General features: G+C 44.8%; 53 protein-coding genes and 5 tRNA genes. 16 read left to right on the top strand and 42 right to left on the bottom strand.

The genetic code is table 11. The features are described from left to right. Positions 1-19 precede the first annotated feature (19 nt). The 3 genes from tilS to H8K55_RS15385 are packed head-to-tail and all read right to left on the bottom strand — an operon-like array spanning position 20 to position 3,121. Positions 20-1,447 carry a tRNA lysidine(34) synthetase TilS gene (gene tilS / locus H8K55_RS15395; protein ID WP_186942944.1) on the bottom strand — a complete coding sequence of 476 codons (1,428 nt, stop codon included), beginning with the start codon at positions 1,445-1,447 and terminating at the stop codon, positions 20-22. Further along, positions 1,444-2,418 (bottom strand): acetyl-CoA carboxylase carboxyltransferase subunit alpha, encoded by a 975-nt coding sequence (locus tag H8K55_RS15390; RefSeq protein WP_186889361.1) that lies wholly within the window; start codon positions 2,416-2,418, stop codon positions 1,444-1,446. The genes tilS and H8K55_RS15390 overlap by 4 nt, the downstream gene beginning before the upstream one ends. Before the next feature lie 55 nt (positions 2,419-2,473). Further along, positions 2,474-3,121 (bottom strand): DNA-3-methyladenine glycosylase family protein, encoded by a 648-nt coding sequence (locus H8K55_RS15385; protein WP_186942943.1) that lies wholly within the window; start codon positions 3,119-3,121, stop codon positions 2,474-2,476. A gap of 547 nt (positions 3,122-3,668) precedes the next feature. On the opposite strand from H8K55_RS15385, the gene H8K55_RS15380 reads away from it, so the two are divergent. From H8K55_RS15380 to H8K55_RS15360, 5 genes are all read left to right on the top strand, one after another. Further along, the gene (locus H8K55_RS15380) at positions 3,669-4,670 is read left to right on the top strand and encodes a nuclear transport factor 2 family protein (protein WP_186942942.1); all 1,002 of its coding nucleotides are present in this window, start codon (positions 3,669-3,671) and stop codon (positions 4,668-4,670) included. Between the two features lie 95 nt (positions 4,671-4,765). Next, on the top strand, positions 4,766-6,436 hold the full coding sequence (locus H8K55_RS15375; RefSeq protein ID WP_186942941.1) for a L,D-transpeptidase family protein: 1,671 nt from the start codon (positions 4,766-4,768) through the stop codon (positions 6,434-6,436). Between the two features lie 51 nt (positions 6,437-6,487). Next, positions 6,488-7,153, top strand: coding sequence for a peptidylprolyl isomerase (locus H8K55_RS15370; protein WP_186942940.1), 666 nt, complete (start codon positions 6,488-6,490; stop codon positions 7,151-7,153). Between the two features lie 92 nt (positions 7,154-7,245). Next, positions 7,246-7,734, top strand: coding sequence for a peptidylprolyl isomerase (locus tag H8K55_RS15365; RefSeq protein WP_186942939.1), 489 nt, complete (start codon positions 7,246-7,248; stop codon positions 7,732-7,734). Positions 7,735-7,773: 39 nt separating this feature from the next. Next, positions 7,774-8,553, top strand: a complete 780-nt coding sequence (locus H8K55_RS15360) for a UDP-2,3-diacylglucosamine diphosphatase (protein ID WP_186942938.1) — start codon at positions 7,774-7,776, stop codon at positions 8,551-8,553. Between the two features lie 44 nt (positions 8,554-8,597). Here the strand turns inward: H8K55_RS15360 and cysE are convergent, their stop codons facing one another. The 3 genes from cysE to rnr form a co-directional block, all read right to left on the bottom strand. Continuing rightward, on the bottom strand, positions 8,598-9,344 hold the full coding sequence (cysE, locus tag H8K55_RS15355) for a serine O-acetyltransferase (RefSeq protein WP_186942937.1): 747 nt from the start codon (positions 9,342-9,344) through the stop codon (positions 8,598-8,600). Between the two features lie 172 nt (positions 9,345-9,516). Beyond that, positions 9,517-10,257: a 23S rRNA (guanosine(2251)-2'-O)-methyltransferase RlmB gene (gene rlmB, locus H8K55_RS15350; protein ID WP_186889338.1), complete on the bottom strand. Its 741-nt coding sequence runs from the start codon at positions 10,255-10,257 to the stop codon at positions 9,517-9,519. 90 nt (positions 10,258-10,347) lie between these two features. Further along, a complete protein-coding gene (gene rnr, locus H8K55_RS15345; protein WP_186942936.1) occupies positions 10,348-12,834 on the bottom strand; it encodes a ribonuclease R in 2,487 nt (828 codons plus the stop codon). Between the two features lie 219 nt (positions 12,835-13,053). Between rnr and H8K55_RS15340 the strand changes: the two genes are divergently transcribed. Next, positions 13,054-13,138: transfer RNA gene (locus H8K55_RS15340), tRNA-Leu, on the top strand. Between the two features lie 205 nt (positions 13,139-13,343). On the opposite strand, the gene H8K55_RS15335 is transcribed toward H8K55_RS15340, so the two are convergent. From H8K55_RS15335 to ndk, 16 genes are all read right to left on the bottom strand, one after another. Next, positions 13,344-13,871, bottom strand: coding sequence for a phosphoribosyltransferase (locus H8K55_RS15335; RefSeq protein WP_222612494.1), 528 nt, complete (start codon positions 13,869-13,871; stop codon positions 13,344-13,346). Between the two features lie 47 nt (positions 13,872-13,918). Beyond that, positions 13,919-15,232: an adenylosuccinate synthase gene (locus H8K55_RS15330; RefSeq protein ID WP_186942935.1), complete on the bottom strand. Its 1,314-nt coding sequence runs from the start codon at positions 15,230-15,232 to the stop codon at positions 13,919-13,921. Positions 15,233-15,238: 6 nt separating this feature from the next. Beyond that, positions 15,239-16,390 (bottom strand): ATP phosphoribosyltransferase regulatory subunit, encoded by a 1,152-nt coding sequence (locus H8K55_RS15325; RefSeq protein WP_186942934.1) that lies wholly within the window; start codon positions 16,388-16,390, stop codon positions 15,239-15,241. A gap of 125 nt (positions 16,391-16,515) precedes the next feature. Continuing rightward, on the bottom strand, positions 16,516-17,412 hold the full coding sequence (gene hflC / locus H8K55_RS15320) for a protease modulator HflC (protein ID WP_186942933.1): 897 nt from the start codon (positions 17,410-17,412) through the stop codon (positions 16,516-16,518). After that, positions 17,412-18,659, bottom strand: coding sequence for an FtsH protease activity modulator HflK (hflK, locus tag H8K55_RS15315; protein ID WP_186942932.1), 1,248 nt, complete (start codon positions 18,657-18,659; stop codon positions 17,412-17,414). Before hflK ends, hflC begins: the two co-directional genes overlap by 1 nt. Positions 18,660-18,724: 65 nt before the next feature. Then, entirely contained in the window at positions 18,725-19,846 is a 1,122-nt protein-coding gene (gene hflX, locus H8K55_RS15310; RefSeq protein WP_186942931.1) for a GTPase HflX, read from the bottom strand. 44 nt (positions 19,847-19,890) lie between these two features. Continuing rightward, on the bottom strand, positions 19,891-20,127 hold the full coding sequence (gene hfq, locus H8K55_RS15305; RefSeq protein WP_186942930.1) for an RNA chaperone Hfq: 237 nt from the start codon (positions 20,125-20,127) through the stop codon (positions 19,891-19,893). 148 nt (positions 20,128-20,275) lie between these two features. Then, positions 20,276-21,619 carry a ribosome biogenesis GTPase Der gene (der, locus tag H8K55_RS15300; protein WP_186942929.1) on the bottom strand — a complete coding sequence of 448 codons (1,344 nt, stop codon included), beginning with the start codon at positions 21,617-21,619 and terminating at the stop codon, positions 20,276-20,278. Positions 21,620-21,623: 4 nt separating this feature from the next. Next, positions 21,624-22,790: an outer membrane protein assembly factor BamB gene (gene bamB / locus H8K55_RS15295; protein WP_186942928.1), complete on the bottom strand. Its 1,167-nt coding sequence runs from the start codon at positions 22,788-22,790 to the stop codon at positions 21,624-21,626. Position 22,791: 1 nt separating this feature from the next. Beyond that, positions 22,792-23,460, bottom strand: coding sequence for a YfgM family protein (locus H8K55_RS15290; protein WP_186942927.1), 669 nt, complete (start codon positions 23,458-23,460; stop codon positions 22,792-22,794). A 12-nt stretch (positions 23,461-23,472) separates the two neighbouring features. Next, positions 23,473-24,834 (bottom strand): histidine--tRNA ligase, encoded by a 1,362-nt coding sequence (gene hisS / locus H8K55_RS15285; RefSeq protein ID WP_186942926.1) that lies wholly within the window; start codon positions 24,832-24,834, stop codon positions 23,473-23,475. Between the two features lie 124 nt (positions 24,835-24,958). Further along, on the bottom strand, positions 24,959-26,221 hold the full coding sequence (gene ispG / locus H8K55_RS15280) for a flavodoxin-dependent (E)-4-hydroxy-3-methylbut-2-enyl-diphosphate synthase (protein ID WP_186942925.1): 1,263 nt from the start codon (positions 26,219-26,221) through the stop codon (positions 24,959-24,961). 2 nt (positions 26,222-26,223) lie between these two features. Then, positions 26,224-27,291, bottom strand: a complete 1,068-nt coding sequence (locus H8K55_RS15275; protein WP_186942924.1) for a helix-turn-helix domain-containing protein — start codon at positions 27,289-27,291, stop codon at positions 26,224-26,226. Positions 27,292-27,307: 16 nt separating this feature from the next. After that, positions 27,308-28,057 carry a type IV pilus biogenesis/stability protein PilW gene (pilW, locus tag H8K55_RS15270; RefSeq protein WP_186942923.1) on the bottom strand — a complete coding sequence of 250 codons (750 nt, stop codon included), beginning with the start codon at positions 28,055-28,057 and terminating at the stop codon, positions 27,308-27,310. Positions 28,058-28,104: 47 nt separating this feature from the next. Then, entirely contained in the window at positions 28,105-29,259 is a 1,155-nt protein-coding gene (gene rlmN, locus H8K55_RS15265) for a dual-specificity RNA methyltransferase RlmN (RefSeq protein WP_186889324.1), read from the bottom strand. 93 nt (positions 29,260-29,352) lie between these two features. Further along, positions 29,353-29,778: a nucleoside-diphosphate kinase gene (ndk, locus tag H8K55_RS15260; RefSeq protein ID WP_186889323.1), complete on the bottom strand. Its 426-nt coding sequence runs from the start codon at positions 29,776-29,778 to the stop codon at positions 29,353-29,355. A gap of 312 nt (positions 29,779-30,090) precedes the next feature. On the opposite strand from ndk, the gene dbpA reads away from it, so the two are divergent. The 7 genes from dbpA to H8K55_RS15225 all read left to right on the top strand — a co-directional run bounded on the left by dbpA (position 30,091) and on the right by H8K55_RS15225 (position 37,476). Then, a complete protein-coding gene (dbpA, locus tag H8K55_RS15255; RefSeq protein WP_186942922.1) occupies positions 30,091-31,506 on the top strand; it encodes an ATP-dependent RNA helicase DbpA in 1,416 nt (471 codons plus the stop codon). A gap of 82 nt (positions 31,507-31,588) precedes the next feature. Further along, entirely contained in the window at positions 31,589-32,224 is a 636-nt protein-coding gene (locus H8K55_RS15250) for a response regulator (RefSeq protein ID WP_186942921.1), read from the top strand. Positions 32,225-32,477: 253 nt separating this feature from the next. Continuing rightward, positions 32,478-32,852, top strand: coding sequence for a response regulator (locus H8K55_RS15245; protein ID WP_186942920.1), 375 nt, complete (start codon positions 32,478-32,480; stop codon positions 32,850-32,852). A 174-nt stretch (positions 32,853-33,026) separates the two neighbouring features. Then, on the top strand, positions 33,027-33,839 hold the full coding sequence (locus H8K55_RS15240; protein WP_186942993.1) for a Crp/Fnr family transcriptional regulator: 813 nt from the start codon (positions 33,027-33,029) through the stop codon (positions 33,837-33,839). Between the two features lie 48 nt (positions 33,840-33,887). Then, positions 33,888-34,727 (top strand): universal stress protein, encoded by an 840-nt coding sequence (locus H8K55_RS15235; RefSeq protein ID WP_186942919.1) that lies wholly within the window; start codon positions 33,888-33,890, stop codon positions 34,725-34,727. 247 nt (positions 34,728-34,974) lie between these two features. Then, positions 34,975-36,927: an MASE3 domain-containing protein gene (locus tag H8K55_RS15230; protein WP_186942918.1), complete on the top strand. Its 1,953-nt coding sequence runs from the start codon at positions 34,975-34,977 to the stop codon at positions 36,925-36,927. Between the two features lie 198 nt (positions 36,928-37,125). Continuing rightward, positions 37,126-37,476: a flagellar basal body rod C-terminal domain-containing protein gene (locus H8K55_RS15225; RefSeq protein WP_222612493.1), complete on the top strand. Its 351-nt coding sequence runs from the start codon at positions 37,126-37,128 to the stop codon at positions 37,474-37,476. Positions 37,477-37,489: 13 nt separating this feature from the next. Here H8K55_RS15225 and H8K55_RS15220 read toward each other — a convergent pair whose 3' ends face one another. The 13 genes from H8K55_RS15220 to H8K55_RS15160 form a co-directional block, all read right to left on the bottom strand. Beyond that, complete coding sequence (locus H8K55_RS15220; RefSeq protein ID WP_186942917.1) at positions 37,490-38,344, bottom strand: sulfite exporter TauE/SafE family protein; 855 nt, start codon at positions 38,342-38,344, stop codon at positions 37,490-37,492. A gap of 2 nt (positions 38,345-38,346) precedes the next feature. Continuing rightward, positions 38,347-39,750: an oxygen-independent coproporphyrinogen III oxidase gene (gene hemN, locus H8K55_RS15215; protein WP_186942916.1), complete on the bottom strand. Its 1,404-nt coding sequence runs from the start codon at positions 39,748-39,750 to the stop codon at positions 38,347-38,349. 26 nt (positions 39,751-39,776) lie between these two features. Further along, complete coding sequence (locus tag H8K55_RS15210) at positions 39,777-40,034, bottom strand: hypothetical protein (RefSeq protein ID WP_230408648.1); 258 nt, start codon at positions 40,032-40,034, stop codon at positions 39,777-39,779. Between the two features lie 122 nt (positions 40,035-40,156). After that, the gene (locus H8K55_RS15205; protein WP_186942915.1) at positions 40,157-40,714 is read right to left on the bottom strand and encodes a FixH family protein; all 558 of its coding nucleotides are present in this window, start codon (positions 40,712-40,714) and stop codon (positions 40,157-40,159) included. Positions 40,715-40,843: 129 nt separating this feature from the next. Next, on the bottom strand, positions 40,844-42,256 hold the full coding sequence (gene ccoG, locus H8K55_RS15200) for a cytochrome c oxidase accessory protein CcoG (protein ID WP_186942914.1): 1,413 nt from the start codon (positions 42,254-42,256) through the stop codon (positions 40,844-40,846). A 147-nt stretch (positions 42,257-42,403) separates the two neighbouring features. Beyond that, positions 42,404-43,414 carry a cytochrome-c oxidase, cbb3-type subunit III gene (gene ccoP / locus H8K55_RS15195; RefSeq protein WP_186942913.1) on the bottom strand — a complete coding sequence of 337 codons (1,011 nt, stop codon included), beginning with the start codon at positions 43,412-43,414 and terminating at the stop codon, positions 42,404-42,406. Positions 43,415-43,416: 2 nt separating this feature from the next. Then, a complete protein-coding gene (locus tag H8K55_RS15190; RefSeq protein ID WP_186942912.1) occupies positions 43,417-43,563 on the bottom strand; it encodes a cbb3-type cytochrome oxidase subunit 3 in 147 nt (48 codons plus the stop codon). A 30-nt stretch (positions 43,564-43,593) separates the two neighbouring features. Then, on the bottom strand, positions 43,594-44,211 hold the full coding sequence (gene ccoO / locus H8K55_RS15185) for a cytochrome-c oxidase, cbb3-type subunit II (protein WP_186942911.1): 618 nt from the start codon (positions 44,209-44,211) through the stop codon (positions 43,594-43,596). A 22-nt stretch (positions 44,212-44,233) separates the two neighbouring features. Then, positions 44,234-45,682: a cytochrome-c oxidase, cbb3-type subunit I gene (gene ccoN / locus H8K55_RS15180; RefSeq protein WP_186942910.1), complete on the bottom strand. Its 1,449-nt coding sequence runs from the start codon at positions 45,680-45,682 to the stop codon at positions 44,234-44,236. 301 nt (positions 45,683-45,983) lie between these two features. Continuing rightward, the gene (locus H8K55_RS15175) at positions 45,984-47,903 is read right to left on the bottom strand and encodes a SurA N-terminal domain-containing protein (RefSeq protein ID WP_186942909.1); all 1,920 of its coding nucleotides are present in this window, start codon (positions 47,901-47,903) and stop codon (positions 45,984-45,986) included. 77 nt (positions 47,904-47,980) lie between these two features. Continuing rightward, positions 47,981-48,057 (bottom strand) — tRNA-Asp (locus H8K55_RS15170). Between the two features lie 23 nt (positions 48,058-48,080). Then, a tRNA-Val gene (locus tag H8K55_RS15165) sits at positions 48,081-48,156 on the bottom strand. Between the two features lie 48 nt (positions 48,157-48,204). Then, positions 48,205-48,477 carry an HU family DNA-binding protein gene (locus tag H8K55_RS15160; RefSeq protein ID WP_186942908.1) on the bottom strand — a complete coding sequence of 91 codons (273 nt, stop codon included), beginning with the start codon at positions 48,475-48,477 and terminating at the stop codon, positions 48,205-48,207. A gap of 455 nt (positions 48,478-48,932) precedes the next feature. Between H8K55_RS15160 and nadB the strand changes: the two genes are divergently transcribed. Then, the gene (gene nadB, locus H8K55_RS15155; RefSeq protein WP_186942990.1) at positions 48,933-50,552 is read left to right on the top strand and encodes an L-aspartate oxidase; all 1,620 of its coding nucleotides are present in this window, start codon (positions 48,933-48,935) and stop codon (positions 50,550-50,552) included. A 154-nt stretch (positions 50,553-50,706) separates the two neighbouring features. Here nadB and radA read toward each other — a convergent pair whose 3' ends face one another. Further along, a complete protein-coding gene (gene radA, locus H8K55_RS15150) occupies positions 50,707-52,089 on the bottom strand; it encodes a DNA repair protein RadA (protein ID WP_186942907.1) in 1,383 nt (460 codons plus the stop codon). A gap of 255 nt (positions 52,090-52,344) precedes the next feature. On the opposite strand from radA, the gene lplT reads away from it, so the two are divergent. After that, a complete protein-coding gene (gene lplT, locus H8K55_RS15145) occupies positions 52,345-53,607 on the top strand; it encodes a lysophospholipid transporter LplT (protein WP_186942906.1) in 1,263 nt (420 codons plus the stop codon). Between the two features lie 70 nt (positions 53,608-53,677). Here the strand turns inward: lplT and H8K55_RS15140 are convergent, their stop codons facing one another. From H8K55_RS15140 to tsaB, 4 genes are read right to left on the bottom strand one after another with little or no spacing between them, the layout of a single operon-like run. After that, positions 53,678-54,652, bottom strand: a complete 975-nt coding sequence (locus H8K55_RS15140) for a DUF1853 family protein (protein ID WP_186942905.1) — start codon at positions 54,650-54,652, stop codon at positions 53,678-53,680. Between the two features lie 44 nt (positions 54,653-54,696). Continuing rightward, the gene (locus H8K55_RS15135; RefSeq protein ID WP_186942904.1) at positions 54,697-55,461 is read right to left on the bottom strand and encodes a uracil-DNA glycosylase family protein; all 765 of its coding nucleotides are present in this window, start codon (positions 55,459-55,461) and stop codon (positions 54,697-54,699) included. 31 nt (positions 55,462-55,492) lie between these two features. Continuing rightward, positions 55,493-55,984 (bottom strand): ribosomal protein S18-alanine N-acetyltransferase, encoded by a 492-nt coding sequence (rimI, locus tag H8K55_RS15130; RefSeq protein WP_329605049.1) that lies wholly within the window; start codon positions 55,982-55,984, stop codon positions 55,493-55,495. Positions 55,985-55,987: 3 nt separating this feature from the next. Then, the gene (tsaB, locus tag H8K55_RS15125) at positions 55,988-56,674 is read right to left on the bottom strand and encodes a tRNA (adenosine(37)-N6)-threonylcarbamoyltransferase complex dimerization subunit type 1 TsaB (RefSeq protein WP_186942903.1); all 687 of its coding nucleotides are present in this window, start codon (positions 56,672-56,674) and stop codon (positions 55,988-55,990) included. Between the two features lie 112 nt (positions 56,675-56,786). Here tsaB and H8K55_RS15120 point away from each other — a divergent pair, with 112 nt between their 5' ends. Further along, on the top strand, positions 56,787-57,206 hold the full coding sequence (locus tag H8K55_RS15120) for a thioredoxin family protein (protein WP_186942902.1): 420 nt from the start codon (positions 56,787-56,789) through the stop codon (positions 57,204-57,206). A gap of 130 nt (positions 57,207-57,336) precedes the next feature. Here H8K55_RS15120 and H8K55_RS15115 read toward each other — a convergent pair. Both H8K55_RS15115 and H8K55_RS15110 read right to left on the bottom strand, forming a co-directional pair. Beyond that, positions 57,337-57,413, bottom strand: a tRNA-Arg gene (locus H8K55_RS15115). Between the two features lie 174 nt (positions 57,414-57,587). Then, positions 57,588-57,664: transfer RNA gene (locus H8K55_RS15110), tRNA-Arg, on the bottom strand. Positions 57,665-57,671 lie beyond the last annotated feature (7 nt).

Here is a 57,671-nt window from a genome sequence, read left to right as displayed (position 1 = left end):
TCCAATTTTAATTCTTTACTTAAGCTTTACGTTCACTGCCATCTGGCAGCCAAATCAATTGAATTTTGTCTTCAGGCGATTTTGATTCATCAACTTCGTCTGATAAAAATGCTGCGTCTACTCCCAACAATCCCACAAAAAACAATCTATTTTCAACATAGATAACAGGCAATTTTTCACGTTGCCAAAACGGAATCTTTGCGCTTTGAAAATGACTCTTCAAATCTCTAGAGGGTCTGTTTTTCGCTAACCTCAAGCGCTCCCCTCCCTCACGCCTGCGAATGACCATCGTTATATCCGACAAGCCCCTAGCATTAACACCGAAGTCACTTGGTTGAAAGAGTAATGTACCCTTCAATTCGGGAAAATATTTGCGTTCTTCACCATGCCATCGGTATTCAATGTCTTCGTGATATGAACTCTCGAAACGATGATCTACTAAATAGATTCTAGACGCGTACCGACAGATAGAAAATTCGCCATGACGGATCGCAACTTTAGCATCATCGCGGGCATTAAATAATTGCGCTTGAATTTCCGCAATCTTCGAAGTTGAAGGCAACTGCACGTAATTACTACTTAGCCAAAATCGAAATGCATTTGAAACTCGATCGGCGTTCAATTGCGACAATTGTGCAAGGTCCAATACATTATTTTGACTGCAGCTTGCCAAATCTGTCTTCGCCAAGTCATCGAGAAGACGTTGGGCAGAACGAGTATGCATAGAAGTACGCAGCAGGCGCTCAGAAAAATGCGGAAAAATTCGCTCGATATTCGGCATCAACAAATGACGAGTTGCATTTCTTGTGAAAAGCACGTTGTCATTGGATTCGTCCTCAATATTTTGCAATTGATTCTGCGTCGCGTAATTTTGTATGCAACTCTTCGTTTCCGTTAACAGTGGGCGCGCTATGAGCACCTTTTGCGAATTAAGCAGTGTTGGCGCAAAATTGAATTCGTCCATACCGCCCAAGCCACGCAATCCTGTTCCACGAAACAATTGCATCAGCATCGTTTCCGCCTGATCCTCGAGATGATGTGCAACTAGCAGTAAGCCTACGTGATCAGCTTCACACATCTGCCCCAGAGCCCGATATCGCTCGGCTCTAGCAACAGATTCAATGCCTTGCCCTTGATTGTGAATCGAGACTTGTTGCGCTTTAAATGGGATGCTAAGCCTCTCACAGACATTCTGACAGTGAGTCTCCCATGCCAAAGCATTGGCGCTTATTCCATGATTTACATGGTAGGCAAAAATAGGAATTTGCTCTTGCTGAGCATAGAGAGAAGCTAAAGCCAGGAGTACTGTGGAATCAAGACCTCCACTATAAGCAACTGCGATCCCAGTTTGCTGACAGTGGAGATTTTGTGATTGGATAATGCTAGTGAGTTTAGCAAAGAAACTTTTTTCTAATTCCTTGGCACTTTGCGAGTGCGGCACGCTCATTCAGAAACTCGAGTTTCCTTAAATTTGCCATAGCTCATTAATTTTTCATGGCGATTCGCGAGCAACTCTTTGGTTTTCATACCTTGGAATTGACGTAAAGTGTCTGCCAAAGCACGTTTAACCAAAGCACACATTTGCTTAGGGTCACGGTGCGCGCCACCGAGCGGTTCATTAATAATTTTATCGATTAAGCCCATCGCTTTTAAACGATTTGCAGTTAAGCCCAATGCTTCGGCAGCATCAGATGCACGTTCAGACGTCTTCCACAAAATCGACGCACAGCCTTCAGGGGAAATCACAGAATACGTCGCATATTGCAGCATCAATACAGCATCACCCACCGCCAATGCCAATGCGCCACCTGAGCCGCCTTCACCAATAATGGTCGCGATCAGCGGAACTTTCAATTCAGCCATCACATATAAATTGTGTCCAATCGCTTCAGATTGACCGCGCTCTTCAGCATCAATTCCAGGCCAAGCGCCAGTCGTGTCGACAAAAGTAAATACTGGAATATCGAATTTTTCCGCCAATTTCATCAGGCGCATCGCCTTACGATAACCTTCAGGCTTAGGCATACCAAAATTACGCATTGCGCGCTCTTTGGTGTCGCGACCTTTTTGATGTCCAATCACCATACATGCCTGGCCATTAAAACGTGCCAAGCCGCCGACAATTGCCAAATCATCTGCGAAAGCTCTGTCGCCATGTAACTCATGGAAATCAGTAAAAATTTGCGAGATGTAATCCAGCGTGTATGGACGTTGTGGATGACGCGAAATCTGCGATACCTGCCAAGGAGTTAATTTGGCATAGATATCTTTGGTCAACATTTGGCTTTTTTGCGAAAGACGATCGATTTCTTCTGAAATATCGACTGCCGAATCATCTTGCACAAAACGTAATTCTTCGATTTTTGTTTCGAGTTCAGCAATAGATTGCTCAAATCCCAGGAATGTCGTTTTAGTCATCGTGCCTCCTTAAAAATTCCACACGAGTTAAAGAAATAAGCTTGATTGTATCAAATTAAGCTAGCTTTTCATCCAAACTACGCCACATATACCAAGTGGCCACTGTACGCCAAGGCTCCCAGTTTGCCGCTACTTCACGAATATCAATACGTGAAACTGGCTCCCCAGAAAAATAATTCTTGCTAATACCACTAATCAGGCCTGCATCATCTAGCGGTAAAATATTTGGGCGAAGTAAATTAAAAATCAAGAACATCTCAGCCGTCCAACGACTGATTCCGCGGATCTGAATTAATTCAGCAATCACGGCTTCATCACTCATCTCAACCCACTTGTCGACATGCACACTGCCGTCTTTAAAGTGTCCGGCTAAATCAAGGATATAGTCGGTTTTACGTTTCGACAAGCCACATGAGAGCAAACGATCTTTCCCCACACTGAGAACTTCGTTCGGCGTTGATTTAGGACAAACGCCCAAATACTTTTCCCATAATAAGTTTGCTGACGCTCCAGATATTTGCTGAGCGATGATTGATCTGGTTAATGTCGTAAAAGGATCATCTCTACCGAGTAAGTATAGATCGCCGAATTGGGGAATTAATTTTCGTAAGATGCGATCACGTTTCATCAATTCGATTTTCGCATTTTCCCAGTACGCTGGAACCTGCAATGCATCATTACGGACTACACTATTTTTATTCATTTAATGATCTTCCGTAATACAAAAAACAAGACATGCAAAGCTTAGTTCAGGAATCAGCTGAGAGCCCCTACGCCGCTCCAACATCAAAGCGGAACCGCTAATTTTACATGATAATGGTGCAAAACCAAGTAAATTTGAACTAGCAAAAAAATCCCTAGCCAAAAATCATTTCTTTTAAGTATATGAATTCAATGGTTTTTAAACACAATCCCAAATCAAAAAACATTCTAGGGTTCACTCTAAATCAAATCACTTCCCGCGCCACCAGATCTCAATATCTTGTTTCTATTCGATGAAGCTTTGAATGAATTCGTCTCAATCAAGAACACATTGCCACCTTTTTGCAGCAATATGACAATCTCTGCAACGCGACTGCAAGTTTATTTGTTAAGATTGCGCCTGATCAGTTTATTCATGAAACATCCCGATTGAAGCTTTCTTCGATAGAAATTTATCATAAAGATTGCGATGTTTTCCGCATCTAAACTGCGCCTGCACCACCCGACCCAGACCTTCTAATTAATTGAAAAAGACTTTAAGTTAAATTATGCGACACTCAATAACAAACGCATGTGCTGCAATTATTTTAAGCATTGGACTACTTCCACTTGCGCATGCAGACGATGCAAGTGATGCCAGCAAACTTTACAAGGCCGGTCAATTAAATGAGGCAATCAAAAAAATTGATGCCGTTCTAAGCCAACGTCCTAAAGATGCACAGATGCGCTTTTTAAAGGGCATCATTTTGACCGAACAAAACAAGCCTGCCGAGGCCATTACTATTTTTAGCAAACTTACCGATGATTACCCCGAACTGCCGGAACCTTACAATAATCTGGCAGTACTGTACGCGTCAAATGGTCAATATCTAAAAGCAAGCGCAGCCTTAGAAATGGCAATACGCACGAACCCGACTTATGGTACAGCGCATGAGAATTTGGGCGACGTATACGCAAAATTAGCAAGTCAATCTTATGACAAAGCTTTACAACTTGACTCAGGAAATTCAACCGCCAAACTAAAACTCAATCTGGTCAAGAACTTGATTGGAAATACAACCGGTGGCACCAATCCAAAAACGGTTTCAAACAATCCTGCACCAATTGCAAGTATCCCGAATACCCAAACAGTGGCAGCGACACCTCCCGCTAAAGTCAGCGAGCCCAAAGCAACGCCAGCAGCTCCATCAAAGCCGACTGTTGTAAGCAATGACAAAGAAAATGTCTTGGATACAGTTGAATCCTGGGCAAAAGCGTGGAGTGCGCAAAACGTCTCTAAATACTTGAACTATTACGCGAAAGATTTTCAAACGCCCAAAGGTGAGTCAAGAAATGCCTGGGCAGAAGATCGACGCTCCAGAATTGAAGGAAAAGGCAAAATTGGTGTCCGCATTGATGATCCACATGTGAGCATTGACGGTAATGTTGCGACTGTAAAATTCAAACAATATTACACCTCTGATCGTTTATCCTCAGCCAGCCGTAAGACTTTGGTGCTGTCCAAACAAGACGGTAAATGGCTTATTAAGCAGGAGCGTTCGGGTAGCTGATGTATTTACTATTGCGCAGTAAAGTTCCAGCGCTACAGCTCGCTGGAACATTCATATGTTTAGTAGCTGGAGCCGTTTCACTTATTGTCGGTTCAATGGATCTCGCGTACGCGAACAACAATCCACCGAATAGAATTCAAGCACCAATTGAGAAATCTGGCCCAAATCCTGATCTGCTTTTAATCGAGGCATACAAGCATCTGGCGAACAATGAACTAGGAAAGGCGCAAGCGAAAGTCGACGAGCTTTTGATCGCCTACCCTAACTTTCATTTAGCACACTTAATCCGAGGCGATCTGATCGCGATGAGGACGCGTCCTGTCACACGATTTGGCGCTGCAAACAATGCTCCTCAAGATAAATTAAAAGACTTAAACGATGAGGCAGTAGCGCGACTGCGTGCGATTACCGAAAAACCAAACAAGGATTTGGTACCTAGTGTCTTGCTACAGTTAAGCGATGAGCAACGCTATTCGCTGGTAATGGACGCGAAACGTGCAAGGTTGTATCTATACGAAAACATAGGCGGCGTTCCAACATTATTGAGCGACTATTATGTCAGCCAAGGCAAACTTGGCATGGATAAATTCAAAGAAGGCGATCAACGCACCCCTCTCGGTGTTTATTACATCACCAATCGCTTACCAGGTGCCAAGCTTCCAGATTTCTACGGGCCTGGGGCGCTTCCCTTAAATTATCCCAATGAATGGGATAAGTTAAAGGGTCGCGGCGGATCGGGTATTTGGCTGCACGGCGTTCCGTCAACCAACTACAGCCGCGCACCGCTCGCGTCTGATGGATGTGTTGTGCTCTCCAATCCTGATTTCTTAAAAATATCCGCCATCGTTGATATCGCAAAAACACCAGTGATTATCAGTGATCGCGTTGAATTTATTACGCGTGCCAATTGGAACGCAGAACGACAAAGTGCGCGCCGACTGATAGATAATTGGCAGCAAAGCCTAACGTCCACAAACGCTAACGTCGCATTGTCATTGTATGCAAAGACTTTCAAGAGTGCAGCGAATGAACCGGCTACGATCTGGTTTCCAAAAACGTCCCAAGTTTTGGGCAAGCCAGGCAACAGTCTAAAATTACGTGATGTTTCCCAATTCAAATATCCCGGCAAAGAAGATATTATCGTCAGCAATTTTATTTTGGATGTTCAATCGAATCGGGGACTCAGTTCCAGCAAGCGACGCCAATATTGGGGCAAAAAAGCAGGACAATGGCGCATCGTATTCGAGGAAAGTAGTCAAATTGCAGGACCGAGATTAGAATCAGATCCAGCACAGGAAGTTGCTAAAGCCACGACGAAAGAAACACCTAAAGCGGAATCTATAGCAAAAAATGCGACGAAAGCAGAAAGTAAAATAGCGCTAACAACAACGTCGCCTAAAGCACATGTCGCCAAATCCAACGCTGCAGCGCAAACTGAAATTGCGCAAACAATTAAACGTTGGATCAATGTCTGGAGCGCAAAGAACACCAAAGCCTATTTGGCGCATTATGCAAAAGATTTTCAAACGCCAAATGGCGAATCGCGCAAATCTTGGATGGAAGAACGACGAACAAGAATTGAAGGCAAAGGCAAAATTGCCATCAATATTGACTCGCCTAGTATCAATGTCGATGGCAATACCGCGACAGTCAAATTCAGGCAAAATTATCAATCTGGCGCTTTGATGGCTAGCAGCAGAAAGACGCTCACAATGGTCAAGCAAGATGGTAAATGGTTGATCAAACAAGAACGCACAGGCAGTTAACCACAAGTAAATTTACATAAAAATTTCAAATATCCACCATAGGAGTCAATAATGATCATGCATTTTCGCCGTCATTTTTTGCAGTTGAGTGCAGCTGGTTTCTTAACTGTGGTCGCAACGTTGACACAAGCGCAGGAATTACCTAAGGTAAATATCAAAACATCGATGGGCGATATCGTGCTGGAGCTGTATCCAGAGAAGGCACCGAAAACAGTCGAAAATTTTTTGCGCTACGTTAAAAAAGGTCACTACAACAAAACCGTATTTCATCGCGTGATTGATAATTTTATGATTCAAGGTGGTGGTATGGACGCCGCAATGCGAGAAAAGCCTACGGATAATCCAGTGCCTTCCGAGGCAAAAATCGCCTTCGAACATGATCTAAAAAATGATATCGGCACCATCGCCATGGCGCGTACAAGTGATCCCAACTCTGCTCGGGCACAGTTCTACATCAATGTAAACAATAATGACTTTCTCAATTATCAAGCTATCCCTGAGGGTGACCCTGTTCAGGTCATGAAAAATGGTGAGCCAATTACCTTGCCACGCGCACGTGCCTTGATTTTTACAGCCGGATATACACCATTCGGAAAAGTCATCGAAGGCTGGGATGTCGTTGAAAAAATCAAATCTACACCGACTACAGAAGTCAGTATTCATCAAAATGTTCCCGTCAAAACGATCACAATTATCTCTATCAAACAAATTAAATAATTTCACAACTTTGACGTTTAATGACGCGTTTTCCACAAATTCCAAATCAGCTTCAATTACAATACGATATCTATTTTTAAAAAGAGGTCACCATGGCAGTGCTATTTACCACCAATTTAGGTGCAATCAAAATTGAACTCAATGCGGAAAAAGCGCCAAAGACCGTCGCTAATTTTTTATCTTATGTTGAGTCTGGTCATTATGTCGGTACGATTTTTCACCGAGTTATCGCTGGATTCATGATACAAGGCGGTGGTTTCGAGGTAGGAATGAAACAAAAGCCAACCAACGGCAACGTCGAAAATGAAGCTAACAATGGTTTGAAAAATATTCGCTATGCATTAGCCATGGCTCGTACAAGCGACCCGCACTCAGCGTCAGCACAATTTTTTATAAATACAACTAAGAACGATTTCTTAGATTATCCAGGCCAAGATGGATGGGGATATTGTGTTTTTGGTGAAGTGGTCGAAGGTAAGGAAGTTGTTGATAAAATTTCTGCTTCAAAAACCACTCGCTCAGGCATGTTCGCGGATGTTCCTGTTGAAAATATCATTATTGAAAAAGCTGAAATCGTTTAATCAAAATCAGACGAATTTATCAAATCAAGTGAACTATTGATGTCAGTCTCCAAGCCTGATCTAACTTCTTCAAATAAAGCGCAAGAAAAAGCTCTTGCGCTTTTTGTTTCTGACGTTCACTTGTCGGATGCCTTACCGCAAACAACTGACTACTTTTTGCGTTTTTTAAGCGAACAAGCGCGCAATACTGAACGCCTATATTTGTTAGGAGATTTATTTGAATATTGGGCTGGCGATGACGATTGCGACGAAGCCTATAATCAAAAAATAATTCGTGCTTTGCGTGCACTCAATGACTCTGGCGTAAAAATATTTTGGATCGCCGGTAATCGTGATTTTTTGGTGGGTAAGGGTTTTGCGAATGAAGCCCAAGTTGAGTTATTAAGAGATCCTACCGAGCTTCACCTCGCCAAACGCCATTTAGTCATTTCGCACGGAGACGCGCTTTGCACCGACGATACCAATTACATGGCATTCCGCGCGATGGTACGTCAAAGCGAATGGCAAACGACATTCTTAGCTAAGCCTTTGGCAGAGCGTAAAGCCATCATCCTTAGCATGCGTAAAGCTAGCAGCACTGAGCAACAAAACAAAAGTATGGCGATCATGGATGTTAATCGTCAGGCAGTCAGTACACTACTTCAGCAATATCCAGGTGCAATTTTGATTCATGGCCACACGCACAGAAACGCTATTCACCACGAAGAACCTGGTCTACGCTATGTACTACCCGACTGGGATTGCGACCATAGCGAAGATAAACGTGGAGGATGGTTACGCCTAGATTTGCAAGGCAATTTAGAGTTCATCTACATCTAAATTTGGCGCTTTGAGTGATTTACATTCACCCAGTCATCAAGCTCTCAATCTACCAACTGAGAAATCTCTGTAGCATCTATGCGTTTTTCATTGAGGGATTTTTCACAGACTATGCCAGCAACTTGAATTGCTGCACGTAATTTTTCTATTTGTTCTTGCTGAGAACAAACATGCTCAGTCAATTGGCGGAATGCTTTTGAAATCGGATCGTCACCGTTCGCACTTAATCCATAGGCACTAAAAGCCAAGACCTCTTTCGTCGATTCTTTGTCCTGCGCCGATTGAACTATATGAGCGGGATTCCCGACGGCAGTCGCGCCTGCAGGAACCGGCTTAATTACAACGGAATTTGAACCTATCTTTGCGCCAGCACCTACCGTAAAGCCGCCCAGTACTTTGGCACCTGCACCTACGATCACCCCCTGCTCTAAAGTCGGATGACGTTTAGAACCTTTCGTCAGAGACGTACCACCTAAAGTGACACCTTGATAGATAGTGCAGTCATCACCAATCACTGCGGTCTCGCCAATCACCACACCAAAACCATGATCAATAAAAACTCTTTTACCAATTGTTGCACCTGGGTGGATTTCTATACCGGTGAATATACGCGCTAAATGCGCAATAAAGCGCCCCAGCCACTTCATTCCATGCGTCCAGCACCACTGAGCCCAGGTGTGCATGACTATCGCTTGCAGCCCCGGATAGCAGGTCATAACCTCCCAAGTATTACGAGCGGCGGGGTCTCGTTGAATGATACTGGCAATATCTTCGCGTAGTTGCTTAAACATGGTACTGAGATGAGTAGATTGAAGGTGTGCAGAGCTGCACTTAAGGCAAATGAAAAACAAAACACTAGTGTAATGTTTTTTGCGAAATGGCGCTGAGCGCTGCTAAATCTCTAAATCTAATGCCGCAATAGTTCCACAGCAAAGGTGCACAGCGCCATTTCGAGACAATAGATTACTGAGCGGCGATACGTTGACGGCGGGCTTCGTACAAACATACACCAGAAGCAACCGAGACATTCAAACTCTCAACAGAGCCCATCATTGGAATTTGCACTAACATATCGCAGTTTTCACGCGTTAAGCGGCGCATGCCTTCACCCTCATTGCCCATCACTATCGCAATACCGCCTTTAAAATCAACATCATAAATCGTTTTCTCAACGTCATCAGAAGTACCGATAATCCAGATATCACGCTCTTTTAAATCACGGATTGTGCGCGCCAAGTTCGTCACAGTAATGTAAGGAACAGTCTCTGCTGCACCACTTGCGACCTTTTCCGCAGTTGCATTCAATCCAACTGCACGATCTTTCGGCGCGATCACTGCATGCGCACCAACACCATCTGCAACACGCAAACAAGCTCCCAAATTATGCGGATCAGTAATGCCATCCAAGATCAATAGCAATGGCGGGCCTTCGATTGCATCGAGCAACTCATCCAAATTGCGCGCGAGTGACAATTCGCCTGCCTTCGCTACGACGCCTTGATGGCGACGGGTGCCAACGATATTCGACAAGCGTTGATCGTCAGCCTGAATGATACGAATACCGGCTGATTTGGCTGCATGAATCAATTCCTGCATACGACGATCTGAACGATCATTGTCTACGTAGATTTCTTCTACTGATGAGGCTTCATGGCGAATACGAGAGGTCACGGCATGGAAACCGAAAATCATTTTACTTTTCATTGCACACTTCTTCTTAGGAATTTAAATTTCTTATGAATCACTTACGAATCGCTTCCCAATTTGATTGAGCCACGACCTGACTAATTTGCGTTAACGCTTCTTACGCGTGGGTTGCGCAATCTTCGCTTTACGTTCGGCACGAGTTGCCGCTACAGATACTTTTTTTCGTTTAGTCTTATTCGCTGGCGTTTCTACATAAATCGCCGGTTCTTTTCGCGTTTTCGCTTTGGTCCTAGCTATCGGCTTTTCGTTGTCAGTGGCACGGCCAACTTTCAAATTAGCACCCCGCTTTCCTTGCCGAACGCCAGCGACTTCTTCAAGTTCGCGAGTTTTTGGAAAGCGATTTGGCACAGCACTAGTTGCTAATGACAAATCAATCTTTCTGGCATCAATATCGACGCGACTCACCACCACTTTGACCTTATCTGTCAATTGATAGCGTTTGCCGCTGCGTTCACCACGCAATTCATGACGTGCTTCATCAAATTGGAAATAATCCGCACCAAGTTCAGTAATATGGACTAAACCTTCGACAAACATTTCATCCAATTGCACGAACAAACCAAATTGCGTGACACCAGAAATCGTACCCGTAAATTCTTCGCCCAATTTGCTCTTCATGTAATAACATTTGAGCCAAGCTTCAACATCGCGTGAAGCCTCATCAGCACGCCGTTCATTCGCAGAACAATGAGTTCCGAGCATATCCCAAATTGTTTGCTCCTTTTGTTGACGCTCTTTGCCGGCAGCTCTGTCAGCAGCCATTTGTTTACGTGCTGCATTCGAAATGGTCGTATTTAAAATGCTGGTATCAATGCCCTTAGGTTCATACTTTTTACCTTGCAAGATCGCTTTAATTGCACGGTGAGTGAGTAAATCGGGATAACGACGGATCGGGCTAGTAAAATGTGCATACGCATCGTAAGACAAGCCAAAGTGGCCAATATTATCGGGGCTATACACCGCCTGTTGCATAGAGCGCAGCAACATCGTTTGCAATAATTGTGAATCTGGGCGACTCTTAATTTTTTCCATCAATTGCGCATAATCTGATGCGGATGGACTGTCGCCCCCCATCAAATTCAATCCCACTTGACGTAAGAAATTACGAACCTGAGTCAACTTTTCCTTCGTTGGGCCAGCATGAATACGATACACACCAAGATGTTCAAATTCTTGCAAAAGGCTGGCAGCGCAGACGTTGGCAGCCAACATACATTCTTCGATCAAGCGATGTGCATCATTACGCGTGCGTGGCAGAATTTTTTCTATCTTGCCTGCCGCGTTCGCGACGATGTAAGTTTCAGTTGTTTCAAAATCGATTGCACCACGACGATGACGTGCTTTCAGTAAGACCTGGAAAACTTCATACAGATGCAATAAATGTGGCACCAACGGCAAACGCTTGTGTGCTTCCGGGCCTTTGGTATTACCCAGAATCGCAGCTACTTCCGTATAGGTAAAACGCGCCGCAGAATGGATCACTGCTGGATAAAATTGATATGCGGTGACTTCGCCATCAAGTGAAATTACCATATCGCAAACAAGAGTCAAGCGATCTACATTGGGATTAAGCGAGCATAAGCCATTCGACAATTTTTCCGGCAACATAGGAATAACACGACGCGGAAAATACACTGACGTACTGCGTAATAACGCATCTTCATCAATCGCGTCATTGGGCTTAACATAATGGCTAACGTCAGCAATCGCCACCAATAAACGATAACCTTTTTCGCGGCCAATTTTGCAGGGCTCGCAATACACAGCATCATCAAAGTCGCGTGCGTCTTCTCCATCAATCGTGACCAAAGCGATATCACGCAAATCAACACGCTCATCCAAATCTTTTGCGCCAACATCAAATGGCAATTTACTAGCAGCCTTCTGCGCCGCGTCGGAAAATTCATGCGGCACACCAAACTTGCGCACTGCAATTTCAATCTCAATACCAGGATCGTCGATCTCGCCCAGAATTTCCACAACCTTACCAATAGCTTGCGAATATTTAGTTGGTTGCTCAAGCAACTCAACACTCACCACCTGCCCCGCCTTGGCCTTGCCCGGCGAGCCTGCTAATAAGATATCTTGATTGATCCGGTTATCTTCTGGTGCGATCAGCCAAACACCGTTTTCTTGAATCAATCGTCCAATGATGTGCGTGTTCGCGCGTTCCAGAATTTCAGACACACTACCTTCGAGGCGCCCCTTACGATCAATGCCAACTACGCGTGCAGTAACTCGATCGCCATTGAGGATCCGCGCCATTTCACGTTCAGGAAGAAATAAATCTGGGCTGCCATCATCAGGAGTAAGGAAACCGTAACCGTCACGATGACTACTTACGCGTCCGACAATCACGTTATCTTGTGCCAAGGCTGTAAAGTTACCCAATTTATCCTGCGCAATCTGACCTTCGCGCTCCATTGCCTTCAGTCGTTTAGCCATACCGTCGATCTCCTCAGGTTTCACGCCTAATTTTTTTGCAATCGATGTTGCCTTCAAACTTGTTTTTGAAGTACGCAAGACGCCGAGAATATCTTCACGGCTGGGAATGGAATAAAGATGTTTGTTCAAAACGATGGAATCTCTTTTAGATAAGGTAATACAAAATGCTTGCTGGTTTTGGTTTGAAAGACGTAAACAGTTTATCGGGTTCGCTAGAAAATACCTAGTCTTTGCCAAGGCAGATCGTCGGTATCGATAAAATTTCTTTGTGATATTAGCTTGGCCAAATATTTGCGGCGCCTATGCATTGACTTTATGAGGCTTTACTTTATAATCTTGTTCTTCGTTGCCCACGTGGCGGAATTGGTAGACGCGCATGGTTCAGGTCCATGTGCCTTCGGGTGTGGGGGTTCGAGTCCCTCCGTGGGCACCAGCAATATTTAGAAAAGCCGTTGATTCGTCAACGGCTTTTTTATTCTACGTAGAAATTTATATTGCAAAGTCATAGAGGAAAATTTCACTATGACGCCGCCATTCCATCCCATTCACTCAATCAAGCCGACTAAAAGAAAACCAGAAATAAAACGAACTGTCTTCTTTTACTTAATTGAGGTCGGCGCTGTGAACTCTTACCACAACTAAATTTCACTACTCCTTTTACTGTCAATCTCTTCCAGACTCAAAGTATCATAAATCTCAAATGGCTGATGAATCCACGGAGCACCTTCCAGATACTCCAAATAAAAATCCGGCACAACGACCGATACAGATTTCACCCATATCACCGCACTCTTAATTTCGCTAATCTCTGGATAGCGATTACGTAACCATGGCTGAACTTCTCGAAATGTAATACCAGAGTCAACCAAATCATCTACCAGCAAAATTCTGCCTCGTAAATTTTTCTCGATACTGGCAACACTTCCACCGATCTGAATTTGTCCCTGATCTTGCCCTGCAGCGCCGCGATAAGAGCTCACAGAAAGTATACTCAAAGGCAATTTAAATAGGCGCGAAAAGACATCTCCTATTCGAAGTCCTCCACGCGCCAGGCACAAAATATGATCGAACTGCAAGCCCGATTCGTGGACTTTTAATGCTAAGAGTTCTATAGCGCGATGATACTCATCCCACGAAACCCACAAATCTTTTTGCTCAGTATTCAAGATCGATAACTTTTCAATATCAGTGACAAATTCGATTGCAGCATCAATTACAGAAATGGATGACGCAATACGATAGTTTCTTCACGGTCTGGACCGGTAGAAACCATATCAATAGGTACACCAACTAATTCTTCGATACGCTTGATATAGTTACGTGCGTTGACTGGCAATGCATCCATGGATTGCGCACCCACGGTGGAATCAGACCAGCCTGGCATTTCTTCGTACACAGCAACGCAACGAGCGGCATCTTCAGCACCAACTGGGAAAATATCAACCGCTTTGCCATCAATCGTGTAGCCGGTGCACAACTTGAGGGACTCCAAGCCATCCAACACATCCAGCTTAGTCAAACACATGCCAGACACGCCATTAATTTGCACAGAGCGCTTCAACAAAGCCGCGTCAAACCAACCACAACGACGCGCGCGACCAGTAACGGTACCAAATTCATGACCAACACTCGCCAGATGCTTACCAACGCCTTGATCGGTCGGCAATTCAGATGGGAATGGACCCGAACCTACACGTGTCGTGTAAGCTTTCGTGATACCCAAGATGTAATGCAACATACCAGGACCAACACCTGAGCCAGCCGAAGCATTACCAGCAACACAGTTACTTGAAGTGACGAACGGATAAGTACCATGATCGATATCGAGCAAACTACCTTGCGCACCTTCGAACAATAGGCTTGCGCCGTTCTTGTAAGCGGCGTGTAGAGCGCTAGAAACGTCAGTCACCATAGGACGGATGCGTGCGACATCGCGCATTGCATCGTCATAAGTTTTTTGGAAATCAACAGGTTCGGCTTTTAAATAATTCACCAACACATAGTTGTGATATTCCAGATTTTCTTTGAGCTTTTCAGCGAAACGCTCTGGATTCAACAAATCAGCAACGCGAATTGCACGACGTGCGACTTTATCTTCGTAAGCTGGACCGATACCCTTGCCAGTCGTACCAATTTTTGCAGCACCACGAGCAGCTTCGCGCGCTGCGTCCAGCGCAGTGTGGTAAGGCAAGATGACTGGGCAAGCTTCAGAGATTTTCAAACGTGAGCAAACTTCAACACCATTCGCTTCCAACTTATCAATCTCACGCAACAGGTCTGGAACTGACAAGACCACGCCATTACCGATATAGCAAGCCGTACCTGCACGCATAATCCCAGAAGGAATCAATTGCAAAGCCGTCTTTTGACCACCAATCACCAAAGTATGGCCGGCATTATGACCACCTTGAAAACGCACTACACCTTGCGCGTGATCCGTCAACCAATCGACGATTTTACCTTTACCTTCATCGCCCCACTGGGTACCAATGACAACTACGTTTTTTGCTGGTTTATTTTGTGACATCGCTCATCAACCTACAGTTTTTAAAATCCATTGACTACCATCGAATTCGACCATGCGTGTGCATTCAAATTCGTCCTGTTCATTCTCGTGGCCTGGCAGATTTTGTATCACCACTTCACCCGCCTGGCGTAATTCATTTATTTTATGACGCAGTGCTGGATCCGAGCTCCATGGAGCCAAAATCGCATTTTTCCGTTCTGCTGAAGGCATCAAGCGCGCCAATTCACGCAAATCTAACGAGAATCCAGTTGCCGGGCGCGCACGTCCAAATGCCTCACCCACGTGATCGTAGCGACCACCGCGTGCGACCGCATTTGGCAAGCCTGGAACAAAGGCATTGAACATTACACCACTGTGATAGTGATAGCCACGCAAATCCGCTAAATCGACAGTCACTTTGGCATTACCCGCCAAATCGACCAAATAGGCCAATTCATCCAATGCTATCGCAATCCCATCGAGTTTGGGCAGAATTTCACGCGCTTTTTGAATAATTGCCTTGTCGCCATATAAATTTGGCAAATCCAATAAAGCTTGACGAACTTCAGGCTGAAAGTCTTTCGTCAACTCTTTTAATGCTGGCAAATCTTTTGCTTCCAACAAGGCAAATAATTGCGATTCATGTCGTTTAGCTGCAGCATCACTATTCAACAATGCGCGCAGAACACCGACGTGACATAGATCCAGACGGACTTCAGAGATATTCGCTAATGCTAAAGATGCCAGCATCAACGCCTGAATCTCAGCGTCTGCCTCGAGACCAGCATGTCCATAAATTTCACCACCGATTTGCAAAGGCTCACGCGTCGCGTGCAAACCTGATGGTCGGGTATGCAAAACACTACCCGCGTAGCACAAACGAGTCACCGATTTGCGATTGAGCAAATGGGCATCAATCCGCGCTACCTGCGTCGTCATATCTGCACGCACACCCATGGTGCGTCCAGAAATTTGGTCGACTAATTTAAAGGTGCGCAAATCCATATCTTGCCCGGCACCAGTCAACAAAGACTCAATGTACTCAAGCATAGGCGGCATGACTAATTCATAGCCATAGCAACGGAAATTATCTAATAAAACGCGACGTAGCTCTTCTATCTTACGTGCTTCCGAAGGCAAGACGTCAGCAATGTTTTCTGGGAGTAGCCAATTTGGCATAAGAAACAATCTTCAGTAATAACAATACTGCAAACATTAATAGATCAGGCAAAAACTAGAAAGACTGCAATTCGAAATGAAATGCAGTCTAACTAACGACACCCACTTTTAAATACGAATACGAATTATTTTTTCGGCGCAACTCCGGCGGTTCCGGTTCCCGGCGCTTTAAAATATTTGAAGAATTCTGAGTTTTGATCAACCACCATCACATCACTCTTGTTCTTAAAGCTGGCACGATAGGCTTCAAGACTGCGGTAGAACTTGTAGAACTCCGCATTCTGACTAAAAGCTTGCGAATAGATTTTCGCTGCTTCCGCATCACCCGCACCACTGACGGTTTGTGCTTCTTTATACGCTTCCGCCAAAATCACTATGCGTTGACGATCTGCATCTGCACGAATCTTTTCAGAATCAGCAAAGCCCGTGGAACGTAATTCATTTGCTACGCGACTACGCTCAGCTTTCATACGTTCATAAACGGAATTATTGATCTGCTCAACATAGTCAACCCGTTGCAAACGCACGTCGACAATTTCAACACCGATTTGCTTCGCTTCGTCTGTCACTTTTTTGCGGATCGCTTGCATGACTTTGTCGCGTTCACCAGAAATCACATCGCGTACTGAACGCTTGGTAATTTCTTCATTCAATGCAGCTTTTACGATTTGTGATAAACGATCACGAGCACGACTTTCTTCACCGTTGAAACTGACAAAATACAATTTTGGTTCTGTGATATGCCATTTCACATAGGTATCCACCAAAATATTTTTCTTTTCTGCAGTGATAAAACGATCCGCTTCGGGAGACTCTATCGTCAAAATACGTTTATCCAAAAACATCACATTTTGGAATGGTGGCGGCAATTTGAAATGCAATCCAGGCTCACTGATTACTGATTTCACTTCACCCAGTGCAAACACGATTGCATGTGATCTTTGATCAACCACAAAAATGGTTGAGTAGGCGGCAATTCCAACAATAATTAACGCCAGTACAGAAGAAATAAATTTATTCATTATCGTGACTCCCTATCACGAGAATCGCGGGCGCGACCATCTTTAGTTCCCCGAACTTCCACTGTGGACATCGTCTCGGTCGGCATTGTACTCACCGCAGCAGGCACGCTGGATTTCGCTGCATCACCTTGAGAATTCAGCTTATCTAGGGGCAAGTAAATCATGTTATTTGCACTCTTTGTGTCCATCATCAACTTCGTCGTGCTGGAAAAAATCTGTTGCATAGTTTCGAGATACATACGATCACGCGTAACGCCCGGCGCTTTTTGATATTCAACCAAAACTTGTTTGAAGCGCGCTACGTTACCTTCCGCATTCGCAACCACTTTAGAGCGATAACCTTCAGCATCCTGCAACAAACGTGATGCTTCACCGCGCGCCTTAGGAATTACGTCATTGGCGTATGCCTGACCTTCATTCTTTTGACGCTCTTTATCCTGGCCAGCTTTCACAGCATCATCGAACGCCGCCTGAACTTGCTCAGGTGGCTGCACGGCCTGCATCGTCACATTTGTTATCTGAGCGCCAGAATCGTAACGATCAAGTACTTGCTGCATCAATACATTGACGTCCAATGCGACTTTTTCGCGCCCCTCGTACAGGACAAAATCCATTTTGCTACGACCGACAATTTCACGAATCGCAGTCTCTGCAACCTGACGTATCATCTCTTCTTGATCGCGATTGCTATACAACCATTTTGCCGCATCCTTCAGCTTGTACTGAACCGCGAATTGAATATCGATAATATTTTCATCATCCGTCAACATCAATGCTTCTTTAGGCTGCTTGTTCTTGACGTTATTGCGATAGCCGACCTCAACTGTACGCACCTGTTGCACATTCACAATTTCATGTGCCTGAATCGGCGTTGGCCAGCGCCAGTTAAAACCGGAATTCGCTTGATAGCTATATTTTCCAAATGTCGTAATTACGCCAGTCTGGCCTTCTTGCACAATGAAAAATCCACTGATCATCCAAAAAAATCCGAGCACCGCAACAATCACACCAAAACCAATTTTGGCAAACATCGAGTCGTTAGGTGTATTTCCACCACTATCGCCACCACCATTCCTACCAAATATGCGAGCGATTGATTGATTGAAGTCACGCCACAACTGATCTAAATCAGGAGGACCATCTTCTGGCTTTTTACCGCCTGGCTTATCGTCTTTTGAACCACGTCCCCATTGAGGATCATTCAAAGACAGTAAGGGCTTGAGGCGATTGAGGAAGGATATTCGCATGCGTTACTTACCCGATAAATTATTAAATTTACTCAAATAAAACAAAAGAAAAATAAACCGAAGTCTCATTCTTCAGACAAAAGTTCAGCGCCTATTTCAGCACTCAATTCAGAACTGACCTGCGTTTTTTGCATTAATTCTACGATCGCATCACGCAACAAATCGATACCCTGGCCATTTTTTGCACTAACGAAAACTCTGTTAATTTTACCATATTCATCGCGCTCTATCGCAGGTAAGAGGTCCGCTTGATCAATCTTATTCCATACCAACAATTGCGGAATATGATCAGCGCCGATTTCCTTTAAGACATGGTTCACCTGCTCAATCTGATCATTCCTGACTGCACTACCACCATCGACCACATGCAATAATAAATCTGCATGAATCGTTTCTTCCAGTGTGGCGCGAAAAGAAGCCACCAATTGATGCGGTAAATCACGGATAAAACCGACCGTATCAGAAACGACGATATTTCCGGCACCTTCGAGATAGAGGCGACGCGAAGTTGTATCGAGCGTAGCAAAAAGCTGATTTGCAGCGTAAGTTCCGGCTTTAGTCAAAGTATTAAACAGGGTTGACTTACCCGCATTTGTGTAACCGACTAAAGATACTGTGAATGTATTGCTTCGTCCTCGCGAACGGCGCTGGGTCTCGCGTTGCTTGTGCAACTTTTCCATCTTTGCCTTGAGCATTTTGACACGCTCGCCAAGCAAACGACGATCAGTTTCCAACTGCGTTTCACCGGGACCACGCAAGCCAATACCACCCTTTTGTCGCTCTAGATGCGTCCAACCGCGTACTAATCGTGTGGCCAAATGCTGTAGTTGAGCCAGCTCAACCTGAACTTTACCTTCGTGACTTTTAGCACGTTGAGCAAAAATATCGAGAATTAAACTAGTTCTGTCAACGACACGAATTTTGAGGTGCCGCTCCAAATTTCGCTGTTGTGCCGGGGATAATGCGTGATTAAAAATGACAAGATCTAAATTAAGATCAATGACAGCATGTGAGATTTCATCCGCTTTACCGGAGCCGATAAATAAGGCTGCATCAGGGCTAGATCGCTTACATGCAATGCTTGTGATGGTCTCAGCTCCCGCTGATAACGCGAGCTGAGAAAGTTCGTCTAAACTTGCGGCAAAATCACCTTTACCGAAGTCCACGCCAACTAGTGCGGCGCGCATAGGAACCTGTATGAAAAACGATTACTCAAGAAATTCAACAATAATTACTCTGCTTCTGCATCTGAGTTGATACTTACTGCACGAGCAGGCACCACGGTCGAGATCGCATGTTTATAAACCATTTGTGTCACTGTATTACGCAACAAAACGACATATTGATCAAATGATTCAACATGTCCTTGTAATTTAATACCATTGACCAAGTAAATTGAAACAGGAATGTGTTCTTTTCTTAACGCATTCAAAAATGGGTCTTGTAACAGTTGCCCTTTATTGCTCATAACAGCTCCATTGTGTTGTTGTGATTAGGAGTTGGGGACACCTTTCAAGATTACAAGTGTCCAAAAGATAATTAAGATACCACGAGAAACAAATTTTTAAAATACTACTAAGCCTTTAAGCGAAGCTTAGTTTGCAATATTTAAGCTTTTACTTCGAATCTTTGGTAAATGGGTTTTTACCAGAGCGCATTTCTATACGTAATGGTGTTCCCGTCAAATTAAAGGTTTCTCTAAAATGCTTTTCTAAATAACGCTTATAGACATCACCAATCGCATCCAAGGCATTGCCATGAATCACAATAATTGGTGGATTTTGTCCACCTTGATGTGCATAACGCATCTTAGGACGAATCGAGCCTTTACGTTTGGGCTGCTGATGCTCAACCGCTTCGATCAATGCGCGAGTCAATTTTGGTGTCGATAAATTCGCCATCGCCGCTTCATAGGCAGAATCGATAGATTTCATCAGCGGCGCAATTCCAGTCGACTTCAAAGCAGAAATAAAATGGAATTTCGCAAATGTCAGGAAATTTAATTTGCGCTCAATATCCATCTTAATTTCATCGCGTCTATCGCTTTGCAAACCATCCCATTTATTCACGCCAACGACCAGTGCACGACCGGATTCCAAAATAAAACCAGCAATGTGGGCATCTTGCTCAGAAATATCTTGCTGCGCATCTAACAGCAACAGCACAACATTGGCTTCTGAAACGGATTGCAGTGTCTTCACAACCGAAAATTTCTCAATCGCCTCAAAAACTTTGCCACGACGGCGAATGCCGGCCGTGTCAATTAAAGTGTACTGTTGGCCATCTCGCTCGAAAGGTATTTCGATGGAATCACGGGTAGTCCCAGGCATATCGAATGCAATGACGCGCTCTTCACCAAGCAAGGTATTTACCAAAGTCGATTTACCGACATTAGGACGACCAACGATGGCGATCTTAATGCCTTTTGCAGCATCGAGATTTTCTTCAGGCTCATCCGGGCGCGAAGCGTAAGCAATATTCAAAGCTTCTTCAACCAAGTCGGTAACACCGTCGCCATGCGCCGATGAAATCACATATGGATCACCTAAGCCCAATTCATAAAAATCGGCCGCTACACTGGTGTAACGCATGCCTTCTGCTTTATTCACCACCAACATGACGGAACGACCCGACTTTCTCAAAAAGTCAGTAATTGTCTTATCATGTGGTGTCAGACCTTGACGCCCATCCACCAGGAAAATAACCACATCGGCTTCAGCAACCGCTTGCTTGGTTTGTTTCGCCATCTCATGCATGATGCCTTCTTTGGCAACGGGCTCAAAACCGCCAGTATCAATCACTAAAAATGGACGTTCGCCGACCCGCCCTTCACCATAGTGACGATCACGGGTTAATCCTGGCAAATCGGCCACCAAAGCATCGCGTGTGCGAGTCAAGCGATTAAATAAAGTAGACTTGCCGACATTTGGTCGACCGATTAAAGCTATAACTGGTTTCATTAATTTATTCCGTCGCAAATGCGACAACAGCACCTGATTTAGTTTGTACTATCAGGCTATTACCGACTACAGCCGGGGCAGACATAATCTTACTTCCATCCGTCGGCATACGCGCCAGGAAAGAACCATCTTCTCTTGAAAGGAAATGCAAAAAGCCGAAACGATCACCGATGACAACCGAACGTCCAAATGAGGTTGGCGTGGACAGTCCACGGTTGGTCAGTTTATCGTTTTTCCAGGCAGTAGCACCGCCATTGATGTCGTAAGCAAATACGCCACCAATATTGTCCGCAGCAAAAGCAAAACGCTCATCTGCAGCAACGCCTACTTCACTAGAAATATTTTTTGCCCATTTTAATGCACCATTACTCACATCAAAACAAGCCACGCGCCCTTGATAACTAGCAGCACAAGTTGTGTTACCGACCAAAGCCGGCGCACCAGACATATCGACAATCCGCTCAAGCTCAGTTGCGCCCTTTGCTTCAGCAACTGTCGCCTCCCAACGCAAGCCACCATTTTGCAGCGCTAAGTCAATCAATTTACCGCCTGGGGTTGAGATAATTGCTTGCTGATCTTTGATAGTAATACCTGTCACCATGCGCAAAGTAAGCACTGGTAAAGGCCGCTCAACCATCCACTTCAGAGCGCCTGTTTCGATATCAAAAGCGGAGATACGGTTATCTATACTATGAACGACAACGACGCCTTCAGCTACAGCAGGTGCCGACAGGATCTCACTACTCGCCTGAGCCTTCCAACGGAATTTCCCCTGATCATCAAATACAAATAAAACACCTTTTTCGCCTGCAACAGCAACCGCCTTTGCATTGGCGCCTACGCCCGCCGTCAAAGGCAATTCCGCTTTAGATTTCCAGGCAACTTGTCCTGTAAGGCTATTAATTTTAACGACGGTACCATCCGCACTGGCCGCATAAACATCAGAGCCAACAATGGCAGGACTGAAAAAATAATCTCCAGCGGTTCCCAAATTAATTGTCCATGCATTTTTTACTGACATGCTGGCTGTAAAGTTTTGAAGCACGGCAGGTGCGTTCTTAGTATCTTCTTTAGCGAAGGGATTCATCCAAGACAAACTAGAACAGGCGCTCAACAAGCCTACGCTTATGAAGGACACCAATAGACCGCGTGAAAACATAGTTAATTTCATATTATTTTTTTTCAGAAGTAACAGCTACTTTCGCTTCAATCGCGCCACCCAGTGCATCCAGCTTGATTTGCACCAACTGTCTTCCGGCGTGCTTCTCACCCATTTTATCGAGTGCGGACTTATACGTTTCACGTGCTTCTTTAATCTTGTTTTGCGCAACGAATACGTCAGCTTTACGATCTAAAACATCGGCTTCGAACTCAGCAGAAAAATCACCGTTCAGCACTTTTAATGCCTCGTCATAATTTTTTTCATCCAACAATATCGAAGCCAGACGTAATTTAGCGATTGCTTGAAATTCTTTGCTTTGACCGTGGTCCACGACCCAATTCAATTGCACTTTTGCAGATTTCAAATCATTTGCATCGAACGCACTTTTTGCCGCAGCTAAGGCAGCCATCGTTGCGTAAGATGTGCGGCTATATTTTTCCACTAAATTACTAGCTGCGCCCTGCACTTTTGCGTTGTCTTTCAAACTCGCCGCGCGCTGCAATTCGTCATAAATCGCGGATGCTTGCGCCGCTTGACCGTACTGATAATTAGTCCATGCAGTCCACCCTGCAAAAGAGGATAAACCTGCGATCAACAACCAGGTAACCAAATTACCATATTGCTTCCACCAAGCTTTGAGGGTGTCTATTTGTTCTTGCTCTTCGAGATCGTATGCCATTTTTAATTAATTTTAATGATGAATGTGAATATGATTAGGATTATCGCATTGGGATTCGTCGTGTTCCGCCCCGACAATTTGATCAACTAAATAGTCAACTGCAGTGTCAAATGGAACACTAACTTGATTATTCTCAAAATCGTCTGAGCGCATCGATTTTACCGTAACTGTATTGGCAACAGCTTCATCCTCACCAATGATGACAGAAAACGCCGCTCCACTAGCGTCTGCCTTTTTCATTTGCGATTTGAAACTTCCGACTCCCGTAGCAGATGCGCAATGTAACACAACATCTAGGCCTGCATCACGCAAACGCTCACCTAAAACAAAAGATTGCATCTGTGCTTGCTCACCTTGATGCACAAGATAAACGTCGCAACTACTACTCAAATCAGCGTCCCCGTTCGCCTTCATTAATTCCAATAGACGCTCAACACCCATTGCGAATCCACATGCTGGCGTGGGTTTACCGCCAAACAGCGTAAATAAAGTATCGTAACGACCACCACCGCAAACCGTACCCTGCGAGCCGAGTTCGTCAGTAACCCATTCAAACACGGTGCGATTGTAATAATCCATGCCGCGTACCAGACGTGGATTGATAGTGAATGGAATACTGTTGTGACGAAGAATTTTCTGCAATCCTTCAAAATGCGTTAAGGATTCCTCACCCAAATAATCTAAAAGTTTAGGTGCGCTGTTAACGATTTCCTGTAAAGCCGGATTCTTCGTATCAAGAATCCGCAAAGGATTTGAATACAAACGACGCTGCGCTTCCGCGTCCAATAAATCTTTATGCTGCTCAAAATAGCTAATCAAATCTGCTCGGTGACGATTACGCTCTTCCGCATCACCAATAGAATTGAGTTCCAAACGGATATTTTGTAAGCCGAGATCATCCCACAGGCGCTGACACATTACGATCAATTCAGCGTCAATATCTGGCCCTGCGAATCCCAAAGCTTCCGCGCCAACTTGATGAAATTGGCGATAACGACCACGCTGTGGTTTTTCATGACGGAACATCGGGCCGTTGTACCAAACTCGCTTAGGACCATCATAAGTTAAATTATGCTCAAGCACTGCCCGTACGATACCCGCAGTGTTTTCTGGGCGTAACGTCAGCTTATCGCCATTCATAGAATCTTCGAAAGAATACATTTCTTTCTCAACGATATCAGTGACAGCCCCTAAGCCACGCGCAAACAGTGGCGTAGCTTCAACGATAGGTGTACGCATTTGTTGAAAGCCGTAGCTTTTCAATACTGACTGCACAGTATTTTCAAACAATTCCCAGAGCGCAGCTTGCTCGGGGAGAATGTCATTCATCCCCTTAATACCACTGATTTTTTCTACTTTTTTATTTTCGGACATTCCTGCAATTCCAATTCATTTTCAATTCTTGTTTGACTCAGTTTGACTTAGTTTGACTTAGTTTGACCAACTCAGTTTGACCAATTTACCTATTCCAATTTACGCGATCTATTTCCACACAAAGTTAAGGTACTGGAGCGTAATGGCTTTGCACATAATCCAGAACAATTTTCTGAAAGTCTTGCGCGATATTATCACCGCGTAAAGTCATCGCTTTTACTCCATCAATAAACACTGGCGCCGCTGGTGATTCGCCAGTACCTGGCAAACTGATTCCTATATGCGCATGCTTCGATTCGCCGGGCCCATTAACAATACAACCCATGACTGCAACATTCATACCTTCCACGCCTGGATATTGTTCTTTCCAAACTGGCATTTGCTCACGCAAGAAAGATTGAATATCATCGGCTAATTCCTGAAACACCGTCGACGTAGTACGTCCACATCCGGGGCAAGCAATCACCATCGGCATAAATTTACGCAAGCCCATGGTTTGCAGAATTTCTTGCGCGACAAATACTTCTTTACAGCGATCACCGCCCGGCTCTGGCGTCAGCGAAATACGGATAGTATCGCCTATACCTTCTTGCAACAAAACAGACAAAGCAGCAGTTGATGCTACGATTCCTTTGCTACCCATCCCAGCTTCGGTCAAACCCAAATGCAGAGGATAGTCGCAATGCTGGGAAATCTCACGATAAACAGCGATCAAATCTTGCACACCAGACACCTTGCAAGACAAAATAATTTGATCACCAGGCATACCTAATTCTTCAGCTCTCTGTGCACTCTCAATAGCAGAAGTAATCAAAGCTTGATACATCACCGTCTGGGCACTTAAAGGTGTTGCACGTTGCGAATTTTCATCCATGATACGTGCCAACAAATTTTGATCCAAACTGCCCCAGTTCACGCCGATTCGCACTGGCTTACTGTATCTGCAAGCCATTTCTATCATTTGTGCAAACTGCGTGTCACGCTTAGCGCCCTGCCCTACATTACCGGGATTAATTCTATATTTTGACAAAGCTTGCGCGCACTCTGGAAAATCCTTTAGCAAGGTATGGCCGTTGTAATGAAAATCTCCCACCAACGGCACATCAATTCCCATACGATCAAGCTGCTCACGTATCGCCGGAACTGCCTGTGCAGCTTCGGGATTATTGACAGTGATACGAACTAATTCCGATCCTGCACGAGCTAAATCTTTGATTTGAATCGCAGTCCCAATGACATCTGCGGTATCGGTATTGGTCATGGATTGAATCACTACCGGCGCATCTCCACCAACGACGACGATACGATCTTTATAACTAATCTTGACAGAGCGCGCAATTCGACGTGTTCTGGCACCGCAAGCAATTTCTTTTAAGTCAACCAACATAATTACTTCACCACAAAATTGGCGACATTATTGCCACGATCTGAAGATACGGACAAAGGCTCACCTCGCAATATCGCATCGACACCAGCCGCATTGCCCAGTTTGACATTCAAGGCCTGCTTAACACTAAAAGATTCTTCTGTTCCTGCCTTTGCCAAATGCGAGCTCAATATCGTGCCACTCTCAGTTTTAACTTGTATCCAGGAATCTTGACGAAATTTTAGGACAAACAACTCTGTGACTGCTGGCACGCTCACTGGCGTAGTCTTCACAGGGTTTGCTGCGGCGTTTGCAGCGGTATTTGCAACTACATTCCCATTTGTACTAGGCGCAGCGATTACAGCCCCACTGTTAGTAGCTTTAACATCTGGGGTTTGCACCGGTGTCGCGCCTGCTTTTTCCAACGGAGCCTGAGCAACTTCTATTGTCGGTACAGTTTTTTCATTCGACGCAGCGATGGCAGTAGGGCTTGCATCCGTACCTTGCAATGCCGATGACTGCTCAGCGTTTTGAGTCGCTGGCAAATCATTAGGTGTCGAAACACTGGCACTTTCGACCGCTAGCGCACTAGCCACTGAAGAGGCCGAGGCATTTTTCTTATCAAAAATCGTCCCAAAACTCTTACCAAACTCTGTCACCTGCAACAATAAGAACAAACCCACAATGATCAGCAATGTGATAGCACCAATAATATATCTGCGGTTATTGTCATGCTGCCCTTGCAGAGACAATCTCGAATCAATAAACGGAGTCGACAATGCTGGACGCAAAGACGTCTCCAGTTGCACTGGCTCTGTGTCTCTTGGCAATGCGGCGACTAAACCATCTCCATTAACTTTCAATAATTTTGCGTATGCACGAACAAATCCACGCACGATCACCATCTTCGGCAAAGCGTCAAAATTATCCGCCTCCAAGGCAACTATTTGCACCTGAGACAGCTTTAATTGTTCGGCCACAAATTGCACTGTCCAATTCTTGGCCTGACGACTTGCGGCAAGTTGTTCCCCGGTTGTCAGTGCTTTTATTGCGTTATCAGATACCGTTTTTTCTTCTTGTGAATCAGACATAGCCATTTGCATTCCATCACTCATTAAAAGCACCCTTTTGAAACAAAGCAAATTCTCTAGAATTTGGATGTCGACGCCGCAACTGTGTTCCAAGACCATTCACCGACGCTTGATCTCCCAATTTATTATCGATTTTTATCGCGATCCACAGCACATCGGCGGCAAAAATCTCTTCTTTCAGAACACGTTGAATATATGGTCTTGCCCTGCTATATTCCGCTCGATCGTAATAGACTTTAGCCAAATTAGCATTCACAGAAGGATTGTTCGAATCCTCTTGAAACGCCATCAAAAAATACTTCTCTGCGCTGACAATATCCTTCATACGCAAACTACACACACCCGCACTCATCATGGCTTTTAAAGGTGTTGGATAACTTCTATCCATCAATATCTTGTCATACAAGGGTAAAGCTTGTTTTTCACGCCCGTTCTGGCACAAGAACCACGCATAGTTATTACGAATTTCAGAATTAGTCGGATCCAGCCTTAATGCGAAGAGAAAATTTTCTTCTGCACGCTGAGGATCACTCATTTCCATTTGAATCAAAGCACGAAGACTATAAGCATTCGCCATCTTCGGAGACAAACTAATTACGTTACGAATTTCTTCTAGAGCTAACTTATATTGCCCCTCTTTGAAATAATCAACCGCAAGCTGCATACGAATTGACACACGACGCTGAATTTCAGGGCTTTCAGAAACTGTTTTTTCATCGTCAAGCGAATCAGAAGATTTTAAGCTTGAACAAGCCGACAACAACATCGCACAAAAAGAAACTATTAGTACAAAAGTCGACTTGTGAAATCGCATTATTTTATCTCCGTAATTTTGCCAAAATTGGGACCAAATTTTTTCTGATATTCAGACATTTGTTGCATGCGTTCTTGCACCCGCGTTCTATCTTGCACCTCCCCCGCCAACTGACCGCAAGCTGCATCAATATCGTCGCCACGCGTTTTACGCACAGTTGTAACAATACCAGCGTCCATCAAGATTTGTGCAAACAATTTAATGCGCACATTTGGTGAGCGTTTCAAACCAGATTCAGGGAAAGGATTAAACGGAATCAAATTAAATTTGCACGGAACCGTTTTCACCAAAGCGACCAGTTCACGTGCATGTTGATCGGTATCATTCACACCGTCCAACATACAATATTCGAAAGTAATAAAGTCGCGCGGCGCGAACTCCAAATAACGACGACAAGCGTCCATTAGTTCATGTAGCGGATATTTCTTATTCAATGGCACCAAACCATCGCGCAATTGATCGTTCGATGCGTGCAAAGATACAGCCATCGCTACCGGGCATTCCTTCGATAACTTGTCGATCATTGGCACGACACCGCTCGTCGACAAGGTCACACGACGACGTGACAAGCCGTAGGCATTGTCATCCAACATCAATTTCAACGCAGTCACTGTGGGTTCGAAATTCAATAGTGGCTCGCCCATGCCCATCATCACTACATTGGTAATCTGGCGTTCGCCTTTAGGACCCGGCTCTATGCCTTTAGTTCGGCGCAACTCAAACTCAGCCATCCACAACTGGCCGATGATTTCACCTACGCTTAAATTACGATTAAATCCTTGTTTGCCAGTAGAACAAAAACGGCAATTAACGGCGCAGCCAGCTTGCGTAGAAATACACAAGGTGCCACGATTTTCTTCTGGGATAAATACGGTCTCAACCGCATTTCCATTACCGACATCGACTAGCCACTTACGAGTCCCATCGGTCGACGTGTGATCACTAATCACGGCTGGAGCGGAAATATGCGCACGGCCAGCCAACTTCTCTCGCAATGATTTTGCCAGATCCGTCATTTCATCAAAATTGCTAGCGCCGAATTGGTGTATCCAGCGCTGCAATTGTTTTGCGCGAAACGGCTTCTCACCCAACTCGCCGCAATATGCTACGAGTTGTGCAGGATCAAAATCCAATAAGTTGGTGAGTGCCGTCATTTAAATCTTCTTTCGCGCCTGAAGCATTCGCTCCAGTTAAAACTAATCAAACTAATAATGCCAATAATTACAATACGTCTACTTCAATACAGATTAACGTGAATATACGTTCAATGCTGGGAAGAAGTAAGCGATTTCGTTGGCAGCTGTTTCAGCAGCATCAGAACCATGAACTGCGTTTGCATCGATAGATTCAGCGAAATCAGCGCGGATTGTGCCTTTTTCTGCCTTCTTAGGATCTGTTGCGCCCATCAAATCACGATTTGTCAAAATCGCGTTTTCGCCTTCCAATACTTGTACAAAAACTGGACCAGAGATCATGAAATCAACCAAGTCTTTGAAGAATGGGCGTGCAGCGTGCACAGCGTAGAAACCTTCTGCTTCAGCGCGGGACAATTGTGTCAAGCGAGCTGCAACAACTTTCAAGCCAGCGCCTTCAAAGCGGCTGACGATTTGACCGATAACGTTTTTTGCAACTGCGTCAGGTTTGATGATTGATAATGTACGTTCGATAGCCATCTAAAAACTCCAATAAAAAGAAAGGGTTAAGACAAAATTTCAAGAATTCATCTAACCTTAGATTTTAGCATGAAACCCATTACTCTAGGGAACATGTCTATTAACACAATCTTAAAGCAATGCTTAATTTGCATTAATTTGCACTAATTTGCACTAAATAATCAAAAGCTGAAGATTCATTTGGGGTTTGGGCAAAAATCAGAAACAGAGTGTGTCTTCTATCTCCGGGCAGATTATCAGCGCAACGATGGTGCTTCCCTGCTGCAACTGTTAGACTTCGGCCTTCATTGAGTACAAAGTCAGCACAAAAATATGAGCACTAACTCCACACCGAATTCCAAGCGTTTTTCTAATCTGCCATTAAACCCAGCCTTAATCAGTAATTTAGAGGGTCTTGGTTACCTGGAAATGACAGAAATTCAAGCCGCCAGCATTCCGGTCATGCTCGAACAACGCGACTTGATTGCACAAGCCAAAACCGGTAGCGGTAAAACAGCGGCGTTTGGCATCGGCATTTTGAGCAAACTCAACCCTAGCTATTTTGCGACGCAGGGTCTGGTCGTTTGCCCCACCAGAGAATTGGCAGATCAGGTTTCTAATGAACTACGCCGACTTGCACGCGCCACTCCCAATGTGAAAATACTAACCCTTTGTGGTGGCTCGCCTATGCGCCCACAAATAGCTTCACTTGAGCACGGCGCGCACATCGTCGTCGGCACGCCCGGACGCTTACTCGACCATATAGGACGCAATAGTATTAACCTTGCCACTGTGCAAACATTGGTATTGGATGAAGCGGATCGCATGGTTGATATGGGATTTTTTGAAGATATCGTCGGCATCGTCGCAGCTTGCTCACCGCGCCGACAAACCTTATTGTTTTCTGCAACCTATCCGGCCGACATGCGTAATGCGACATCCAGTTTTCTGCGAGACCCGGTCGAAGTCAAAGTAGAGAGTCAACACGCCAGCCAGCAAATTGAGCAACTGTTCTTTGAAGTCACGTCTGAAAACAGAAATGCTGCCGTCAGCCAATTACTGTTTCACTACCAACCGGTGTCGAGTATCGCGTTTTGCAATACCAAAATTCATTGCGACGAATTGGCGCATGAATTACAACAGCAAGGAATCACCGCTCTGGCACTGCATGGCGATATGGAACAACGCGATCGCGATGAGATTTTGGTCTTATTTGCGAATCAAAGTTGCTCAGTCTTGGTGGCAACCGATGTAGCCGCACGCGGAATTGATATTCAATCTCTCGGTGCGGTCATCAACGTCGATGTCTCTAAAGATACAGAAGTACATATTCACCGCATAGGCAGAACAGGACGCGCAGGCGAGCGCGGATTAGCGCTCACGCTCGCCGCTCCAAATGAAAAAAAATGGGTGCGATTAATTGAAGAATATCAAAATCAAAGTGTAACTTGGCATTCGCTTGATCAATTGATAGAAGCAAATCAGGCAAACAATGAACAGACTGCCTTAATCGCACCAAAAATCAGCATCTGCATTTCGGGCGGCAAGAAAGATAAATTACGTCCTGGTGATATTCTCGGCGCATTAACAGGTGACGTTGGCATCAGCAAAGATCAAGTCGGCAAAATTAATGTATTTGAATTTATGTCTTATGTCGCTGTAGATCGCGATGTGGTCGACGTTGTTATGCGCAAACTGGCAAACTGCAATATCAAAGGTAAACAGTTTAAGATTCGCGAAATTACATAATTTCTTGGACCAATCTCACAAGAAACTCATTCCCAGTAATCAAGCAAAGCAGGCCATACATTTCTAGAAGAGATAGCAATTTATGATAAGACTTTTGATCGCCGACGACCATACCATCATGCGCGAAGGACTAAAGCGCATCCTTGATGGGATTGAGGACATACAAGTGATAGGTGAAGCGATCGATGGACACGATACCATCACCAAAGTTCGCTCGGAGGAATTTGATGTGTTATTGCTCGACCTCTCCATGCCTGGTCGCAGCGGCGTCGATCTTATTCACCAGATCAAAGAAGAGTTTCCTAAATTACCAATTTTGATTCTAACCATGCATGAAGAAGAACAATATGCGGTACGTGCAATCCGCGCTGGGGCGAACGGTTATCTGACGAAGGAAAGCGCCGGAATGCAGTTAGTGACGGCACTCAGAAAAGTCGCATCTGGACGTCCGTATATCAGCATGGAAGTGGCTGAACAATTAGCAATGTCCGCCATGCCTTCGGCCAATAACAATCAAACTCACAGTGCTTTATCTGATCGAGAATTTGAAGTCTTTTGTCATTTAGCCAAAGGCAAATCGATCACTGAAATTGGTGACATACTACATTTGAGCGTCAAGACCGTCAGTACGCACAAAACGCGTATCATGCAAAAAATGGAACTCCAATCAATTTCGGAATTAGTCCAGTACGCCATGACGCATCACTTGCTGAACTAAAGCTAGTTGATATAGCGGGAAGTATTATTCAATGCTTCCCTCAGTTCTAGACTTCACCCATCCCTTCCTTGCTCATTGGCAGCTCACTGAATCAACGAGACCAGCTCCCGCACATAGAAGCCGCTAGGAATATTCCTACAAAGCAAGAGCAAACTCCCACACTTCAAATCAGCAAACACTGATTTAAATCAAACGCGCGACTCTCCATAATGGACACATGCAAACAAAGCTTGTCCTCACAATTAATCGCGCCATGAATTTGTTTATCGTAGAAGACTCTCTCTTAATTCAAAACCGCCTGGTGCGGTTTATTGAAGAATTACCAGACATCAGCATCGTTGGTATCAGTCCAGATATCGCAAGCGCCTACGACAAAATAGTGGCAGCGCATGCAGACGCCATGATTCTCGATATTCAGCTCAGTGATGGCAACGGCTTGGTTCTCCTCAAAAAAATAAAACACTCACACCCAGAGATCCGAGTCGTCGTCCTGACCAATCACTCCAGTGAAGCGAATCGCATGCAAGCTTTACGCGCAGGCGCCGATAGCTTTCTGGACAAATCGACAGACTTTGAACAAATACCCAGCATCTTGCATCGATGGCAAGGCTCCGGTCACTTGCATTAAAGGGCAGCTTCCCATTCAGAGCACATAAAGCTATGCCCATCGAATTAAGCAGTATTGAACAGAATTAGCAGTATTGAACAGAATTAAATGTTTCGAAATTTAAATTAAAGAGAGTACATCATGTCAAACATATCTACGCTTTCCCAATCAACTCGTTTTGCCGATATCTCTACCATGTCGGACAGCGCATGGCGTCAACAGGGAAGCCTGTGGTCTAACCTACGTCAAGTTTGTGATTTACTCGCCATTCCCGCACCAGCTACCGCCGATCAAGAAGATACTGTATTTCAACATGTCCGCTTCAAAGCTGGTCAACGCATACATCGCATCGGACAAGCGTTTGATACACTGTATATCGTGAACTCAGGCTTCTTGAAGACCGTGCATATTGACGAATATGGCAATGAGCAAGTATTGAGTTTCCCTATGAAAGGTGACTTACTCGGCATCGATGGCATTCATAAGCAACACTATGCATCAGAGGCAATCGCCCTGAGTGATTGCGACATGATTCTGGTACCGTACAAAACATTTACCGCATTAGGTCGGGTACATGTAGAACTTGAACAAGCGATGTTTAACGTCATGAGCCGCGAAATCGTGCGCGAACAAATGATGATCAGCATGCTCAGCGCTCTTAGCGCAGAAGCCAAAGTAGCACGCTTCTTGACCAATCTGGGTGAACGCTTCAATCAAATGGGTTACTCTGGCCGCAGCTTTAATTTACGTATGACTCGTCAGGAAATCGGTAGCTATTTAGGATTGACCTTGGAAACTGTTAGCCGTACTTTGTCAGCGCTCAATGAGTTAGGCTTGATATCGGTCGAGCAACGTGAAATTAATTTGATTGACCCCGTCGCACTAAAAACACTGCGCCGCTTGCCTCCAGCCAAAGCTAGGATTAAAGTAAGCGAAAAAGTGACTGCTTTGGTCAATAAAAACTTGCTCCCGCAGTGGAATGGAGAATTGGCGGCAGCGCTCAACTGATTATTCTTCATAATCTTCGTACTCTTCAAACTTAAGGTGAGGTAGCGTATGACTTATAAAACCATACTGGTGCACGTCGATGAATCCAAAAATTCTCTGAAACGTACACAACTAGCGCATCAGATTGCCAGCCAATTCGATGCGCACCTGACTGGAATCGCACTCACCGGCATTTCACGCTATATTTTCGAAAGCACTGATCTCGGCGTTGGCGATCCCAATATCATGCTGCATTTATCGGCTTTACGCGAAAGAGCAGAAAAGGCGATCGAGCACTTCAAACAAACCAGCGCGGGATTAGGAATTGCAACCACCGAATGTTTGATTGCGAACGATGAGGCGAATGGCGGTTTAGGATTACGTGCCCGTTATTCTGATTTAATCATTATCGGTCAAACAAATCGTGACGAACCCTCGCCTTCTGTGATGTCTGATTTTCCGGAATTCATGGTGGTCAATTCAGGGCGTCCGGTACTGGTTGTTCCGCACTCATCAGAGGCACAGAGCTTTGGCGAAAATACGGTGATTGCATGGGATGGCAGTCGCGAAGCTGCACGTGCTCTTACCGATGCCATTCCACTGCTCAGATTGAGCAAATCAGTTCAGGTATTGATCATCAATCCTGAAAAACAAGGGGAAGCACATGGCGAAGAGCCCGGTGCGGATATCGCGCTTTACCTTGCTCGCCACGGCATCAAGATCGAAGTAGCAACACGCTTCGGCACACATGGAACAGGCGCGACCATTCTTGCTGCTTGCAAAGAACTCGGTGCGGATTTGTTAGTCATGGGTGGTTACGGTCATTCACGCTTTAGAGAAATGATCATGGGTGGTACAACCCGAACTATTTTGGAAAAAATGACTATCCCTGTCTTGATGTCGCATTAAACTTAGTCGCACATAGAAACGCAAAGATACGCGAAGAAGCGCAAAGAAAATGAGAAAGCCCGATCCTTATCGGGCTTTTTATCATTTTTTTCTAAACGTTTTAGTCGGCAGGGATCTCTTGATCCGAACTGGCGATAGAAAATTCAATCCACGCAAGCCCGCACCAGCATACAATTTAGCTCTGCCCAATATGCAATATGCATAAACAATGATGACTCAACAATAATGAATAAACAATGCGTCGAACATGAAAAATACTAGTCCCAAAGAATTAAAGCGTCTCACCTGGCTTAGCATGGCCTTGCTTGTTTTATCCACCTATCTGTGGTCCCAGCAGGCGCTTTTCTCAGAGATCAAAATTTCAAGCGCGCTGACAATCCATACTGCTCTGGAAACCGCCACCATCATCATTTTCGCTTCCGTATTTATTGTGTGCTGGAATGCGTTTGGCAATTTACGCAAACTCAGTAGCCTGATTCTGGCAGTAGCGTTTCTCAACGCAGCAATATTTGGTTTCTTTCATGCGATTTCATTTCAAGGCATGCCGGGATTTCCGGGGGCGATTGATATGCACAAGTCACTCAGTTTCTGGCTGCTATCACGTTACTTAATCAGTTTTACCTTGCTGGGTCTGGTTCTGCAATCAAAAGACTCTGACATTTCCGAGAATCGATCAATCGTCAGCGTCATCCTCGGCTTATTTGCCACTTTCGCCCTCACTTATCTTGTATTTCGTTTTCCAGAAATCTTGCCAGCTACCTATTTGAAAGACTTGGGACAAACCGCCTTCAAGATTCATTGCGAAATGGTGTTGGTCGCCACCAACGCGCTCACTGCAATCTTGTTTTATCGAAGGATCAGATCACCAGATAGTGTGAATTCAGAAGGCCATCTTAAAATCAAACGTAGCTTGCTTTTTTTTGCCGCTGCCATGATGGCAATTTCAGAAACCTATTTCTCGCTCTATCGTTTGCCAGATGAAATTTTTGTCGTCATTGGGCATTTATTTCAAGTATTAGCAGCTTTTGCGATTTATCGCGGCATGGTGGGAATTAACATTCACGCTCCCTACTCCGGTTTAATTCAAAGCACGCATGATTTACAACAAGCAGCCGACCAATTACTCATCCATAAACAACGCTTAACCGGCGTCATCGAAACGGCGATGGATGGCATCATCACAATCGATGACCAGCACAAGATCATTTTGGTCAATCCTGCCGCTGCGACTATTTTTGGCTATGCTGTCGAAGATTTGCTTGGTACTTCAATTGATGCCGTGATCCCCATGCGGCATAGAGCAGTGCACAATACCCACGTCAAACAATTTGGAGAACGCGGTACGACCCGCCGCAAGATGGGAACTAGCTTCGATGACTACTACGTCACTGGGCTGCATGCGAACGGTCATGAGTTCCCTATCGAAGCATCAATTTCCACTTTAATGGAAAATGATAAACGCTTTTATACGGTGATTTTCCGTGACATTAGCGAGCGTAAAATCGCGAAAGAAAAATTAGCTCAATATCACTCCGAGCTCAGTCAATTGTCATCGGCTTTGCAGAGCATACGTGAAGAAGAGCGTAAACATATTGCGCGGGAATTACATGATGATCTTGGTCAGTTATTGGCTGCGCTACGGATGGATTTATCCTTGCTACAACGCGATCAATCGATGACAGAAAAATCAAGATTGACCGTCGCTAGCATGGATCAATTATTACTGACATCAATTACTACCTTGCGTCGAATCGCGACAGACTTGCGACCACGCGCATTGGATGAAGGTGGACTATTTTTTGCACTACAAAGCTTACAAAAAGAATTCTCTCAGCGACATGGCGTGCACTGCGATTTAATTGCGGACGAAGAACAATTAGTGCTGGATGATGATCGCAGCACGGCGATTTTTCGCATTATTCAAGAATCGCTGACCAATGTAGCGCGACATGCAAAAGCGGGCCATGTGGAAATCCATTTCGAGCGCGCCCCCACCACACTATCGCTCACCATACGTGATGATGGGCGAGGCATAGAAGAAGGTGCGATGAATAAAACCCGCTCTTTTGGTTTGGTAGGCATGCGTGAGCGCATCAAAGCATTGCATGGTGAGTTCAAGGTACAAAGTACGGTCGGAAAAGGCACACAAATTCAAATACAAATTCCACTAGATCAAATGATCACGAACCCTGACAATTGATTAATAACATTTGTATTGCATGCAATTTACCGTGAAATAAATTGCACGAATCGTGCAAAAAGCCAAGAATAAATCAGCATTCATCTAAAAATCCAGCTATGCTGAATACATTAGTGATGGCCTTAAATTTAGCGTCTTTGTATATGTATTTGTGTGCATTTTTGAGTCCACAGATCAGCACCTGCAGGAGTAATCATCATGGCAATTTCCAGTCTTAATATTGGCATTTCTGGCATGAAAGCCTATCAAGGTGCCTTGGATAGTAGTGCGAACAATATTGCCAATGCCCAGACCAAAGGCTATCAACCACAACTTGCTAGCTTTCAAGAAAATGCAAATGGTGGCGTGCGTGTCAACATCAGTAAAGCTGCACAAGACTTAGCAGCAATCAACAGCAATGCAGAAAATAGTAACGCGGATGCGAGTGGGACGGATCTGAGCACAGAATTGACCAATAATCTTCAATACAAAGCAGGATTTGAATTTTCTGCAAAGGTAGTGAAGACCGCCGACGAGATTTTCGCGACCTTGCTAGATCTGAATAAATAGCCTGTCTAAACCCCTAATATTGCGGGGTGATGCACAAAATATCCGGCATATTTTTCATATCAAAATAAAATAGGCCCATGCCGCCCAAGACTAATAGCATCACCGCAAATAGTATTTGAATTCCACGCATCCTTCCCTGTCGGTTCAGTCGATGAGAAATGGTTTGCGCCAATAAGAGATGCGGCAGTGCCGCCACACCAAATAGCAACATCAACACCGCCCCCGACCACGCAGCGCCCGACAACAATGCGAATGGCGCAATCGCATACGACAAGCCACAAGGCAAGGCGCCCCACGTCATTCCCATCAAATAAGGATGTGAACTTCCTTTCTGTAGACTTGGCATCAACAAGCCATATGCGTGCTGAATTTTTTCAGTCAAAGAACTCGGAAATACTGAAAACATGCGCACACCCAGCAATCGCAAGCCTAGTAAAATCAGAGCCAGGTTGCCAATCACGAATAAGCCTGTGCTCACAGGAAAGTCTGCTTTCCAACGCAAACTGGCAGCACCAAAACCACCAAAGATCGCGCCTATCAACATATAGGTGCTGAGACGCCCGCCATGCAAATAGCACAAATAAAGCAAATTCTTTGCGCGATCTTTTGCTAGTTGCGAGGGCACTTGATTTGCGTTTTGCGAATACGGAGAATCTTGTTTGCCTTGCACTGCTTGCTGCACCTGATATGAAGCATCGGGCACGATGGCGATCACCTTGGTGGATTTGGCAGAAAGTGTTTGAGAAGATAAAATCGAGCGTGGCAATCTGCTTAAGATACTGGCGATCCCACCACACATACCTATGCAATGAACTCCGCCGATCAAGCCGGCCGACAGCGCGGCTAAAATGAGCGGAAGAGTCAGCATAATTAAATCAACTTAGAATATTTTGCACCACTTTGACGAGACAGATATTGATCAAACACCATACTGAATGCACGCACAAACATCCGCCCTTTAGAGGTCACACTAACGGCGGAATCACTGATCTTCATCAAACCCTCATCCGCAAATGACTGCACTCTGGCGAGTTCGTTTTGAAAATATTCTGCAAAACGGATACTGTATTTTTTTTCAATCGCAGAAATATCCAAAGTCGTACTACACATCAAATCCATAATGATTTCACGGCGTAATAAATCATCTTCGCTTAAGTGAAAGCCTTTTTCGACTGGCAGTTTTCCTTGATCAAGTGCTGCGTAATATTCATCCAGAGTACGAAGATTTTGCACATACGATGCACCGATTTTGCCGATAGACGATAAGCCCAAGGCAACCAGATCGCAGTCTGCGCGTGTGGTGTAACCTTGGAAATTTCGATGTAGCGATTTGTCTTTTACCGCCAGCGCTAAACTATCATCGGGTTTAGCAAAATGATCTAAGCCGATATATACATAACCCTCAGCCAGCAATCGACGCAAGGACATCAAAAAGATCTGTAAACGCTGCTCAGCCGAAGGTAAGTCGGCCTCATTAATTCGACGTTGTGGCTTGAAGCGCGTAGGCAAATGAGCGTAGTTATACAAAGCGATACGCGCTGGCGACAAAGAAATGACCTGATCTAAGGTGCACGAAAAGCTTTCTAAACTTTGCTTTGGCAATCCATAAATCAAATCAAAATTAATCGATTGAAAGCCAACGGCACGACTCTGCGTAATACATTTTTCCACCATGTCGTAAGGTTGAATTCTATGCACCGCGATTTGCACTTGTTCATCGAAATCCTGCACACCCAAACTAGTGCGATTAAATCCTACATCGGCCAACAATTGCAACGTTTCTGCAGTGACAGTACGTGGATCAATTTCTATCGAGATTTCAGCGTCTGCCGCAAAATCAAAATTATCGCGCAACATCGCCATCAGGCCGCGCATCTCGTCTTCACTCAAAAAGGTAGGTGTACCACCGCCCAAGTGCAATTGCGAAATCGTTTCTCGTGCCGTTAAGTGCTGCTTCACCATCTGCAATTCTTTTGCCAAATAAGCGAGATAAATGGCGGACTTACTACGATCTTTGGTAATCACTTTATTGCAGGCGCAGTAGTAGCAAAGCGATGCACAAAAAGGGATATGAATATACAAAGACAATGGCGGTTTATTGGCCGCCTGATTTCGCTGTTTCAGGTATTGAATATACGAAGATTCAGTGAAGTCAGCGTGAAAACGATCCGCCGTTGGATAAGACGTGTAACGTGGCCCCAAAGAGTCAAAGCGTCGAATTAACTCTTCAGAAATTTCCAGGTTGTCTTTTGCAGTGGGTTCTAGGATAGGCATTTTGTGTCTCTTTTATCTATTGGTGTCTAAGATATTTTTTGCAAAAGTAAAGCCGTCAACCAACTAGAGAATGCGCCTAAGACCCAGAAAATTAAAAAGCCTATCGTGTATGCACCCAACATGTGTACGTGCAAGCGTTCATCGAGCACGATCAACTCCATCGGATCAACTAAGCTAAAGAAAATACCTGTGGCGACACAGGCCATTAAGAATGCAGGCCACAATACGACCATTAACATGGAACGCACTGAGGTTTTTTCTTGCTGTAGATTGCTAGGTTCCAAACTTCACTCCTTTGCACATGATTCACTACCTACTATTCACTTTTTACTCGTCCAACGCGATATTCAGAGTCTGTTCAAAAGTTCATTCGAAAGTTCCAAATACAAGGATCTTCAATCATCTACTAACGTGACGGCGATAGTGCTAAGTTTCTTTGCATTGGGTCGAGCCAATCACCGGTTAATCGCCAATCATTGGTTTCTAGTTTCACATGCAGAATATGAAGTACGCCGGATTGAATTGCTGTTTCAAATTTTTTGTCCTGTGACAAATCCGCTTCATATCTGCCATCGCCAATTGGCTTAAGCGGTAGACGGCGTATCACCTCTTCGACCGATCCACTCGCAGCACCGGAACTTGCCAAACTTAACTGAACTAAATCCGGTAAGGCCTGCTTTGATTTCAATTGCATCACAATTTTTTTGCTGGCGATATCTAATTGCAAGCCAGCTTGCAGTGCCATTTCTCGTGCTTTTGCATCGCGTTGCAAATTGGTATTAATCATGAGGCCTTGTCGATAATAATCTTTCGCCACTACCTGATCCGCTCCACGAAATGCAATAAACCCGGTAAATAGACTCGCACAGACAACGATCAAAGGGCCGCCAACAACTAACAGCAACCACGGCTCTTTATACCAAAGATCTTTTTTTACGGGCTGCGTCAAAATTCCTGTATTCATGGCATTTCCTTCGTTTCACTTCACTGAGTTAGTTTTAAGTTAGTCGCTTCACGCTATTTAGCTTCACTCTCTTTATTCGCTAACTTTGACTACGCTTAATTATCTCTACTTACTGCTACTTCGCTCTAACTACTTAGGGACTAAGAAAACTGCTTTCTCAGTCACCGATACATTAGCATTCTCGCTATCGGAAATCACAAATCGTATCCGGTTAGAGCCAGTTGGTGCGGCACCCGCTGGAATTCTGACGCGCACTGGAAACGCCAGACTTGTTGACGCTTTTATTGAGACTTGAGCGTCATTCACAATCATGGCGCCTGGCACGCCTTTCACACTAATAAAAAACTGTCGCGCAGTTTCCTGCGTATTCATAATTTGCAGGCGATAAACGTTTTCAATTGCACCAACTTCGGTTATCTTAGGCATCGCGCGATCACGAATCACATCGACTTTCAACGGTACGCGATATGCTAACGAAACTGCTGAGATCAAAATAATTAAGCCCAACACCGCACCATAAACCAAGGTTCGCAGACGGAAGACGCGTTTCCACATCGCTTCCTTGCTCATCTTCTTCGTTAATGCATGTTCGGTGGTATAGCGAATCAAACCGCGTTCGTAGCCCATTTTATCCATGACCTGATCGCAGCCATCGATACATGCACCACAAGCGATACATTCATATTGCAATCCTTGACGAATATCAATTCCGGTTGGGCAAACCTGGACGCATATTCCGCAGTCAACGCAAGATCCCAAACCCTCGGCTTTGAAATCGACTTTCTTATTGCGTGAACCTCGTGGCTCGCCACGCTCAGTGTCGTAGGTGACGATTAAGGTATCTTTATCAAACATCGCACTCTGGAAGCGTGCGTATGGACACATATACTTGCATACCTGTTCGCGCATGAAACCCGCGTTACCATAGGTAGCAAAAGCATAAAATAAGAACCAGAAAGTTTCCCATGGTCCGAGGTTAAATGAGAAGACTTCACTGGCTAAAGTTTGAATGGGTGTGAAATAACCAACGAAGGTAAACCCAGTCCAAAGTGCAATCGCCAGCCAGATAAAATGCTTAACCGACTTACGGCGAAATTTATTGGCCGACATAGGTGCTTGGTCCAATTTCATGCGCGCATTTCTATCGCCTTCTATCTTGGCTTCCACCCACATAAATATTTCGGTGTACACCGTCTGTGGGCAAGCATAGCCACAGAATAATCGCCCGGCAATTGCAGTAAACAAGAACAGCGTTAATGCAGAAATCACTAACAGCACCGCTAGATAAATGAAATCTTGCGGCCATAAGACCAAACCAAAAATATAGAACTTACGATTAACCAGATCAAATAAAACTGCCTGTCTATCATTCCATGTTAGCCAGGCAGAACCATAAAATAAGATCTGCGTAAAAAACACCAAAATCCAGCGCCAAGATTGAAACCAACCTTTTTGAGAACGCATATAAATCTTTTTTCGTTCTTCAAATAAAGCTAATTCGGCTTCACCAACAGGCACCGGAATAATGGGTATTTTTTTCATATCGAACTACTTTGCCTTCCTTGTTGCCTACGATCAATTGCAGGCATTCTTACTCTCATTCACAAACGCAGGTACCTAAGAAAACTGAGGTGGACTTGCGCATTGATACTAAAACTACTATGTACTTACTATGTGCTTACTCTGTACTTATTTGCTATCTGCTGCGACTTCTGCACTCGCCACGACAGATGCACTGGCAATCTGTTTTAAGGCATTGGCATCAGCCGCTGATACAGTCGATCCCGAGTTCGACAAACCCCACACATAGGCAGTCAACAGATGAATCTTTGCATCGGTCAAGATGGTCTTGTGCGCTGGCATTTGATTACCACGACCTTTGTTGATGGTCTCCATAATATTATCGATACCACCGCCATACAACCAGACTTTATCGGTCAAGTTCGGCGCGCCTATTGCTTGATTTCCTTTGCCATCTGCACCATGACATGCCGCACATACACCAAATTTACCTTTCCCAATTGCCGCTTTGATTGGGTCATGTGCTGCACCGGACAAGCTCATCACATAGTTGGCGACGTTTTTCACATCATCTTCACCACCTAAAGCTGCACCCATCGGCGGCATTTGACCATGACGGCCTTCTTGAATTGTCGTCTTGATGACTTCTGGCGCGCCGCCGTACAACCAATCACTATCCGTCAAATTTGGATAGCCTTTGCCACCTTGGGCATCCGAGCCATGACATTGGGCGCAGCTATTCAAGAACAAGCGTTGACCAATTTCACGCGCTTGTGGATCTAGCGCAACTTGTTTCACATCAGTGTTGAGATACTTATTAAATAATGGACCGTACTGCGCTTCGCCATCTTTCATCTCCTTCTGATAAGCACCCTCTTGCGTCCATCCAAAAGTGCCCTTGTAAGATCCCATACCTGGATACACAATCAGATAACCGATACTGTAGACAATCGTCAGATAAAACAACCACATCCACCATTTTGGCAATGGATTGTTTTGTTCCATCAACGACTCATCCCAAACGTGACCCGTGGTTTCGGCGGGCAATGGCTTGCCGTCTGCACCAATTTTCACTTTCACTTTGGATTGAGACCATAATAGGAGTCCACATGCAAGGATACTAATGCCAGTTAACACAGCAATTGCGGTGCTCCACCATTCGCTAAAAAAATCTGCCATGGCTATTTTCCATTCTCATTATCTTGTGGCAACTGCGCCAATTCTTCAAAACGGGCTTTGTTCTTAGAACTGAAAGCCCAGTACAGGATGCCTATGAAAGCGATCATGCTGATCACGGTCATCACACTGCTTAAGATCGTAAAGTTCATCGTCAACTCTCCTAAAAGGTTTTCGTCATCCTAGTTCTTGTTCTTAATTGCAGTGCCTAATACCTGCAAATACGCGATCAAAGCTTCCATTTCTGTCTTGCCTGTAACTTCTTCAGAAGCTTTTGCAATTTCATCGGCGTTATAAGGCACACCCAAGGTTTGCATTGCACGCATTCTCGGTGCCATTCCAGCGCCATCCACAGTCGCTTTCAACAACCATGGATAGGCAGGCATGTTGGATTCAGGTACAACAGAACGTGGATCAGTCAAATGATCTTTATGCCAGGTATCACTATAACGACCACCGACACGCGCCAAGTCCGGACCAGTACGCTTACTACCCCATTGGAAAGGATGATCATAAACAGATTCACCTGCCACAGAATAGTGACCATAACGCTCGGTCTCAGCACGGAACGGACGGATCATTTGCGAATGACAGCCATAGCAACCTTCACGCAGATAGATATCACGCCCCGCCAACTGTAAGGCGGTATATGGCTTCATGCCCTGCACTGCCGACGTTGTCGATTTTTGAAAAAATAAAGGTACGATTTCTACCATACCACCGATACTGATCGTCAAAATAACCAGTACCAACATAAGACCGATATTGCGCTCGATCAAATCATGAGTAAATTTACGCATAGTGATTCTCCTGATGTCGAGGTTAAGCGTGAGCTGTGTGTGCAGAGTGTGCTGGCAATGCAGGAATCGCATTGTTCACAGGCTTGGCCAGCATCATAGTTTTCGCGACGTTATAGACCATCAACAACATGCCGCTCAAGTACAACACGCCACCCGCTAAACGAATCACATAGTAGGGATACGTAGCTTTAACTGATTCAACAAAGGTGTAAGTCAAGGTACCGTCTTCATTGACCGCACGCCACATCAAGCCTTGCATCACACCGGCGATCCACATCGCAGCGATATACAAAACGATGCCGATCGTCGCGATCCAGAAATGCATCTCAATCAAACGCTTGCTGTACATTTCTGTCTGACCAAACAAACGTGGCACCAGATAGTACAAACTACCGATAGAGATAAAACCAACCCAACCCAATGCACCGGAGTGGACGTGACCCACTGTCCAATCAGTGTAGTGAGAAAGTGCATTTACCGTCTTGATCGCCATCATCGGACCTTCAAAAGTCGACATGCCGTAGAACGATAAGGAAACGATCAGGAAACGCAAAATAGGATCAGAGCGCAACTTGCTCCAGGCACCAGACAAAGTCATCACACCATTGACCATGCCGCCCCATGATGGTGCCAACAAGATCAAGGAGAACAACATACCAATCGATTGCGCCCAATCAGGCAAAGCGGTGTAATGCAAATGATGCGGACCCGCCCACATATAAGTGAAGATCAGCGCCCAAAAGTGGACAATAGATAAGCGATACGAGTAAACCGGACGGCCAATTTGCTTGGGAACAAAGTAGTACATCATGCCAAGGAAACCAGCTGTCAAGAAAAAGCCGACCGCGTTATGACCATACCACCACTGCACCATCGCATCTTGGACGCCAGAATAGGCGGAATAAGATTTCATAAATGACACTGGCATCGCTGCACTGTTGACGATATGCAGAACCGCTACCGCAACAATGAAGGCACCGTAGAACCAATTCGCGACATAGATATGTTCGACTTTGCGCTTAATGATGGTGCCAAAAAATACCACGGCATAAGATACCCAAACCAGAGCAATCAAAATATCAATCGGCCATTCCAATTCCGCGTATTCCTTACCTTGGGTGTAACCCATAGGCAAACTAATAGCTGCGGCAACAATGACCAACTGCCATCCCCAAAACACAAACTCAATCAATGGACCACCGAATAGGCGGGCATTGCAAGTACGCTGCACCACATAAAACGAAGTCGCGAACAATGCGCAACCGCCAAATGCAAAAATCACCGCATTGGTATGTAAAGGGCGCAATCGCCCGTAGCTCAGCCAGGAAATCCCGGATAAAAATTCTGGCCAGGCAAGTTGAGTTGCAATCAGCACGCCTACCAGCATACCGACCACACCCCACACTACTGCCATGACAGAAAATTGGCGAACAACTCGATAGTTGTAGGTGTTTTCATTGTTTATAGTCATGATCTCACTCGGTTAAAATATACAGATGCAGGATAACAATCGTTCCACAGAGCTACATTGATACAAATCAAATATAGCCTGTATTGCAAAGCAACTTTTCATTGTTTGGCAATTCTTCTGTCAATTCGCCCGGAATATCGATAAAAACGCCACAAATCGCGGCGTGTTTCACATGTTTTCATCAAGCGATAGACGAAAAAAAAGACAGTCCGCAGACTGTCTTTTTTCCAACTCAAATCACTTTTCAAGCATCTTATGAAGCGCTTAATGAAGCACTTAATAACACACTTAATGACGCATTTTATGGCGCACTATTGGTAGCCTTGCTATTGAGTGCAGCTTTGTTAATTTCTACTTTCGCTTTCTTTTTCAAAGCTTCGATATAACTATACATATCTTGTTGAGCAGCAGAGTTATTCAATTGCTGAGACTCGCTAGCACGACGCGCTGGATCTGGGGTCCCCGCAGCGACTTTTGAAATACGATAGATATCATAACCAACACCTGGAGTTTCAACGCCGACATATGCTGGTAACTTTTGCACGTCTGCTTTCAACACCGCTAAGAATGCTTCGTTCGCAATTTCAGGTTTCTTCAAGCGTGACATAGTTTTCACTTCTGAAAAACCATTCACATCATCATTCGCCTTGAGTGCCTGCAATTTTGTTTCGCCAGCTTTCTTCGCCAAAATCAATGCTTCAGCTTCCAGAACTCGTGCTTGGATAACCGCTTTGACTTCATCAAACGGACGCTTAGAAGCTGGTTTATATTCGACCACACGTCCAGAGAGCAATGTATTTGGTGCAATTTCAATTGCCTCGATATTGTGCTTCTTCTTTAAAGCATCTTCAGAAAATATGGCGCTCAAAAATTTAGGATTGTTTGCAATCATCGTCGCAGGCATGCCTGGTACAGGTTGACGATTTAAATTGGACACTTTTTCGATTTTCAATTTCAATTTATCAGCCACTGCCTGCAAGCTATCTGCCTGTTCATAAACTGTATTGGTAAATGTCTCAGCTGCTTCGGCATAAGCTTTACTTGCTTTTTGTTTTTTGATGTCGCTAACCAATTGTTCTTTGACTTGATCCAAAGGTTTGATTTCCACTGGTTTAATGGCAGTCAATTGAAGGATGTGAATGCCATAATCAGTTTGCACCAAGCCACTAATTTCGCCTTCTTTCAACTTAAACGCTGCATCATCAAACGCTTTGACCATCACACCGCGCGCAAAGAAATCCAAATCACCGCCGCGCTCTGCAGAGCCAGGATCCTGTGAATTATCTTTCGCCAATTTAGCAAACTGCGATGGATCTTTACGAACTTGTGCCAGCAATGCTTCAGCTTTTGCTCTCACACTTTTTACTTCAGCTTCGGCTGCATCTTTTTTCAAATTCAGCAAAATATGACTAGCACGGCGCTGTTCATTGGTCGTGTAATTTGTTTTATTTTGTTCGTAATGTGCTTGCACTTCCGCATCGGAAACTGCTACTTGGCTAGCCAAGATGTCGTTGCTCAACACCACATATTCCGCATTGACCAATTCAGGAACTTCAAACTGTTTAGCATTTTTTTCGTAATACGCGCGCAGCATTTCATCAGTCACTTTAACTTGCGCGGCAAAGTCTTTTGCTTTGAAATTAAGCGCTTGCACATCACGTTCTTGTTCTGAAATTAAGGCAATACGGTCAGCAACTGTTTTAGAGCTGATCGCGGTATTTTGTACCGCACCAACCAATTGTTGAATGCTTAAGTCTTGACGCATGATGACATCATATTGCTGCCCAGTCATACCCTGCATCGCCAGCAAGCTCTTGTAGCGTTCTTTGTCGAAACTGTCGCTATCCTTTAAACCCATCGCTTCCAGAATCGCTTTTTGCAAAGCTGGCTCAGTCACGGTCAATTGACTCTTTACTGCTTCGGCAGTTACCGCTTTACGCGCGATCAAATCGTCCAGCACACCTTGGCGCGCTTCGGGCGTATTGAGCATCTGCGCATCGAAACTTGGGCCATATGCTTGCTTCATGCGATCTAATTGGTTACGCATGGCTTGATCGAATTCTTGCTGGCTGATAGCTTGCCCTGCGACTTTCGCTACCGAAGAATTTGCATCGCGCGAACGCATAAAACTGTCAACGCCAAACAATGCAAACGATGGGAAAATAATCACCAACAGCACGCCTTGCATGATGCGTTTATGGGTACGGATATACTCAAACATGATTGACCAATCAATTCGAAAAATTTGCTACAAAATAAATATAAAAAAAGGCGAACTAATGTTCGCCTTTTAGATGTTGGCGGAGCGGACGGGGCTCGAACCCGCGACCCCCGGCGTGACAGGCCGGTATTCTAACCAACTGAACTACCACTCCAAATTCCTGCTGCTATTGATGTCTGGTGGGCGCTGAGAGGCTCGAACTCCCGACCTAAGCCTTGTAAGGGCTCCGCTCTACCAACTGAGCTAAGCGCCCGACACAATCAACAACATAGTGATTTGATCTCTCAAATCACGAAGAGCATTAGTTTACCGCATCTTTCAAAGCTTTGCCAGGCTTAAATTTAGGCACTTTGGCGGATTTAATCTTGATTGCTTCACCTGTACGTGGATTGCGACCAGTGCGAGCTGCGCGTTTGCCGACAGAGAAAGTACCGAAACCAACGAGAGTTACTGTACCGTTCTTTTTCAATGTTGTTTTTACCGCAGCAATCAATGCATCCAATGCACGAGCTGAAGCTGCTTTAGATAAATCGGCAGATTTAGCGATATGGTCGATCAATTCAGTTTTATTCACTTACGGTCCCCTCACAAAAAATTAAGACTACGATGATATTTCGACTTTTTTAATTCAACCCTCAGTGGAATTAAATCCATAGTGGGCTAGCGGAAATTTTGCATGCGGTATTAGATCAATTCGATCCGCATTGTGTCAAGCAGTTTGCATGCTTTTTTGAAATCCAGGAATAAAAACGCCTAAAACCGCGGCGAATCAGACAATTCAAAGGCATCGACCGTATCTACAACGCACTTTCTCATCAATTTACCCATATCCAAAGCGGCACTCTTATGCTCGATTTATTGGTATCAATTTACATAAAAAATCCACTACAACAATTCCAATTCAAGTGATTAATCAGATTTCTCTCAAACGATTCAAACCTAACACGCAGCTAAGCTACCACATGAATTGAAAGAAATCGCATATAGTTGAGTTCTTTAAAGATTTAATTTATACGGTTTATTCTCATGATGAAATTTGATGTCGCGATTGTCGGTAGCGGATTAGCGGGTTTATCAGTCGCATTGCATTTGGCAAAAACACATAAAGTTGCAGTGATTTCAAAACGCACTTTATTGGATGGTGCAAGCAATTGGGCACAAGGCGGCATCGCGGCAGTACTCGATTCACATGACAGTCATGAGCAACACATTGAAGACACCATTATTGCCGGTGGCGGACTATGCGACGAAGTCGCGACGCGCAATATCATTGAACAAGGTCGCGCCGCAATTGACTGGCTCATTGAACAAGGCGTTCCTTTCACCAAAGACCAACACGCAGAGCTAGGCTTCCATCTGACGCGCGAAGGTGGACATAGCCAACGCCGAATTATTCATGCGGCAGATGCAACTGGCCATGCTGTGCAAGTCACGCTAGAACAACTGGTCAGAAATCACCCAAACATTAGTTTGTTTGAACATCACTATGCGATCGACGTCATTACCTCTAGCAAAATTGGTGATACTTCTGCGACACCTCGCTGCCTCGGTTTATATGTGCAAGACGTCAAAACGGGGGTCGTACATACCGTGGGAGCACAGCACACCGTGATGGCGACTGGCGGTGCTGGCAAAGTCTATCTATACACAACCAATCCTGATACTGCAACAGGTGATGGCATCGCGATGGCATGGCGTGCGGGTTGCCGTGTCGCGAATATGGAATTTATGCAATTCCATCCGACGTGTTTGTACCATCCTTACGCAAAATCATTTTTAGTCACTGAAGCTGTTCGTGGCGAAGGTGGTGTTTTGAAATTACCACCTGAAGCTGGTGCTGCGGCAGGCACTCGCTTTATGTTGGCGCACGATGAACGCGCTGAACTTGCTCCACGCGATGTGGTCGCACGAGCGATCGATTTTGAGATGAAAAAACGCGGTCTCGATTATGTTGAGCTTGATATCAGCCACCAATCGCCAGAATTTTTGAAAGAACATTTCCCAACGATTTATGCTCGTTGCTTAGAGCTGGGGATAGACATCACGAAACAGGCAATTCCGGTGGTTCCCGCGGTGCATTTCACTTGCGGTGGCGTGGTCACTGATACCTTAGGCCGCACCGACATTCCAGCCTTATATGCTGTTGGAGAAACCGCCTATACAGGATTACACGGCGCAAATCGTCTCGCCAGCAATTCATTATTAGAATGTTTGGTAATCGGCAAAGCTGCCGCACAACACATCACCGAACAAGAGAGTTTCGCGATTCCTGATCTACCAGCATGGGACGAGAGTCGCGTATCAGATGCAGATGAAGAAGTGGTGATCGCCAATAACTGGGATGAGTTACGACGCTTTATGTGGAATTATGTAGGCATCGTCAGAACCACCAAACGACTTGAACGCGCCAAACACAGAATTCAATTATTAAAAGAAGAAATAGACGAGTATTACGCCAACTTCAGAATTTCAAACAATTTACTTGAATTACGTAATTTGGTCGAAGTAGCTTCATTAATCGTGAACAGTGCTTTATCTCGGCGCGAAAGTCGCGGCCTGCACTTCAGTCGAGATTATCCAAACACGCTGCCAAAAGCCTTGCCTACCGTGCTATCACCCAAACAAAAAGTCAAAATTACGAAAAAATAATCTAGGCAAATTAGCTTAGATAATTATTTATTGATCTGAGTTAATTCAGAAAAATAAACACGCTTCGTTTACACAACTTTCATAGCTGATTGGCTGTTGCATCAATGCGCATCGGGCGTATTGCAGCCAATCAGCCAGATATTTAACGCAAAAATCAATCCACCAGATCATCCACGTCACGAATTTTATTTAAGGCTTCGTCTATGCGATCAACAGCGACGATTTTCAGACCTTCAATTTTTTGTTTCGGAGCATTGGATTTAGGGATGATCGCAATCGAAAAGCCCAACTTAGCAGCTTCACGCAAGCGCTCTTGACCACGCGGTGCTGGCCGGATCTCGCCAGCCAAACCGACCTCACCAAACACCACTAAACCGCGCGGTAAAGGCTTATTTCGCATCGACGAATTAATCGCTAATAGTACCGCCAAATCTGCAGCAGGTTCTGTAATTTTGACGCCGCCAACGGCATTGATAAACACATCTTGATCAAACGCCGCTACGCCTGCATGCCGATGCAACACGGCCAATAACATCGCCAGACGATTTTGTTCCAATCCAACCGACAGGCGCTTTGCATTCGGTGCATGCGAGGTATCAACCAGCGCCTGAATCTCGACTAAAAGTGGACGCGTTCCCTCTTGCGTGACCATGACACATGATCCGGCAACTTGGGTGTCGTGCTGTGATAAAAATAAAGCGGAAGGATTTGAAACACCTTTCAAACCACGCTCAGTCATCGCAAAAACACCGAGTTCATTGACAGCACCGAATCGATTTTTAATAGCGCGAACCAACCTGAAACTCGAATGTGTATCGCCCTCAAAATACAAGACGGTATCAACAATATGTTCCAACACGCGAGGTCCGGCCAAGGCACCTTCTTTTGTCACGTGCCCGACTAAGATCATGGTGATATTCATGGTCTTGGCAACGCGCGTCAACTGCGCAGCACATTCACGCACTTGCGCCACAGATCCAGGGGCAGAACTTAATGCATCGGAATACATCGTTTGAATAGAATCTATCACAACCACTTGCGGTTTATGTTCCGCTAAAGTATTGAGAATCTTTTCCAATTGAATTTCAGCCTGCAGCGAAACACCTCGTGCATCCACGGCAAGTCGCTTAGCACGCAGGGCGATTTGTGCGCCAGATTCTTCGCCACTCACGTACAACACTTTTTTGATTTTGGTGAGATTGGACAAAGCTTGTAGCAATAATGTCGATTTACCGATTCCCGGATCACCACCGATTAAGACTACTCCACCAGGCACCAAACCACCGCCCAAAACACGGTCAAACTCTTCTATCTCTGTACCAAAGCGAGGAATATCTTCGGCATCAATCTCGGCCAAATTCAAAACAGGAGCGCTCTGCGCCAATCCCTGATATTTAGTCGAAAAGCGATTCCCTGCTTCCTCAACAATAGTTTCAACCAAGGTATTCCATTGCTGACAAGATGGGCACTGCCCCGCCCATTTGCTTTGTACGCCGCCACATTCAGTACAGGTATAGTTTGTTTTTTGTTTAGCCATAGTGAGCGCAAGTAGGTCATTGCAATCGCTTCGCACCGAAATTGACGGCGGAGAAATTACAGAAAATACTGATATTTTACACAGTATTTTAGCTTCATTAGGATTTTTCCACTCATGCACATATCCCCCTCAGCCAACTAACTACATACACATCGCGTGATTTGCTTGTGGTATTTCAAGGATGTCAGAGGTATTTCATGGTATAAAGCATGCCTGCCAGACAAAGCATATGAAAAGCAAAGGTCAACAGAACGAATGAAACGCGGTTTTTACACAATTATGGCAGCCCAGTTTTTCTCATCACTGGCTGACAACGCACTCCTGATTGCAGCAATTGCACTCTTAGCGACGATGGAAGCTCCGGCATGGATGACACCGCTACTTAAATGGAGTTTCGCTTTATCCTATGTGCTGCTCGCCGCCTTCGTCGGTGCATTTGCAGATTCCCGCCCTAAAGGCAAGGTGATGTTTTTCACCAACCTCATCAAAATTGGTGGTTGTGCTTTGATGTTTTTGGATGTACATCCCGTGATTGCCTACGGCGTCGTCGGTTTTGGCGCAGCGGCTTACTCTCCTGCTAAATATGGCATCCTGACCGAATTATTACCTGCTGAAAAATTAGTCGCCGCCAACGGCTGGATCGAAGGTCTGACTATCAGTTCGATTATTTTGGGCGTAGTTCTTGGCGGCAAACTCGTTGACCCGCAGATTTCTGCAAAATTATTAAGCTTCGATTTTCCTTTGATTGATTTCGGCATTCACACAACCAATCAATCTGCGCTCACAGCAATTACCGCCTGCTACATTATTGCCGCAATTTTCAATCGCTACATTCCAGACACTGGCGCGCAATATCAAAAACAAGAATCGAATCCTTTTTGCCTCTTACGCGACTTCACCCATTGCTCAATAAAATTATGGCGCGACAAATTAGGCCAAATTTCACTTGCGGTGACCACATTATTCTGGGGCGCTGGTGCCACCTTACAATACCTCGTATTGAAATGGGCGGAAGTAAATTTAAACATGCCTTTGAACAAAGGTAGTGAATTGCAAGGTGTGTTTGCGGTGGGGATTGCAATCGGTGCACTCTTTGCTGCTCGTATCGTTCCGCTCAAGAAATCACTTTCCGTCATGCCACTTGGTGTCTTGATGGGTCTAGTCGTCACCACCATGATTTTTGTCACGAATGTCTGGTTCGCTTATCCGCTCTTGATTTTTATCGGTGGCCTGGCAGGATTTTTTGTGGTACCGATGAACGCGCTACTGCAACATCGTGGTCACGTTTTAATGAGCGCAGGCCATTCAATTGCCGTACAAAATTTCAATGAAAATTTATCGATTTTGGTCTTACTCGCTTTGTATGCCATTATGGTTTCATTGCAACTTCACACGCATGTCATCATCGTGATATTTGGCTTATTCGTAGCTTCGACCATGTATGCTGTCATGCTTAAGCACAAGGCGAACCAGAAAATATTTGATTCAGTCGCCTTAATTGGAGAACAAAAACATTAGGACGCGCTGCGATAGCGCATCCTTTTCTGTTCTTCGCATTATCTAATCAGTGTTAAATTTGGTGTTGAAATTAGTGTTGAATTTGGGCGGCACGCTCGGGCCAATCGTTAGGTACCACCATACCACGACAAAACTCTTGCATCACTCCACCATTTTTTTTCATGATCGCCACCATCACAGGCGTGGAATCGACGTGAAAATGCCTTTGCAAGGCATCCAGAATCAAGGGTTTATCGAGCACCTCATCAATGCCCACCTGTGCCGGTGCTAACCATTGCAAACGATCTAATTTCAGCGCATACGGAACGGCTAGCTGCTCAAACTCAGTCATGGTCCACCAAAATCCAAGGCAATGATTTGAATTAATCCCTGGCACGACTTGGCGGCGCTCCGAACTTCGGTAAAAAAGCCATCCTTTAATCAAGGCGCGCGCAGCCACAATCTTAGAGTGAATTAATTTTCGTGCCGCATCGTGCTGAGACAAAGTTAACTGGCGCTGCAAAATTTTTTGCATCTTCGCACCTAAACTGTCATTCAAATTAGGGCCAACATAATCATATACATTGGCTGAGTGATTGGCTGAGTGCTGATTTTCAATGCTTGGTTTCGTTGGATCTGAAGCATGATGAAAAAGGTAAAATTTGGTCGCCAATTCGATGTGGAGCAATCCACCTTCTGTAAATAATAGATAGTCAAATTCACCGATCGTTTCCGCTTTCTCATTATGCACTTGCACACCATGTCCATAAAGCAAACCGACATGGTTAAAATAAAACACTAGCAGGTCTTCCGCATAGTGCCCGAGGCGTAGAAATTTATGGATTTTCAATGCCTCATGCAAAGCAGTCGGATGCGCATCCAGACTCAACAACCATGCCCGCAACTGCTCAGGATTAGGCAAATCTAATGTCCCAATTTGATGCCACCAAATCGCTGAATTTTTGTCTAACAAATCTGGGGAGGTTAATAGCCAAGCTAAAGCACGGACATGCTTATCTTTTAGCTGCGACCACTCTTGATGAAAACGATCTTGATAAGTATTCATGAGATATTTCTCTAAATAAGCTCTAAATAAACTCTAAATCAGTTCTAAATAAGAGCATCGTTTAACTTACAAATATCATTCCACACATCTGATTTTCGCCTTGGATCTGTTAGTAATGCTAGCGCACTATGGGTCACAAAGACAGGAATATTCTGATAAAGGTGTCGCGCAGATCGCAAGTCTGTTAATTCACTTTCAGCTGACCGACCAAGGAGTGCCCCAGCGATACGCTCACCCAATACAAATATTGCGCGCGGCCTAAGCACTTCAATCTCTTGCTGCAAAAAGGGAAGACAAGCTTCGGCATCGTCAATATCGGCTACCAATTCAGGTGAGGCAGGTGCGCATGCCTTCAACATAGAGGTACGAGAAAGCGTCATCGCCTTTCTCGCAGCAGACGGTAACGGCAACGACACCATCAAATTTTGTATTAACTTTTCTTGTGCATCTAATTGCAATGGTGCAGCAAACTCGCTAATCAATAAGATATCTGGCGAAATTGGAGCCATAACAAATTGAGTTTTTCCAAAATTCCGACACGAACCGCATTTCTGGCAATCTTGTATTGCGCTATCGATCCCATGTTGATCTGTGCGACTCTTAAACTGCACAGGTGATGAAGTCGGTGCAGCAATACGATCCGCAGACTCACGCTCCGTCGATTCATGCTCGCTAGTTAGCGCAGAAGGCATTTTCTGAGCTACTGCCTCTGCTTGAACCACATCATTCGCATGCGCAGAAGACTCTCGACTTTTCCAAATCTCGCCTATACCTAAATTCTGCAAATAATAGTCATGCAAATTGCTCATAAGCCCCATTTCAAGTGTAATCAATTATGCTTTATGTTGGCACCGCTTCAATGCGCATCACAATCGCATCTTCACGCAGTCCCTCGTGAGCTGGGTAGTAGGATTTTCGACGGCCGATCTCAAGAAATCCAAAACGCTGATAAATTGTAATTGCCCTAACATTACTCACGCGCACTTCCAGCATAATCGATAAAAAATTCTGTTCTTGTGCGATCTGCAGCATTTTTTTTAACATGATATGCGCATAGCCAAGTTGCTGTTTTTGCGCATCAACCGCAAAGGTTAACAAATGCAGCTCATCCACTACTGGCATTAAAAAAAAGTAAGCAACCAAGTTTTCTTGTTGATCACGAATGCCCCATGCTTCATGACGATCATAAAACGAATCCAGAAAATTTCCGCGCGTCCAAGGATGCGTATAAACCGCCTCCTCAATCGCTAATATTTCGTCCAAATCATCTATACCAAGCCGGCAAAAACGATACTGATCCATGTCAGCGACGGATAAAGACTCGACTCCCACGACTCAAGCCTCACGCGCCAAGGCTCGCTCGGCAGTTGTTTGCGCCACTTTATTTCGCAAGTACAAAGGTTGAGCTTGGGCAGCATCAATCGCCAATCCCAACTGATAATTTCTTTCGGCAATTTGCAAAGTAAATTGCGCATGTGGCATCACGCTCGTATGGGGCAAGCTTTGATCCTCATCCGTTAGAGCCAAACCGTGCCCAAGCACCAAGGTCGACTTCATTTCCCGCGCATAATCCAATGCGACATTTAAGTCACTAAGACTTGGTGGGTGAATTTCCAAGAAACCATCACCGTCAACACGGTAGTGCGCCCAGTAGACCTCGTTCATGCGAGCATCAAGACAGCAAACATAGTCTAGGCTTTGTTCCTTTAATTTTGCAGCTTCTGCCATCGCCAGCAAGCTAACTACAGGCAAAACTGGAATTTGCAAACCAAAAGCCAGCCCCTGCACAACACCACAGGCTGTGCGCACACCGGTAAATGCTCCTGGACCACATCCAAATGCAATCGCATCTATTTGAGGCAAACTGATTCCCGCTTCTTGCAGCAGCTCCTGCAATGCCGGAAGCAAGCCGTAAGAATGTGTTTGCCCCCCCGACAAATCGCGGCAAGTAATGTGATGATTATGAAGTAATGCGACAGAAGCAAGATCCGTCGACGTTTCAATAGCAAGTAATATCGTCATACTGCCATTTTAACCTGTCGCAAGCATTGCTAACAGCGCAAATTCGATATCAATTTGATTCGCCGAATGCCCGACAGATGCAAGGACAAAGTTCTATCGGTTAAAATAAGCTATGGATACAAAAACTTACTGTAGCGACGACTTGGTCGCCATTCAAAACAAACTGACTGAAAATCAATGGCTGATTACCTGCCTATGTGCAGCTTGGTGCGACACCTGCCAAAGTTACCGCAATAGCTTCGACGATTTGCAAGCGCTACATCAAGATAAATGTTTTGCATGGATAGACATAGAAGACCACGCGAACTTGGTGGATGACTTGGATATAGAAAATTTTCCAACGATACTAATTGAATATCAACACAAAGTACTCTTTTTAGGCACTATGTTGCCAGACGCAGGCTTAGTACATCGCTTGGTGAAATCGTTTGAAGACTCTATACAAATAAATGGGGTTGACGCTATTCATTCATCAATACAAAATCCTCTGCCCGCAGAGTGGAGCTTGCGCCGAATATTAGAGAACATCTAATGCTGGAATGCACGAAGAGACTTGGCTTGGTTAAATCAAAACTCAAGTCCGAAATTCAACTTCAAATTTAGTCAAAAACCTATTCCAAAAATGAAAAAAGGGACTAGATTTGCATCTAGTCCCTTAAATCTGGTGCGGCTGGCAGGAATCGAACCCACGACCCCTTGGTTCGTAGCCAAGTACTCTATCCAGCTGAGCTACAGCCGCGAAAAACAAAATTATAGCAGACTGTCACGCAAATATGAAGCATCCAAAGCAATGATTTTGCGAAACAAATGCGTTTTCTTACTAGATAACAGTCAATCGCACATCTTAGAAGTGCGTAATCAAACGTAATCAAAATGAAAAAAGGGACTAGATTTGCATCTAGTCCCTTAAATCTGGTGCGGCTGGCAGGAATCGAACCCACGACCCCTTGGTTCGTAGCCAAGTACTCTATCCAGCTGAGCTACAGCCGCGAAAAAC

This window comes from Affinundibacterium flavidum (assembly GCF_014284175.1).
In the GTDB taxonomy this organism is placed as follows: Bacteria; Pseudomonadota; Gammaproteobacteria; order Burkholderiales; family Burkholderiaceae_D; genus Undibacterium; species Undibacterium flavidum.
The sequence above is the reverse complement of the archived record's forward strand: the minus strand, read 5'-3'. Positions and strand labels throughout refer to the sequence as shown.

Coding starts and splice junctions, on each gene's coding strand:
- H8K55_RS15230 (WP_186942918.1), top strand. CDS start 34,975: ATGAAAAATACTAGTCCCAAAGAATTAAAGCGTCTCACCTGGCTTAGC.
- ccoO (WP_186942911.1), bottom strand. CDS start 44,211: ATGCGTAAATTTACTCATGATTTGATCGAGCGCAATATCGGTCTTATG.
- H8K55_RS15205 (WP_186942915.1), bottom strand. CDS start 40,714: ATGAATACAGGAATTTTGACGCAGCCCGTAAAAAAAGATCTTTGGTAT.
- hflK (WP_186942932.1), bottom strand. CDS start 18,659: ATGCGAATATCCTTCCTCAATCGCCTCAAGCCCTTACTGTCTTTGAAT.
- H8K55_RS15385 (WP_186942943.1), bottom strand. CDS start 3,121: ATGAATAAAAATAGTGTAGTCCGTAATGATGCATTGCAGGTTCCAGCG.
- H8K55_RS15120 (WP_186942902.1), top strand. CDS start 56,787: ATGGATACAAAAACTTACTGTAGCGACGACTTGGTCGCCATTCAAAAC.
- tilS (WP_186942944.1), bottom strand. CDS start 1,447: ATGAGCGTGCCGCACTCGCAAAGTGCCAAGGAATTAGAAAAAAGTTTC.
- hflC (WP_186942933.1), bottom strand. CDS start 17,412: ATGAATAAATTTATTTCTTCTGTACTGGCGTTAATTATTGTTGGAATT.
- hemN (WP_186942916.1), bottom strand. CDS start 39,750: ATGCCTATCCTAGAACCCACTGCAAAAGACAACCTGGAAATTTCTGAA.
- H8K55_RS15365 (WP_186942939.1), top strand. CDS start 7,246: ATGGCAGTGCTATTTACCACCAATTTAGGTGCAATCAAAATTGAACTC.
- H8K55_RS15375 (WP_186942941.1), top strand. CDS start 4,766: ATGGATCTCGCGTACGCGAACAACAATCCACCGAATAGAATTCAAGCA.
- H8K55_RS15235 (WP_186942919.1), top strand. CDS start 33,888: ATGACTTATAAAACCATACTGGTGCACGTCGATGAATCCAAAAATTCT.
- bamB (WP_186942928.1), bottom strand. CDS start 22,790: ATGAAATTAACTATGTTTTCACGCGGTCTATTGGTGTCCTTCATAAGC.
- H8K55_RS15275 (WP_186942924.1), bottom strand. CDS start 27,291: ATGTCTGATTCACAAGAAGAAAAAACGGTATCTGATAACGCAATAAAA.
- H8K55_RS15380 (WP_186942942.1), top strand. CDS start 3,669: ATGCGACACTCAATAACAAACGCATGTGCTGCAATTATTTTAAGCATT.
- H8K55_RS15225 (WP_222612493.1), top strand. CDS start 37,126: ATGGCAATTTCCAGTCTTAATATTGGCATTTCTGGCATGAAAGCCTAT.
- ccoG (WP_186942914.1), bottom strand. CDS start 42,256: ATGAAAAAAATACCCATTATTCCGGTGCCTGTTGGTGAAGCCGAATTA.
- tsaB (WP_186942903.1), bottom strand. CDS start 56,674: ATGACGATATTACTTGCTATTGAAACGTCGACGGATCTTGCTTCTGTC.
- H8K55_RS15325 (WP_186942934.1), bottom strand. CDS start 16,390: ATGCCAAATTGGCTACTCCCAGAAAACATTGCTGACGTCTTGCCTTCG.
- H8K55_RS15290 (WP_186942927.1), bottom strand. CDS start 23,460: ATGGCATACGATCTCGAAGAGCAAGAACAAATAGACACCCTCAAAGCT.
- pilW (WP_186942923.1), bottom strand. CDS start 28,057: ATGTTGTTGTCGGCTTGTTCAAGCTTAAAATCTTCTGATTCGCTTGAC.
- H8K55_RS15360 (WP_186942938.1), top strand. CDS start 7,774: ATGTCAGTCTCCAAGCCTGATCTAACTTCTTCAAATAAAGCGCAAGAA.
- hflX (WP_186942931.1), bottom strand. CDS start 19,846: ATGCGCGCCGCACTAGTTGGCGTGGACTTCGGTAAAGGTGATTTTGCC.
- ispG (WP_186942925.1), bottom strand. CDS start 26,221: ATGTTGGTTGACTTAAAAGAAATTGCTTGCGGTGCCAGAACACGTCGA.
- H8K55_RS15190 (WP_186942912.1), bottom strand. CDS start 43,563: ATGAACTTTACGATCTTAAGCAGTGTGATGACCGTGATCAGCATGATC.
- H8K55_RS15390 (WP_186889361.1), bottom strand. CDS start 2,418: ATGACTAAAACGACATTCCTGGGATTTGAGCAATCTATTGCTGAACTC.
- H8K55_RS15240 (WP_186942993.1), top strand. CDS start 33,027: ATGTCGGACAGCGCATGGCGTCAACAGGGAAGCCTGTGGTCTAACCTA.
- H8K55_RS15175 (WP_186942909.1), bottom strand. CDS start 47,903: ATGTTTGAGTATATCCGTACCCATAAACGCATCATGCAAGGCGTGCTG.
- ndk (WP_186889323.1), bottom strand. CDS start 29,778: ATGGCTATCGAACGTACATTATCAATCATCAAACCTGACGCAGTTGCA.
- H8K55_RS15250 (WP_186942921.1), top strand. CDS start 31,589: ATGATAAGACTTTTGATCGCCGACGACCATACCATCATGCGCGAAGGA.
- cysE (WP_186942937.1), bottom strand. CDS start 9,344: ATGTTTAAGCAACTACGCGAAGATATTGCCAGTATCATTCAACGAGAC.
- hisS (WP_186942926.1), bottom strand. CDS start 24,834: ATGTCCGAAAATAAAAAAGTAGAAAAAATCAGTGGTATTAAGGGGATG.
- H8K55_RS15140 (WP_186942905.1), bottom strand. CDS start 54,652: ATGAATACTTATCAAGATCGTTTTCATCAAGAGTGGTCGCAGCTAAAA.
- H8K55_RS15135 (WP_186942904.1), bottom strand. CDS start 55,461: ATGAGCAATTTGCATGACTATTATTTGCAGAATTTAGGTATAGGCGAG.
- H8K55_RS15330 (WP_186942935.1), bottom strand. CDS start 15,232: ATGTCACAAAATAAACCAGCAAAAAACGTAGTTGTCATTGGTACCCAG.
- radA (WP_186942907.1), bottom strand. CDS start 52,089: ATGGCTAAACAAAAAACAAACTATACCTGTACTGAATGTGGCGGCGTA.
- der (WP_186942929.1), bottom strand. CDS start 21,619: ATGAAACCAGTTATAGCTTTAATCGGTCGACCAAATGTCGGCAAGTCT.
- H8K55_RS15370 (WP_186942940.1), top strand. CDS start 6,488: ATGATCATGCATTTTCGCCGTCATTTTTTGCAGTTGAGTGCAGCTGGT.
- rlmB (WP_186889338.1), bottom strand. CDS start 10,257: ATGAAAAGTAAAATGATTTTCGGTTTCCATGCCGTGACCTCTCGTATT.
- ccoP (WP_186942913.1), bottom strand. CDS start 43,414: ATGGCAGATTTTTTTAGCGAATGGTGGAGCACCGCAATTGCTGTGTTA.
- H8K55_RS15220 (WP_186942917.1), bottom strand. CDS start 38,344: ATGCTGACTCTTCCGCTCATTTTAGCCGCGCTGTCGGCCGGCTTGATC.
- ccoN (WP_186942910.1), bottom strand. CDS start 45,682: ATGACTATAAACAATGAAAACACCTACAACTATCGAGTTGTTCGCCAA.
- hfq (WP_186942930.1), bottom strand. CDS start 20,127: ATGAGCAATAAAGGGCAACTGTTACAAGACCCATTTTTGAATGCGTTA.
- dbpA (WP_186942922.1), top strand. CDS start 30,091: ATGAGCACTAACTCCACACCGAATTCCAAGCGTTTTTCTAATCTGCCA.
- nadB (WP_186942990.1), top strand. CDS start 48,933: ATGAAATTTGATGTCGCGATTGTCGGTAGCGGATTAGCGGGTTTATCA.
- rlmN (WP_186889324.1), bottom strand. CDS start 29,259: ATGACGGCACTCACCAACTTATTGGATTTTGATCCTGCACAACTCGTA.
- H8K55_RS15245 (WP_186942920.1), top strand. CDS start 32,478: ATGAATTTGTTTATCGTAGAAGACTCTCTCTTAATTCAAAACCGCCTG.
- lplT (WP_186942906.1), top strand. CDS start 52,345: ATGAAACGCGGTTTTTACACAATTATGGCAGCCCAGTTTTTCTCATCA.